Origin of the sequence: Geodermatophilus sabuli, assembly GCF_010686765.1 — a bacterium.
Classification (GTDB): Bacteria; Actinomycetota; Actinomycetes; order Mycobacteriales; family Geodermatophilaceae; genus Geodermatophilus; species Geodermatophilus sabuli_A.
Window position 1 is genome coordinate 284,664 of record NZ_JAAGWF010000010.1, and the last position, 57,426, is coordinate 342,089.

General features: G+C 74.9%; 51 protein-coding genes (2 of these 51 running past the window's edge). 11 read left to right on the forward strand and 40 right to left on the reverse strand.

Annotated elements, in window-relative coordinates; translation table 11 throughout:
* The 3 genes from GCU56_RS11835 to GCU56_RS11845 form a co-directional block, all read right to left on the reverse strand.
* Positions 1 to 336, reverse strand: the start of a protein-coding gene (locus GCU56_RS11835) for an ABC transporter permease (RefSeq protein WP_163481909.1). Its footprint begins 561 nt before the window's first position; the window shows 336 of its 897 coding nt (coding positions 1-336); its start codon is at positions 334 to 336; its stop codon lies beyond the left edge, outside the window.
* On the reverse strand, positions 323 to 1,291 hold the full coding sequence (locus GCU56_RS11840) for an ABC transporter permease (protein WP_345771793.1): 969 nt from the start codon (positions 1,289 to 1,291) through the stop codon (positions 323 to 325). Before GCU56_RS11840 ends, GCU56_RS11835 begins: the two co-directional genes overlap by 14 nt.
* A 68-nt stretch (positions 1,292 to 1,359) precedes the next feature.
* Positions 1,360 to 2,976, reverse strand: coding sequence for an ABC transporter substrate-binding protein (locus tag GCU56_RS11845; RefSeq protein ID WP_163481910.1), 1,617 nt, complete (start codon positions 2,974 to 2,976; stop codon positions 1,360 to 1,362).
* A gap of 343 nt (positions 2,977 to 3,319) precedes the next feature.
* Between GCU56_RS11845 and GCU56_RS11850 the strand changes: the two genes are divergently transcribed.
* Positions 3,320 to 4,162, forward strand: a complete 843-nt coding sequence (locus tag GCU56_RS11850) for an IclR family transcriptional regulator (RefSeq protein ID WP_345771794.1) — start codon at positions 3,320 to 3,322, stop codon at positions 4,160 to 4,162.
* Positions 4,163 to 4,215: 53 nt separating this feature from the next.
* On the opposite strand, the gene GCU56_RS11855 is transcribed toward GCU56_RS11850, so the two are convergent.
* The 3 genes from GCU56_RS11855 to GCU56_RS11865 all read right to left on the reverse strand — a co-directional run bounded on the left by GCU56_RS11855 (position 4,216) and on the right by GCU56_RS11865 (position 8,209).
* Positions 4,216 to 5,220, reverse strand: a complete 1,005-nt coding sequence (locus GCU56_RS11855; protein ID WP_163481911.1) for an amidohydrolase family protein — start codon at positions 5,218 to 5,220, stop codon at positions 4,216 to 4,218.
* A gap of 17 nt (positions 5,221 to 5,237) precedes the next feature.
* Positions 5,238 to 6,332, reverse strand: coding sequence for a zinc-dependent alcohol dehydrogenase (locus GCU56_RS11860; protein WP_204331969.1), 1,095 nt, complete (start codon positions 6,330 to 6,332; stop codon positions 5,238 to 5,240).
* Between the two features lie 260 nt (positions 6,333 to 6,592).
* Positions 6,593 to 8,209 carry an ABC transporter substrate-binding protein gene (locus tag GCU56_RS11865; protein ID WP_163481913.1) on the reverse strand — a complete coding sequence of 539 codons (1,617 nt, stop codon included), beginning with the start codon at positions 8,207 to 8,209 and terminating at the stop codon, positions 6,593 to 6,595.
* 214 nt (positions 8,210 to 8,423) lie between these two features.
* Here GCU56_RS11865 and GCU56_RS11870 point away from each other — a divergent pair, with 214 nt between their 5' ends.
* Entirely contained in the window at positions 8,424 to 9,032 is a 609-nt protein-coding gene (locus GCU56_RS11870; RefSeq protein WP_163481914.1) for a nitroreductase family protein, read from the forward strand.
* An 18-nt stretch (positions 9,033 to 9,050) separates the two neighbouring features.
* Positions 9,051 to 9,812, forward strand: coding sequence for an SDR family oxidoreductase (locus tag GCU56_RS11875; RefSeq protein WP_163481915.1), 762 nt, complete (start codon positions 9,051 to 9,053; stop codon positions 9,810 to 9,812).
* A 26-nt stretch (positions 9,813 to 9,838) separates the two neighbouring features.
* On the opposite strand, the gene hisH is transcribed toward GCU56_RS11875, so the two are convergent.
* From hisH to hisD, 5 genes are all read right to left on the reverse strand, one after another.
* Complete coding sequence (gene hisH / locus GCU56_RS11880; RefSeq protein WP_163481916.1) at positions 9,839 to 10,474, reverse strand: imidazole glycerol phosphate synthase subunit HisH; 636 nt, start codon at positions 10,472 to 10,474, stop codon at positions 9,839 to 9,841.
* Positions 10,475 to 10,543: 69 nt separating this feature from the next.
* Positions 10,544 to 10,717 (reverse strand): hypothetical protein, encoded by a 174-nt coding sequence (locus tag GCU56_RS23455; RefSeq protein WP_204331895.1) that lies wholly within the window; start codon positions 10,715 to 10,717, stop codon positions 10,544 to 10,546.
* 19 nt (positions 10,718 to 10,736) lie between these two features.
* Positions 10,737 to 11,333, reverse strand: a complete 597-nt coding sequence (gene hisB / locus GCU56_RS11885) for an imidazoleglycerol-phosphate dehydratase HisB (protein WP_163481917.1) — start codon at positions 11,331 to 11,333, stop codon at positions 10,737 to 10,739.
* A gap of 5 nt (positions 11,334 to 11,338) precedes the next feature.
* Complete coding sequence (locus GCU56_RS11890) at positions 11,339 to 12,451, reverse strand: histidinol-phosphate transaminase (RefSeq protein ID WP_163481918.1); 1,113 nt, start codon at positions 12,449 to 12,451, stop codon at positions 11,339 to 11,341.
* Positions 12,448 to 13,752, reverse strand: coding sequence for a histidinol dehydrogenase (hisD, locus tag GCU56_RS11895; RefSeq protein WP_163481919.1), 1,305 nt, complete (start codon positions 13,750 to 13,752; stop codon positions 12,448 to 12,450). The genes GCU56_RS11890 and hisD overlap by 4 nt, the downstream gene beginning before the upstream one ends.
* Positions 13,753 to 13,862: 110 nt before the next feature.
* On the opposite strand from hisD, the gene GCU56_RS11900 reads away from it, so the two are divergent.
* Entirely contained in the window at positions 13,863 to 14,666 is an 804-nt protein-coding gene (locus GCU56_RS11900; RefSeq protein WP_163481920.1) for an LON peptidase substrate-binding domain-containing protein, read from the forward strand.
* On the opposite strand, the gene GCU56_RS11905 is transcribed toward GCU56_RS11900, so the two are convergent.
* From GCU56_RS11905 to lspA, 6 genes are all read right to left on the reverse strand, one after another.
* Entirely contained in the window at positions 14,663 to 15,358 is a 696-nt protein-coding gene (locus GCU56_RS11905) for a hypothetical protein (RefSeq protein WP_163481921.1), read from the reverse strand. The two genes, GCU56_RS11900 and GCU56_RS11905, sit on opposite strands and share 4 nt — an antisense overlap.
* 67 nt (positions 15,359 to 15,425) lie before the next feature.
* Complete coding sequence (gene dnaE, locus GCU56_RS11910) at positions 15,426 to 18,989, reverse strand: DNA polymerase III subunit alpha (protein WP_345771795.1); 3,564 nt, start codon at positions 18,987 to 18,989, stop codon at positions 15,426 to 15,428.
* A gap of 189 nt (positions 18,990 to 19,178) precedes the next feature.
* Positions 19,179 to 19,634, reverse strand: coding sequence for a GNAT family N-acetyltransferase (locus GCU56_RS11915; protein WP_163481922.1), 456 nt, complete (start codon positions 19,632 to 19,634; stop codon positions 19,179 to 19,181).
* Complete coding sequence (locus GCU56_RS11920) at positions 19,631 to 20,413, reverse strand: CPBP family glutamic-type intramembrane protease (RefSeq protein ID WP_163481923.1); 783 nt, start codon at positions 20,411 to 20,413, stop codon at positions 19,631 to 19,633. The genes GCU56_RS11915 and GCU56_RS11920 overlap by 4 nt, the downstream gene beginning before the upstream one ends.
* Before the next feature lie 9 nt (positions 20,414 to 20,422).
* Positions 20,423 to 21,370 carry an RluA family pseudouridine synthase gene (locus GCU56_RS11925; protein ID WP_163481924.1) on the reverse strand — a complete coding sequence of 316 codons (948 nt, stop codon included), beginning with the start codon at positions 21,368 to 21,370 and terminating at the stop codon, positions 20,423 to 20,425.
* 45 nt (positions 21,371 to 21,415) lie between these two features.
* Positions 21,416 to 22,141, reverse strand: a complete 726-nt coding sequence (lspA, locus tag GCU56_RS11930; protein WP_440588742.1) for a signal peptidase II — start codon at positions 22,139 to 22,141, stop codon at positions 21,416 to 21,418.
* Between the two features lie 104 nt (positions 22,142 to 22,245).
* Between lspA and mqo the strand changes: the two genes are divergently transcribed.
* The gene (mqo, locus tag GCU56_RS11935) at positions 22,246 to 23,736 is read left to right on the forward strand and encodes a malate dehydrogenase (quinone) (protein ID WP_163481925.1); all 1,491 of its coding nucleotides are present in this window, start codon (positions 22,246 to 22,248) and stop codon (positions 23,734 to 23,736) included.
* Positions 23,737 to 23,885: 149 nt separating this feature from the next.
* Here the strand turns inward: mqo and GCU56_RS11940 are convergent, their stop codons facing one another.
* On the reverse strand, positions 23,886 to 25,397 hold the full coding sequence (locus tag GCU56_RS11940; RefSeq protein ID WP_163481926.1) for a potassium/proton antiporter: 1,512 nt from the start codon (positions 25,395 to 25,397) through the stop codon (positions 23,886 to 23,888).
* 177 nt (positions 25,398 to 25,574) lie between these two features.
* Here GCU56_RS11940 and ileS point away from each other — a divergent pair, with 177 nt between their 5' ends.
* Positions 25,575 to 28,736 (forward strand): isoleucine--tRNA ligase, encoded by a 3,162-nt coding sequence (gene ileS / locus GCU56_RS11945; protein ID WP_163481927.1) that lies wholly within the window; start codon positions 25,575 to 25,577, stop codon positions 28,734 to 28,736.
* A gap of 29 nt (positions 28,737 to 28,765) precedes the next feature.
* Here ileS and GCU56_RS11950 read toward each other — a convergent pair whose 3' ends face one another.
* The 19 genes from GCU56_RS11950 to mraZ all read right to left on the reverse strand — a co-directional run bounded on the left by GCU56_RS11950 (position 28,766) and on the right by mraZ (position 49,017).
* Complete coding sequence (locus GCU56_RS11950) at positions 28,766 to 29,527, reverse strand: hypothetical protein (RefSeq protein ID WP_163481928.1); 762 nt, start codon at positions 29,525 to 29,527, stop codon at positions 28,766 to 28,768.
* A gap of 102 nt (positions 29,528 to 29,629) precedes the next feature.
* Positions 29,630 to 30,358, reverse strand: a complete 729-nt coding sequence (wag31, locus tag GCU56_RS11955; protein WP_163481929.1) for a DivIVA-like cell division protein Wag31 — start codon at positions 30,356 to 30,358, stop codon at positions 29,630 to 29,632.
* A gap of 103 nt (positions 30,359 to 30,461) precedes the next feature.
* The gene (locus GCU56_RS11960; protein WP_163481930.1) at positions 30,462 to 30,758 is read right to left on the reverse strand and encodes a YggT family protein; all 297 of its coding nucleotides are present in this window, start codon (positions 30,756 to 30,758) and stop codon (positions 30,462 to 30,464) included.
* Between the two features lie 51 nt (positions 30,759 to 30,809).
* A complete protein-coding gene (locus GCU56_RS11965) occupies positions 30,810 to 31,577 on the reverse strand; it encodes a cell division protein SepF (protein ID WP_163481931.1) in 768 nt (255 codons plus the stop codon).
* A complete protein-coding gene (locus GCU56_RS11970; protein ID WP_163481932.1) occupies positions 31,577 to 32,350 on the reverse strand; it encodes a YggS family pyridoxal phosphate-dependent enzyme in 774 nt (257 codons plus the stop codon). The genes GCU56_RS11965 and GCU56_RS11970 overlap by 1 nt, the downstream gene beginning before the upstream one ends.
* Before the next feature lie 80 nt (positions 32,351 to 32,430).
* Entirely contained in the window at positions 32,431 to 33,162 is a 732-nt protein-coding gene (gene pgeF / locus GCU56_RS11975) for a peptidoglycan editing factor PgeF (RefSeq protein WP_204331897.1), read from the reverse strand.
* A gap of 97 nt (positions 33,163 to 33,259) precedes the next feature.
* The gene (gene ftsZ, locus GCU56_RS11980; protein WP_163481933.1) at positions 33,260 to 34,537 is read right to left on the reverse strand and encodes a cell division protein FtsZ; all 1,278 of its coding nucleotides are present in this window, start codon (positions 34,535 to 34,537) and stop codon (positions 33,260 to 33,262) included.
* Positions 34,538 to 34,902: 365 nt separating this feature from the next.
* The gene (locus GCU56_RS11985) at positions 34,903 to 35,487 is read right to left on the reverse strand and encodes a peroxidase-related enzyme (protein ID WP_163481934.1); all 585 of its coding nucleotides are present in this window, start codon (positions 35,485 to 35,487) and stop codon (positions 34,903 to 34,905) included.
* A gap of 26 nt (positions 35,488 to 35,513) precedes the next feature.
* A complete protein-coding gene (locus tag GCU56_RS11990) occupies positions 35,514 to 36,329 on the reverse strand; it encodes a cell division protein FtsQ/DivIB (RefSeq protein WP_345771796.1) in 816 nt (271 codons plus the stop codon).
* Positions 36,326 to 37,777 (reverse strand): UDP-N-acetylmuramate--L-alanine ligase, encoded by a 1,452-nt coding sequence (gene murC / locus GCU56_RS11995; RefSeq protein ID WP_163481935.1) that lies wholly within the window; start codon positions 37,775 to 37,777, stop codon positions 36,326 to 36,328. The genes GCU56_RS11990 and murC overlap by 4 nt, the downstream gene beginning before the upstream one ends.
* On the reverse strand, positions 37,774 to 38,883 hold the full coding sequence (gene murG / locus GCU56_RS12000) for an undecaprenyldiphospho-muramoylpentapeptide beta-N-acetylglucosaminyltransferase (protein WP_163481936.1): 1,110 nt from the start codon (positions 38,881 to 38,883) through the stop codon (positions 37,774 to 37,776). The genes murC and murG overlap by 4 nt, the downstream gene beginning before the upstream one ends.
* A complete protein-coding gene (gene ftsW, locus GCU56_RS12005; protein WP_239522095.1) occupies positions 38,880 to 40,412 on the reverse strand; it encodes a putative lipid II flippase FtsW in 1,533 nt (510 codons plus the stop codon). The genes murG and ftsW overlap by 4 nt, the downstream gene beginning before the upstream one ends.
* Positions 40,413 to 40,546: 134 nt before the next feature.
* Positions 40,547 to 41,626: a phospho-N-acetylmuramoyl-pentapeptide-transferase gene (mraY, locus tag GCU56_RS12010; protein ID WP_163481937.1), complete on the reverse strand. Its 1,080-nt coding sequence runs from the start codon at positions 41,624 to 41,626 to the stop codon at positions 40,547 to 40,549.
* On the reverse strand, positions 41,623 to 43,017 hold the full coding sequence (locus GCU56_RS12015) for a UDP-N-acetylmuramoyl-tripeptide--D-alanyl-D-alanine ligase (RefSeq protein ID WP_163481938.1): 1,395 nt from the start codon (positions 43,015 to 43,017) through the stop codon (positions 41,623 to 41,625). Before GCU56_RS12015 ends, mraY begins: the two co-directional genes overlap by 4 nt.
* The gene (locus GCU56_RS12020) at positions 43,014 to 44,582 is read right to left on the reverse strand and encodes a UDP-N-acetylmuramoyl-L-alanyl-D-glutamate--2,6-diaminopimelate ligase (protein ID WP_163481939.1); all 1,569 of its coding nucleotides are present in this window, start codon (positions 44,580 to 44,582) and stop codon (positions 43,014 to 43,016) included. The genes GCU56_RS12015 and GCU56_RS12020 overlap by 4 nt, the downstream gene beginning before the upstream one ends.
* A gap of 84 nt (positions 44,583 to 44,666) precedes the next feature.
* Complete coding sequence (locus GCU56_RS12025) at positions 44,667 to 46,484, reverse strand: penicillin-binding transpeptidase domain-containing protein (RefSeq protein ID WP_163481940.1); 1,818 nt, start codon at positions 46,482 to 46,484, stop codon at positions 44,667 to 44,669.
* A 1-nt stretch (position 46,485) separates the two neighbouring features.
* Positions 46,486 to 47,163, reverse strand: coding sequence for a hypothetical protein (locus GCU56_RS12030; protein WP_163481941.1), 678 nt, complete (start codon positions 47,161 to 47,163; stop codon positions 46,486 to 46,488).
* Positions 47,160 to 48,137 (reverse strand): 16S rRNA (cytosine(1402)-N(4))-methyltransferase RsmH, encoded by a 978-nt coding sequence (gene rsmH, locus GCU56_RS12035; protein ID WP_163481942.1) that lies wholly within the window; start codon positions 48,135 to 48,137, stop codon positions 47,160 to 47,162. Before rsmH ends, GCU56_RS12030 begins: the two co-directional genes overlap by 4 nt.
* Before the next feature lie 445 nt (positions 48,138 to 48,582).
* The gene (gene mraZ, locus GCU56_RS12040; protein WP_163481943.1) at positions 48,583 to 49,017 is read right to left on the reverse strand and encodes a division/cell wall cluster transcriptional repressor MraZ; all 435 of its coding nucleotides are present in this window, start codon (positions 49,015 to 49,017) and stop codon (positions 48,583 to 48,585) included.
* 416 nt (positions 49,018 to 49,433) lie between these two features.
* Here mraZ and GCU56_RS12045 point away from each other — a divergent pair, with 416 nt between their 5' ends.
* From GCU56_RS12045 to GCU56_RS12055, 3 genes are read left to right on the forward strand one after another with little or no spacing between them, the layout of a single operon-like run.
* Entirely contained in the window at positions 49,434 to 50,411 is a 978-nt protein-coding gene (locus GCU56_RS12045) for an AAA family ATPase (protein WP_163481944.1), read from the forward strand.
* Between the two features lies 1 nt (position 50,412).
* Complete coding sequence (locus GCU56_RS12050; protein ID WP_163481945.1) at positions 50,413 to 51,783, forward strand: DUF58 domain-containing protein; 1,371 nt, start codon at positions 50,413 to 50,415, stop codon at positions 51,781 to 51,783.
* Positions 51,780 to 54,173, forward strand: a complete 2,394-nt coding sequence (locus tag GCU56_RS12055; RefSeq protein WP_163481946.1) for a transglutaminaseTgpA domain-containing protein — start codon at positions 51,780 to 51,782, stop codon at positions 54,171 to 54,173. Before GCU56_RS12050 ends, GCU56_RS12055 begins: the two co-directional genes overlap by 4 nt.
* A 12-nt stretch (positions 54,174 to 54,185) precedes the next feature.
* On the opposite strand, the gene GCU56_RS12060 is transcribed toward GCU56_RS12055, so the two are convergent.
* The 3 genes from GCU56_RS12060 to dinB all read right to left on the reverse strand — a co-directional run bounded on the left by GCU56_RS12060 (position 54,186) and on the right by dinB (position 56,426).
* A complete protein-coding gene (locus GCU56_RS12060) occupies positions 54,186 to 54,539 on the reverse strand; it encodes a DUF2750 domain-containing protein (RefSeq protein ID WP_163481947.1) in 354 nt (117 codons plus the stop codon).
* A gap of 82 nt (positions 54,540 to 54,621) precedes the next feature.
* Entirely contained in the window at positions 54,622 to 55,038 is a 417-nt protein-coding gene (locus tag GCU56_RS12065; protein ID WP_204331898.1) for a DUF3040 domain-containing protein, read from the reverse strand.
* A gap of 170 nt (positions 55,039 to 55,208) precedes the next feature.
* Entirely contained in the window at positions 55,209 to 56,426 is a 1,218-nt protein-coding gene (dinB, locus tag GCU56_RS12070; RefSeq protein WP_163481948.1) for a DNA polymerase IV, read from the reverse strand.
* A 216-nt stretch (positions 56,427 to 56,642) separates the two neighbouring features.
* Between dinB and GCU56_RS12075 the strand changes: the two genes are divergently transcribed.
* Positions 56,643 to 56,918 (forward strand): BatC protein, encoded by a 276-nt coding sequence (locus GCU56_RS12075; protein ID WP_163481949.1) that lies wholly within the window; start codon positions 56,643 to 56,645, stop codon positions 56,916 to 56,918.
* 308 nt (positions 56,919 to 57,226) lie between these two features.
* Positions 57,227 to 57,426: the beginning of a cupin domain-containing protein gene (locus GCU56_RS12080; RefSeq protein ID WP_345771797.1), read on the forward strand. 844 nt of this gene lie beyond the right edge of the window; only the first 200 of its 1,044 coding nucleotides appear in the window; it begins with the start codon at positions 57,227 to 57,229; the stop codon falls past the right edge of the window.

Below are 57,426 nucleotides of genomic sequence, written 5' to 3' on the forward strand. Positions count from 1 at the left end.
GATGAGGTTGACCGCCACCGCGATCCACAGCGAGGACCGCCCGCCGTTGAGCAGCCGCGACAGGATGTCGTTGCCGTTGGGGTCGGTGCCCAGGATGTGGCCCGGGGAGAGGGCCGGCTGGTTGCTCTCCAGGATGTTGCCGCCCACCGGGCTGGGCAGGGAGAGCAGCGTCGGGCCCAGGAAGCAGGCGACGAGCACGAAGAGGATCAGGCCGGCGGGGATCCAGGTGCCGAGGTTGTTGCGCCAGCGGCCACGGCCGCGGCCGCCGGCCTTGGCCTCGGCCTGGTCGATCTCCGGGCCCAGGGAGAACGACGGGGCCGGCTCAACTACTGCCATATCGGATCCTCGGGTCAAGGACGGCGTACAGGAGGTCGACGATCAGGTTCGCCAGCACCGCGACCAGCGCGAAGATGACGACCGCCGCCTGCACGACGACGAAGTCTCGGGTGTTGATGGCCTGGAGCAGCATCTGACCGATGCCCGGCAGCGCGAAGATCTGCTCGATGATCACGGTGCCACCGATCAGCGCGCCCAGGTTCAGGCCGACGATGGTGATCAGGCCGAAGGACGAGTTCCGGAACGCGTGCTTGATCAGCACCGACCAGGACCCCACCCCCTTGGCGCGCGCCGTGGTGACGTACTCCTCCTGCTGCATCTGGTCCACCAGGTCGCCGCGGAGGAACCGGGTGTAGAAGCAGAACAGCGGGAGCCCGATCGCGGCGGACGGCAGGATCATCGACCGCAGGTTGGGCCACAGCCCGTCCTCGAGCGGGACGAAGCCGATGGCCGGGAGCCAGCCGAGGGTCACGGCGAACACCAGGACGAGCAGCAGGGCCAGCACGTAGTTGGCCACCGACAGCCCCAGGGTGCTGACGACCATGCTGATCCGGTCCATGACGCCGTCCGGCTTGTGCGCCGCCAGCAGCGCCACCGGGATGGCCAGGACGAGCGAGACGACGAACGCCAGGAGCACGATCTCGCCGGTCACCGGCAGCCGCTGGGACAGGATCTCGCTGACCGGCTGGCGGCTCACGATCGACTGGCCCAGGTCACCGGTGACGGCGCCCTGCAGCCACTCCAGGTAGCGGACCACACCGGGCTTGTCGAGGCCCAGCTGCTGCTCGAGCAGCGCGATGTCCTCGGGGGTGGCCTCCGGGCCCAGCAGCTGCTGGGCGGCGTTGCCCGGGATGAGGCTGAGCACCCAGAACGTCAGGACCGTGACGCCCAGCATGATCGGGATGGCCATCAGCAGCCGCTTGACGACCAGCCGGAGGACCGGTGAACCGGTCACGCGCCCGACGCGGGAGGCCCGCGGGCCCCGGCTGTCAGCCGGGACCCGCGGGGTCGTGGCGGTAGCGGTCACTGCTCCCGCCAGACCTCGTCCCAGATGACCCCGGCGTTGACCAGGATCGGCGGGATCTTGGTGGTGAGACCCGGACCGTGGACACCGACGGCGGCGATGTTCGCCGGCGCGAAGGCCAGACCGAACGGCGCGTAGAAGTTCTCCGCGATCAGCTCGGCGGCCTGTCGGTACAGGTCGGCCCGCTGCTGCTCGTCGAGCGTCGCCGAGGCGTCGCTCAGGAGCTGGTCCAGCGTCGGGTCGGCGACGCCGCTGTACGGGACGCCGGAGTTGAAGCGGAAGCCGACGCCGACACCGGCCGCCGGGTCCCAGGCGCCCGCGGTCTGCAGCATGGCCTGCCACTGACCACCGGTGAACTCCTGGATGACACCGGAGAGCTGGTAGTCCGCGATCTCGACGTCGATGCCGGCCTCCTGCCACTGCGTCTGCAGGGCGGTGTTGATCTGCGTCGCGACGTAGTTGCTGATCGTGCCGAGCCGGACGGTGAGGCCGCCGAGCTCCTGCACCAGCTCCTTGGCGCGGTCGAGGTCGAACTCCGGGTACCCCTCGACGGTCTCCTCGTAGAACAGACCGCCGGGGCCGGTGAAGCCCTGGCTCACGTCGTAGTTGCCACCGAAGATGCCCTCGTTGATCGCGTCGAAGTCGGTCGCCCGGTAGATCGCCTCACGGGCGCGGACGTCGTCGAACGGTGCGATCTTCGTGTTCAGCTGGACCACGTACGGGGACGTCGCCGGCTGGATGGTCACCTGCAGCTGGTCGTTGGCCTGGGCCTGCTCCAGCAGCGGGGTGGTGTTGAGGCCCTCGTAGGCCTGCGCCTGACCGGCCTGCAGCGCCTGGTAGGCCGGCTGGTCGCCACCGATCGACTGGAAGGTGAGCCGGTCCAGGTAGGGCTGGCCCTCCTTGAAGTAGCTCTCGTTGCGCTCGAGTTCGAGCGCCGAGCTGAGCTGGTTCTCGACGACCGTGAACGGACCGGCGCCGACCGGGGTGATCTTGAAGGCGTCCTCACCCTGGGCCTCGAGGGCCGCCGGGGAGGCGATCCAGTTGACGTTCGCGGCCGGGAAGGAGGCCAGGACCGCCGGGTAGGGCCGGGTGAAGGAGAGCTGGATGGTCAGCGGGTCGATCACCTGGATGCCACCCTCGGCCAGCGGCCAGGTGGGCTTGCAGGTGCAGGGGTTGGCGAGGTCGCGCTCCCAGTTGAACCGGACGGCCTCGGCGTCCAGCGGCGTGCCGTCGCTGAACTCGATGCCCTCACGCAGCTTGACGGTGAAGGTGAGCCCGTCCTCGGAGAACTCGTAGCTCTCCGCCTGGTTGCCCGTGACCTCGGCGTTGCTGCCGTCCTCGTCGGCGGTCAGCAGGAAGAGCCCGCCGAAGATCGCCTGCATCATCGCGATGTTGGAGCCACCGGTGGTGTTGGTGGCCGGGTCGAGGCCGGCCGGCCAGCTGCCGGCGAAGGCGGCGTCCTCGAGGACGGTCAGCTCGCCGCCCTGCTGCGGCTCGCCCGCCGGGGCGCCGGATCCGGAGGCGGAGCCCCCGGTGCCGCTGTCGCTTCCACCGCCGCAGGCTGTCAACGCCAGCGCTGCTGCGGTGAGGAGGGACAGGATCGTCCGTTGCTTCATGTGTAGGTGCTCCCCTTGGGGCCTCGGTGACTCTGGGGTGTGGACGGTGGAGCTGCACGCCGAGGACTCACTCGAACGGGCGGGATCGGTCGGCACGCCCCGTGATGGCGGTCACTGGCGGCCGGTCCAGGTTCGATGAGCGGGCCTCTCCTCGACCCCGCCGCTTCCCTCCCGCGGAAGACAAGTTCGTCCCTGCGGGGACCGGACCGGCCGGTCGGCGACCCGGGCCGGCCCCGGCTCGCAGCGGCCGGTTTGACAGCCTCCCACCGCGGACGGACAGTGACCCGGGACACGCCGCGCGCCGCCGTCGGTCGCTGGCCGCGCGGCCGAGCGGGAGGGTGGAGTGACGACGACGCGACCACTGGTCCCGGGGGCCGGCTCCCCCGCGGCGGGAGCGCCGTCGAGCCGGGTGCCGGTCACCGCCACGGCGGCCGGCCGGGTGCTGGCCGTCCTGGACGCGTTCGGCCCCAGCCATGCCGCGCTGACCCTCAGCGAGATCAGCCGCCGCTCCGGCCTGTCGCTCACGACCACGCACCGCCTGGTCGGCGAGCTGCGCGCCTGGGGAGCCCTGGAACGCAGCCCGGACGGGCGCTACGGGATCGGTCTGCGACTGCTGGAGCTGGGCGCCCTCGCCCCGCACGGGCTGCAGCTGCGCGAGGTCGCCGTCCCCTACGTCGACGACCTGCACCAGGCCACCCGGGCCAACGTCGTGGTGGGCGTGCGCGACGGCTCGGACGTCGTGTACGTGGAGGCCCTGCGGGCCCGCACCGCCGTGAAGCTGATGAGCCGGATCGGTGGCCGGTGGCCGCTGCACGTCACGGGCACGGGCCTGGTCCTGCTCGCGTACGCGTCGCCGGAGGTGCAGGAGGAGGTGCTCAGCGGGCCGCTGGAGCGGTTCACGCCGCAGACGGTCACCGATCCCGCGGTGCTGCGGCGCACGCTGGCGGAGGTCCGCCGCACCGGCGTGGGCATCGCGGAGAACCAGCTGACCGCGGAGGCCCCGGCACTCGCCGTCGCCGTCCCGGTGCGGGGGGCCGGTGACGAGGTCGTCGCCGCGCTCGGGGTCACCGTGGAGCGCGGCACGGTCCAGGCCCAGGCGCTGATCCCGGCGCTCAACGCGACCGCGCGGGGCATCTCCCGCGCACTGGGCGCGCCGTCGGCCCAGCCACCTCGCCGCCGGACCTGAGGGGTGGCTCCGGCGCCGGGACGGGCCCCGGAGCCACCCCTGTCACGGCAGGGTCAGCGGGTGGGCTCCATGCCCAGCCACTGCCAGGCGTTGTCCCACAGGATCTGCTGGAGGGTCTCCTCGGGCAGGCCCATCGACTTCAGCGTCCGGGCGGCGGGGTCCTCCCGCAGCATGGCCGGGAAGTCCGACCCGACGAGCAGACGGTCGGCGCCGAGCGTGTCGATCAGGTAGGTCAGCGCCCGCCGGTCGAAGACCATCGAGTCGTACCAGAAGCGCCGCGCGAACTCGAACGGCGAGGGGCCGTCATCGGGCATGACCGCGCGCTCGGGGTCCACCGGCTCCTCGTTCCACGAGCCGCCCCAGAAGTACTGGTGGCGCGGGATCATCAGCGGGAAGCCGCCGGCCGCGTGGCTGAACGAGATCCGCAGGTCGGGGCAGGCCGCCGCGGTGCCGCCGGTGACCATGGAGCCGGCCGCGAAGGCGCCCTCGACGCCGACGACGTAGGTCCCCATCGCCGACATCGGCAGCCGCTCGGTGGGCGAGGGCATGGCGTGCACGAAGACCGACAGGCCCAGGCGCTCGACCTCCTGGAAGAACGGCAGGAACTTCTCGTGCCCGATCGAGGAGCCCACGACGTTGGAGGCGATCTCCACGCCCCGGAGCCCCTGGTCCTTGATGGCCTGCAGCTCCTTGGTGGCCACCTCGGGGTCCTGCATCGGCACCATGCCGAGGGCGATCAGCCGGGTCGGGTCGAACTGGGCCAGGGTGGCGCTGAACTCGTTGACGTGCCGGGCCAGCGACAGGCCGTCGTCGACCGGCAGGTCGTACTTCAGCAGCGGCGGCATCGGGCTGAGCACCTCGACGTCGACGCCGGAGGCGTCCTGGGCCTCGATGCGGCGCTCGGCGTCGAAGAAGACGTCCTTGGCCTTGAACGTCATGGGCCCGAACAGCAGGGTGCGGGCGGACTCGCCGTCCACCGCCTCCATGCGCGGGAAGCACTCGGGCGCGTCGGCCGGGTAGTCGTACGGCAGCAGGTGGGCGTGGGTGTCGACGAGCATGCGGAAGGCCTCCGGGATCAGTGGTGGGGGTGGACGGACACGTGGACGGCGGCCTCGCCCGGCACGTCGCCGGCGAGGACCTCGATGGCGTGTGCGGTGTCGTCCAGGCCGAACGTGTGCGTGTGCATCCGCTCGAGCGGGAAGCGGCGGGACTCGATGAGCGCGATCGCCTCGGCCATGGCCTTGGCGTCGACGCCGAACGCCCCCTGCACCGTGAGGGCGCGGTTGATGATCACGTCGGTGCGGATCGGGATCTCGCGGTCGCCCTTGATGCCGGCGAGCACCACCCGGCCGCCGTGCTTCGTGGCCAGCAGCGCGTCGCTGACCGGCCCGGCGGCCATCGGGGTGAGCTCGAGGGTCACGTCGACCCCGCGGCCGTCGGTGATCTCGCGGACGCGCTCGACGACGTCCACGGCGTCGTCGCCGTCGACGACGAGGGTGTGGTCGGCACCGAACTCGCGGGCCAGCGCCAGCTTGTGCGCGTCGGCCTCCAGGCCGGTGATCAGCACGGTGCCGGCCCCGGCCGACTTGGCGGCGATGACCGCGGCGATGCCGCGCTGTCCGGCGCCGAGCACCAGGACGGTGTCGCCGAGCCGGACCTGGCCGTAGTGCAGTGCCCACCGGACGCCGGCGCCCATGCCGTTGTACATCGCCGCGACCTCGGCCGGCAGCGTCTTGTCGATCTTGTGCACCACCGCGCCCGGCGCGAGGTACATGTACTCGGCGAACCCGCCCCACAGGGCCGGCGCGACCTCGACGGGGGTCACCCCGTGACCCCCGACCCGGTTGCGGCAGGCCTGGTAGTTGCCGGTCAGGCAGTCGAAGCAGTTCCGGCAGGGGATGACCACCTCCATGGCCACCCGGTCACCGGGCTGCACGCCCCAGCGCTTGGCCGCGTTCTCCCCCACCTCCTCGATGATGCCCATCGGCTCGTGCCCGGGGATGAACGCGGGCATGCCCTGCCGCAGGTGGCCCTTGTAGAACTCGACGTCGCTGCCGCACAGGCCGTTGGCCTCGACCCGGATCAGCCCGTCGTCGGCACCGGTCGCCGGCCGGGGGAACTCCTGGATCTCGATCTTCCGCGGCCCCACCTGGACCGCGGCACGCACCATCTCGCTCACTACGGACCTCTTCTCGTCTCGAGCCGGGGACGGCGCGTGCCGCCCGCCCGGCCGTGGGCGGCGTGACGCCGATCGCGCACCGCCCCTGTGCCCCCGGTCACGCTAGGTCGCCCGGTGCAGGGCCACCACGCGCCTTCCGTCCGGCGGACGGGCCCGCGGGGTCGGCCGCGGGTGGGAGCCGGCGCGGCCCGGGCACGCCACGGCCCCGCGGTCCCGGACGAGCCGGGACCGCGGGGCCGCGGGTGGAGAGGTCAGCCCTGCTCGCGCCAGACCTCGTCCCAGATGACGCCGGTGTTGACCAGGATCGGCGGGATCATGGTGGTCAGACCGGGACCGTGCACCCCCTGGGCGGCGAGGTTGGCCGGTGCGAAGGCCAGACCGAACGGCGCGTAGAAGTTCTCCGCGATGTGCTGCGACGCCTGCTCGTAGAGGTCGGCGCGCTGGTCCTCGTCCAGGGTGCCGGCCGCGTCGGTCAGCAGCTGGTCGAGCTCCGGGTCGGAGATGCCGCTGAACGGCGACGTGGACGCGAAGCGGAACGCCACGCCGACACCGGCGGCCGGGTCCCAGGCGCCGGCGGTCTGCAGCATCGCCTGCCAGGTGCCACCGGTGAACTCCTGGATGAGGGTGGACAGCTGGTAGTCCTCGATCGTCACGTCGATGCCCGCCTCCTGCCACTGGGTCTGCAGCGCCGTGTTGACCTGGGTGGCCACGTAGGCGCCGAGCGTGCCCAGCTTCACCTGCAGGCCGCCGAGCTCCTCGACGAGCTGCCGCGCCCGCTCCGGGTCGTACTCCGGGTAGCCCTCGACGTCCTCCATGTAGAAGAGCCCGCCCGGCCCGGTGAAGGACTGGCTGACCGGGTACTCGCCGCCGAACAGGCCCTCGGCGATGGCGTCGAAGTCGGTCGCCGCGTAGATGGCCTCACGGGCCCGCGGGTCGTCGAACGGCGCCGCCCGGGTGTTGAGCTGGATGACGTAGGGCGACGTCGCCGGCTGCACGGTCACCTGCAGCTGGTCGTTGGACTGGGCCTGCTCCAGCAGCGGGGTGGTGCTCAGGCCCTCGTAGGCCTGCGCCTGACCGGCCTGCAGCGCCTGGTAGGCCGGCTGGTCGCCACCGATCGACTGGAAGGTGAGCCGGTCCAGGTAGGGCAGGCCCTCCTCGAAGTAGTTCTCGTTGCGCTCGAGCACCAGCGTGGAGCTGAGCTGGTTCTCGACGACCGTGAACGGACCGGCGCCGACCGGGGTGATCTTGAACGACTCCTCGCCCTGCTGCTGCAGCGCGGTCGGCGAGGCGATCCAGTTGACGTTGCTGGCCGGGAACGACGCCAGCACCGAGGCGTTCGGTGCGGTGAAGTTGAGCCGGATCGTCAGCGGGTCGAGCACCTCGATGGCCGGGTCGGCCAGCTGCCAGGTCGGCTTGCAGGTGCAGGGCGAGGCCAGGGCCCGCTCCCAGTTGAACCGCACCGCCTCGGCGTCCATCGGGGTGCCGTCGGAGAACTGGATGCCGTCGCGCAGCGTGACGGTGAAGCTCAGGCCGTCCTCGGCGATCTCGAAGCTCTCGGCCTGGTTGGGCTCGATGCGGGCGTTGGAGCCGTCGTCGTCGGCCCGGAGGAGGAACAGCCCGCCGAAGATGGCTTGCTGCATGGAGATGTTCGCCCCGCCGGTGGTGTTGGTCGCCGGGTCGAGGCCGGTGGGCCAGCTGCCGGCGAAGGCGGCGTCCTCGAGCACCGTCACCTCACCGCCGCGCTGCGGTTCCCCCGCGTCGGTCTGAGCGGCTCCGGTACCGCTGTCTCCTCCGTCGTCGCCGCCGCCGCAGGCCGTGAGGGCCAGGGCGGTGGCGAGGAGGAGGGACGGGATCGTCCTCTTCGTCATGTGGGTGCTCCCCTTGCTGGGATCGCGGGATCGGCCTGCGCGTGATGCAGGTCACTGCGCGCGTCAACGTCCACCGGCGGGCGCGACCATCGTGAGATGTCTTCCGCCTCACGGGAGACAAGTTCGCTGCCGGCGCGCTGACCTGGGGCTTCGTCCATAACGGTTCGATCGCGACGGGCTCTCCGGCGGCTCCCCACCGTGGCAGGCTCGCGCGGTGGAGTTCGCCGACGTCGTCCGCCGCCGCCGCATGGTCCGGGACTACGACCCCGACCGGCCGGTGCCTCCGGAGGTGCGGGAGCGCCTGCTGGAGCACGCCGTCCGCGCGCCGTCGGCCGGCTTCACCCAGGGGTGGGCGTTCCTCGTGCTCGAGTCCCCCGAGGAGCGCGAGCGGTTCTGGACGGCGACCGCCCCGGCCCGGCCGGCAGGGGCGCCCGACGCCTGGCTGACCCGGATGCGCCGGGCGCCCCTGCTGGTGGTGCCGATGTCGGACGAGTCGGCGTACCTGGCCCGCTATGCCGAGCCCGACAAGGGCTGGACCGACCGCGACCGGGCCCGCTGGCCGGTCCCCTACTGGGACGTCGACACCGGCATGGCGGCGCTGCTGGTGCTGCTGACCGCGGTCGACGAGGGGCTGGGCGCCTGCTTCTTCGGCGTCCCCGGGGACCGGGTCGACGCGTTCCGGGCGGCGTTCGGCGTGCCGGAGGCCTACCGGCCGGTGGGCTGCGTCTCCGTCGGTTATCCGGGCCCCGGGGACCGGCGCTCACCGTCGCTGCGACGGGGCCGGCGGCCGCTGGACGAGACCGTGCACCGCGGCCGCTGGTGAGTGGTTGACTCCTCCCCCGTGCCCTCCGAGAACTCCCGCGCCGTCCTGGTCACCGGCGGCTCCCGCGGCATCGGCCGCGCGATCGCGCAGGCCTTCGCCGCCCGTGGCGACCGCGTCGCCGTCCACTGGGGCAGCTCCCGGGAGCGCGCCGAGCAGGTGCTGGCCGAGCTCCCCGGCGTCGGGCACCTGCTGGTGCAGGCCGACCTGGGCGACCCGGACGCGGTGGCGCGGATGGTCGACGAGGCGGCGGCGGGCCTGGACGGGCTGCAGGTGCTGGTCAACAACGCGGGGGTCTTCACCGCGCACCCGCCGCTGCGCACCTCCTACGCCGAGTGGCAGGCCGCCTGGTCCCGGACGCTGGCGGTCAACCTGATCGGTGCCGCCAACGCCACCTTCCGGGCGGTGCCGCACCTGGTCGCGGCCGGCGGCGGTGCGGTCGTCAACGTCTCCAGCCGGGGCGCGTTCCGGGGCGAGCCGGACAACCCGGCGTACGGGGCGTCCAAGGCCGGGCTCAACGCCTTCGGGCAGTCGATGGCGCTCGCACTGGCGCCGCACGGCATCTCGGTCGGCACGGTCGCGCCCGGCTTCGTCCAGACGGAGATGGCCCGCGAGGTGCTCGACGGCCCGGGTGGGGACGCCGTCCGGGCGCAGTCGCCCTACGGCCGGGTCGCCCGCCCGGAGGAGGTGGCCTCGGCGGTGCTGTGGCTGGCGTCGGCGGAGGCGCGGTTCTCCACCGGCACCATCATCGACGTCAACGGGGCGTCCTACCTACGGCAGTGACATGGCGGTCCTACCGGACCGCGACGTCACAGGCTGCGCAGCCAGTTGCTGAGCAGCTGGGCTCCGGCGTCCCCGCTCTTCTCGGGGTGGAACTGGGTCGCCGACAGCGCGCCGTTCTCGACCCCGGCCACGAACCGGTCGCCGTGCTCGGCCCAGGTGACCACCGGCGGCTTCAGCGGGGAGGGCGTGCCGTCGCTGCCGAGCGGGAAGTCCCGCACGCCGTAGGAGTGCACGAAGTAGAAGCGCTGGTCCTCGAGCCCGTCGAACAGCACGCTGCTCTCGGGCACCTGCACGGTGTTCCAGCCCATGTGCGGCAGGACCGGGGCGTCCAGCGGCTCGACGACGCCGGGCCACTCGCCGCAGCCCTCGGCGTCGTGGCCGTGCTCCACTCCCCGCTCGAAGAGGATCTGCATGCCCACGCAGACGCCGAGCACCGGCCGCCCGCCGGCCAGCCGCCGGCCGATCACCCGCGGACCGTCGACGGCGCGCAGCCCGTCCATGCACGCGGCGAACGCGCCGACCCCGGGGACGACGAGCCCGTCGGCCTCCAGGGCCTCCTGCGGGTCGGCGGTCACCGTGACGTCGGCACCGACGCGGGCCAGCGCCCGCTCGGCCGAGCGCAGGTTGCCCGAGCCGTAGTCGAGGACCGCCACCTTCTTCACGCCTGCCACGCTACCGACCAGCGCGGGGCGGCCTGCGTCTGTTCCCGCCGGCCGGCCCCGTCCACGGCTCTACAGCCGGAGGATGGCCGAGGCGGTGGCCAGCAGGGCCGCGACCAGCAGGACGACGGCGAAGAACACCTGCGGACCGGTGCGGCCCTCGGTGTCGGAGTCGGCCTTCCAGATGCTCCAGGCACCCCCGAGCAGGAAACCGCCCAGCACCAGCAGCAGGACCTCGAACGTCATGCGGGGAGTGCCACGGCGGCTACAGCGCGCCCTTCGTGGAGGGGACGTCGGTGATGCGGGGGTCGAGGGCGACGGCGGCGCGCAGGGCGCGGGCCAGCGCCTTGAACTGGCCCTCGACGATGTGGTGGGCGTCGCGGCCGGCGTAGAGGACCCGGACGTGCAGGCTGATCCGCGCGTTGAACGCGAAGGACTCCAGCACGTGCTTGGTCAGGCTGGTCGGGTAGTCCGGCCCGATCATCGGCGTCATGTCCGCCGGCTCGGCGTGCACGAAGTACGGCCGGCCGGAGAGGTCGACCGCCGCCTGGGCGAGCACCTCGTCCATGGGGATGGTGGCGTCGCCGTAGCGGGTGATGCCGCGCTTGTCCCCCAGCGCCTGCGCGAAGGCCTGGCCCAGGGCGATCGCGACGTCCTCGACGGTGTGGTGGGCGTCGATGTGCAGGTCGCCGTCGGCCCGCACGGTCAGGTCGATGCCGCTGTGCCGGGACAGCGCCGTGAGCATGTGGTCGTAGAAGCCGACCCCGGTGCTGATCGAGCTCGTGCCGGTGCCGTCGAGGTCGAGCTCGACGACGAGCTTGGTCTCACTGGTCTCCCGCTCGACCCGTGCGGTGCGCGTCATGTGGCTCATCCTCCCTCAGTGGTGCGGTGCTCCGGCGCGACCTCACCCAACGCGGTGAGGAAGGCCTCGGTCTCCTCCGTGGTGCCCGCGGTGACCCGCAGCCAGCCGGGCAGCCCGACGTCGCGGACCAGCACGTCGTGCTCCAGCAGGGCCCGCCAGGCGGCCGGGGCGTCGGCGAAGCGACCGAAGAGGACGAAGTTCGCGTCGCTGGGCACGCTGGTCAGCCCCAGGCCCGGCAGTGCGGCGACGATGCGGTCGCGCTCGGCCCGGACCGCGTCGACGGTGGCCAGCAGCGCGTCGGTGTGCGCCAGCGCCGTCCGCGCGGCCGCCTGGGTCAGCGAGCTCAGGTGGTAGGGCAGCCGGACCAGCTGCAGGGCGTCGACGACGGCGGGGTCGGCGGCCAGGTAGCCCAGCCGGAGTCCGGCCATGCCGAAGGCCTTGCTCATCGTGCGGCTGACGACCAGCCGCGGGCGGCCGGGCAGCAGGGTGAGGGCCGAGGCGGTGCCCGCCCGGGCGAACTCGGCGTAGGCCTCGTCGACGACGACCACCCCGCTGGTCGCGTCGTAGAGCTCGCAGACGGTGTCGAGCGGCACCGCGGTGCCGGTCGGGTTGTTGGGGCTGGTCACGAAGACGACGTCGGGCGCGACCTCGCGGACCTGGGCCGCGGCGGCGGCCGGGTCGATGCCGAAGTCGGGACGGCGGTGCCCGTCGACCCACGCGGTGCCTGTGCCCGCGGCGATGATCGGGTGCATCGAGTAGGACGGCGTGAAGCCCAGCGCCGTGCGGCCGGACCCGCCGAAGGTCTGCAGGACCTGCTGGAGGACCTCGTTGCTGCCGTTGGCCGCCCACACCTGTTCCCGGGCGATCGTCGCGCCGCCGGTCCGGCCCAGGTAGGCCGCCAGGTCGCTGCGCAGCTCGAGGGCGTCCCGGTCGGGGTAGCGGTTGAGCTCCCGCGCCGCCGTGGCCAGCGCCGCGCCGAGGTCGGCGAGCAGCGCCGGCGGCAGCGGGTGCGGGTTCTCGTTGGTGTTGAGCCGGTAACGGGCCGGCAGCTGCGGTGCGCCGTAGGGCGAGCGGCCGCGCAGCTCCGGCCGCAGCGGGAGGTCGTCGAGCGACGTCATGCGCGCTGCCGGGCCCGGACGGCGGCGGCGTGCGCCGGCAGGTCCTCGGATCCGGCGAGGGCGTCGATGTGCGCGGCGGCCCCGGCGAGGGCCTGCTCGTCGTACTCGACGACGTGGATGCCGCGCAGGAACGACTGCACCGACAGGCCGCTGGAGTGCCGGGCGCAGCCGCCGGTCGGCAGCACGTGGTTGGAGCCGGCCAGGTAGTCGCCGAGGGACACCGGCGACCAGGCGCCGACGAAGACCGCGCCGGCGTTGCGCACCCGCAGGGCGACCGCCCGCGGGTCGCGGGTCTGGATCTCCAGGTGCTCGGCGGCGTACGCGTCGACCACCCGGAGCCCGGCGTCGAGGTCGTCGACCAGGACGACGCCGGACTGGCTGCCGTCCAGCGCGGTGGTGATCCGGTCGGAGTGCTTGGTCGCCGCCACCTGGCCGGGGACGAGCGCCAGGACGGCGTCGGCCAGCTGCTCGCTCGTCGTCACCAGCACCGCACCGGCCAGCGGGTCGTGCTCGGCCTGGCTGATCAGGTCGGCGGCCACGTGCACGGGGTCGGCGGTGTCGTCGGCGAGGATCGCCACTTCGGTGGGGCCGGCCTCGGAGTCGATCCCGATCAGACCGCGCAGCAGCCGCTTGGCCGCCGTCACGTAGACGTTGCCCGGGCCGGTGACCATGTCCACCGGCTCGCAGCTGCCCGCGCCGTAGCCGAACACGGCGATCGCCTGGGCGCCGCCCACGGCGTACACCTCGGTGATGCCCAGCAGGGCACAGGCGGCGAGGACGCCGGGGTCGGGCAGCCCGCCGTTGTCGCGCTGCGGCGGGGAGGCGACCGCGATCGACTCCACGCCGGCGAGCTGGGCCGGGACGACGTTCATCACGACGCTGGACAGCAGCGGAGCCAGGCCGCCCGGGACGTAGAGGCCCACCCGGCGCACCGGCAGCCAGCGCTCGGTGACCGTGCCGCCGGGGACGACCTGGGTGGTGACGTCGGTGCGGCGCTGGTCGGCGTGCACCCGGCGGACGCGGGCGATCGCCTCCTCGAGCGCCGCCCGGACGGCGGGGTCGATCCCGGCCAGCGCGGCCTCGATCGCCTGCGGCGGGACGGCGGGGTCCTCGAGGTCCACGCCGTCGAGGCGCGCGGTGATCTCACGGACGGCCTGGGCGCCGCGCAGCCGCACGTCCTCGCACAGCGGACGCACCGTGGCCAGCACCGAGTCGATGTCGGTCGCGGCACGGGGCAGCAGGCCGGCGAGCTCACGCACTCCCGGCAGGGCCGATCCACGCAGGTCGATGCGGGCGAGCACGGGCGGACCTCCGGAGCGGGATCGGGAACACCCCAGGGTAGCCGCCGCCCTCAGGGCCCCCGGCGTCCTCCCGGTCGCCGGGCCGGAGCCCCGCCGTAGGCTCCGCAGACGTGGGCGACCTGATCCCGCTCTTCCCGCTGGGGACCCCGCTGTTCCCCGGGGTGGTCCTCCCCCTGCAGGTCTTCGAGCCGCGGTACCGGCGGCTGGTCCGGGACCTGCTGGCCGTGCCAGAGGGCCGGCCGCGCTCCTTCGGCGTGGTCGCCATCCGGCAGGGCTGGGAGGTCGAGCAGGTCGCCCCGGCAGAGGCGCTCTACGACGTCGGCTGCACGGCCCGTGTGCAGGGCATCCGCCCCCAGCCCGACGGCGGGTTCCGGCTGGTGACGGTCGGGGGCGACCGCTTCCGGCTGCTCGACCTGGTGGTCGCCGAGGACCCGCCCTACCTGCGCGCCGAGGTCGAGTGGCTGGCCGACGAGGAGGCCGCCGAGGAGGCCGCCGGCGACCAGGACGAGCTCGGCCCGCCCGAGGGGGCCGAGCACCCCGCCGTTCTGGACGACCTGGTGTCCGACGTCGCCCGCGGGTCGATGGAGGTGCTGGTCCGGGGCGTCGGTGAGCTGTTCACCCGGTACGTGGTCGCCGTCGCCGGGTTGACCGGCGAGGGGCCCGATCTCGAGGGGGTCGGTGCCGGTGGGCTGCTCACCTCGGTGTCGGGCAACCCCCGGGCGCTGTCCTACCTGGTGGCCTCGGCGGCGCTGCTGACCACCGAGGACCGGCAGGCGCTGCTGGCCGAGTCCGCCACCCGGCGCCGGCTGCGCGCCGAGTCGCGGCTGCTGCGCCGCGAGCTGACCCTGCTGGAGACGGTCGGGGCGGTACCGGCCCCGCTGCAGCGGTTCGCCGGCCCCCGCAGCGTCAACTAGCCACGCGTGGCGCCCTGGCGGGGCGCGGCACCGAGGGGCACCGGGCCGTAGGCCGGCGGCGGGGTGCCGTTGGCAGGGGGCGGGCCGTCGACCGGGGGTACCGGCGCCGCCGGCGCCGGGTCGGGACGGTCGAGGTCCTCCGCGGCGGCGAACAGCGTGGCCACGACGTAGACGAGGACGGCGGCGAACGGGCCGACGGCGAGGGCGGCCATGGACCCCAGCGACAGCCCCGTGGTCACCCGCGCGCCGACGTCGGTCAGCTGCCCCTGGGTGGGACCAGGGCCGAGGAGCTCGCCGAGCTGCCAGGCGACCAGGGCGGCGAGCAGCGTGCCCGCGGCCAGGCCGAGCAGCGTGCCCACGCCGCGCCGGCGCCGCAGCCGCCAGGCGACCAGCCCGGCCAGCAGGCCCAGGCCGGTCAGCACGAGGGTGAAGACGCCGTCGTCGGCGACGAGCAGCTCGGCCGGGGGCCGGCCGACCACCACGGGGCCGTCCGCGGTCACCTCGAACCGGGCTCTCGGTGCCAGCGCCCACCACAGCAGCCCGGCGGGGACGCCGGTGACCAGGAGCAGCCCGGCCAGCAGCAGGGAGCCCCGCAGATCGGCCCGCAGCTCCGCGGCGCCGGGCCACCGGCGACCGCCGGCCCGGGCGGTCGGCGGAGGCCCGGCGGGGCCGGGGACGGGTGCGCTGTCCACGACCCGAGTCAACCCCGGGCCGCGGTCGGGCTGTTCCCGGACCGCGGCCCGGCCGTCGGCGCCGGCGTCACAGGAGCGCGACGCTGGTGGGGCCCAGCAGCGCCTTGATGTCGCCCATGAGCGCGGTGCTCGGCCGGACCCGCAGCCCCTGGTCGAGGCGGAGCACGGTCTCCCGGCTGCCGTTGACCAGCTTGAGCTGGACCTCGGTGGTGCCGGGGTGGCTGCCGAGCACCTCGCGCAGCCGTTCGACGACCGGCGGGGTGCAGCGCGCCGCCGGCATCGAGACGAGGACCGGACCGCGGGGGCCCTCGGTCAGCTCGGGGACGCTCACCTCGGAGCCGAACAGCGAGGGCTGGTCGTCCCGCCGGCTGATGCGGCCCTTGATGACCACGATCTGGTCCCGGACGATCTTGTCCGACACCTGGGCCCAGGTCTTGGGGAAGAACAGCACCTCGATGCCGGACTCGAGGTCCTCCAGCGTGGCGATCGCCCACGGCGCGCCCTGCTTGTTGGTCCGCGGGGAGACCGCCGTGAGGATGCCGGCGATGGTCACGTTCGCGCCGTCCTCCACCCCGCCGGCGTTGATCTCGGCGATGGGGGTGTCGGCGTGCGAGGTGAGCACGTGCTCCACGCCGTGCAGCGGGTGGTCGGAGACGTACAGCCCGAGCATGTCGCGCTCGAACACCAGCCGCTCGCTCTTGGACCAGTCCGCCGTCGGGATGGTGATGTCCAGAGCACTGCCGAAGGGGTCGTCCTCGGCCGGGCCGTCGCCGAAGCTGCCGAACAGGTCGAACTGCCCCTCGGCCTCCTTGCGCTTGAGCCCCATCGCGGAGTCGACGGCCTGGGCGTGGATGGCCACGATGCCCTGCCGCGAGTGGCCCATCGAGTCGAACGCGCCGGCCTTGGCCAGCGACTCGATCACCTTCTTGTTGCAGGCGACCGTGTCGATCTTGCGCATGAAGTCGGCGAAGTCCTTGAACGGGCCCTTCTCCTCGCGGGCCCGGACGATCGAGTCGACGACGTTGACCCCGACGTTGCGGACCGAGGCCATGCCGAAACGGATGTCGGTGCCGACGGCGGTGAAGTCCCAGGAGGACTCGTTGACGTCGGGCGGCAGCACCTTGATGCCCATCCGGCGGCACTCGGCCAGGTAGATGGGCCGGCGGTCCTTGTCGTCGCCGACGCTGGTGAGCAGCCCGGCCATGTACTCGGCCGGGTAGTTGGCCTTGAGGTAGGCGGTCCAGTACGAGATGAGCCCGTAGGCCGCCGAGTGCGCCTTGTTGAAGGCGTAGTCGGCGAACGGGACGAGGATGTCCCAGAGCGTCTTGACCGCCGCGGCGGAGAAGCCGTTGGCCTTCATGCCGGCCTCGAACCCGACGTACTCGGCGTCCAGGACCGACTTCTTCTTCTTGCCCATCGCGCGGCGCAGCAGGTCGGCCTTGCCGAGGGAGTACCCGGCGACCTTCTGCGCGATCGCCATGACCTGCTCCTGGTAGACGATGAGGCCGTAGGTCTGGCCGAGGATCTCGTCGAGGGGCTCGGCCAGCTCGGGGTGGATCGGCGTGATCTCCTGCTGCCCGTTCTTGCGCAGCGCGTAGTTGGTGTGCGAGTTCGCGCCCATCGGTCCCGGCCGGTAGAGGGCGCCGACGGCCGAGATGTCCTCGAAGTTGTCGGGGCGCATGAGGCGCAGCAGCGACCGCATCGGCCCGCCGTCGAACTGGAAGACACCGAGGGTGTCGCCCCGGCCCAGGAGCTCGTAGGTGGCCTTGTCGGTGAGGTCCTTGCTGAGCTCGTCGAGGTCGATCGGCTCCTTGCCGTTCAGCACGATGTTGCGCAGCGCGTCGTCCAGGACGGTGAGGTTGCGCAGCCCGAGGAAGTCCATCTTGAGCAGGCCGAGCGTCTCGCAGGTCGGGTAGTCGAACTGCGTGATGACGGCGCCGTCGGACTCGCGCCGCATGATCGGGATGCTGTCGATGAGCGGGTAGCGGCCGATGATGACCCCGGCCGCGTGCACGCCCCACTGGCGCTTGAGCCCCTCGAGCTTGCGGGCCTGGTCGACGACCTCGGCCGCACCCGGGTCGGACTCGTAGCGGGCGCGGAACTCCGAGGCCTCCTTGTAGCGGTCGTGCTTGGGGTCGAAGATCCCCGACAGCGGGATGTCCTTGCCCATGACCCCCGGCGGCATGAGCTTGGTCAGCTCGTCGCCCACCGAGTAGGGCCGGTCGAGCACGCGGGCGGCGTCCTTGATCGCGGCCTTGGCCTTGATCGTCCCGTAGGTGACGATCTGGCTGACCCGCTCCTCGCCGTACTTCTCCGACACGTAGCGGATGACCTCGCCGCGCCGGCGGTCGTCGAAGTCGATGTCGACGTCGGGCATGGAGACGCGCTCGGGGTTCAGGAACCGCTCGAAGATCAGCCCGTGGGCCAGCGGGTCGAGGTCGGTGATGCCCATCGCGTAGGCGGCCAGCGAGCCGGCGGCCGAGCCACGGCCGGGACCGACCCGGATGCCCTGGTCCTTGGCCCAGTTGATGAAGTCGGCGACCACGAGGAAGTACCCCGGGAAGCCCATCTGGGTGATGATCCCGACCTCGTAGTCGGCCTGCTTGCGCACGTGGTCGGGGATGCCGTTCGGCCAGCGCTTGTGCAGGCCGCGCTCGACCTCCTTGACGAACCAGGAGGTCTCGTCCTCCCCCGGCGGCAGGGGGAAGCGCGGCATGAGGTCGGCGCCCTCGGTGAACGACACCTCGCACTGCTCGGCGACGAGCAGGGTGTTGTCGCAGGCCTCGGGCATCTCGGCGAACAGCGACCGCATCTCCGCGGCGCTCTTGAGGTAGTAGCCGTCGCCGTTGAACTTGAAGCGGTTGGTCTCGTTGAGCCGCGACCCGGTCTGGATGCACAGGAGCGCGTCGTGGGCCTGCGCGTCCTCCTTGTGCGTGTAGTGCAGGTCGTTGGTGCCCAGCAGCGGGATGCCGAGGTCCTGGGCGATCTCCAGCAGCGCCGGGCGGGTCTTCTTCTCGATGGACAGCCCGTGGTCCATCACCTCGGCGTAGAAGTTGTCCTTGCCGAAGATGTCCTGGAAGTCCGCCGCCGCCTGGCGGGCCCGGTCGACCTTGCCGGCGCGCAGCCACATGTTGACCTCGCCCGACGGGCACCCGGTCGTGGCGATCAGGCCGGTGCCGTACTTCTCCAGCAGGTCGCGGTCGAACCGCGGCTTGCGGTACTGGCCCTCCAGGCTGGCCAGCGAGGAGATGCGGAAGAGGTTGTGCATCCCCTCGGTGGTGCGGGCGAGCAGCGTCATGTGCGTGTACGCGGCCTTGCCCCGGTTGCTCCCGCCCTCGCCGTCCTCGTCGATGAGGTTGTCGCCGAAGTCGAAGGGCGCGCGGTCGAACCGGGAGCCGGGCGTGTAGTAGCCCTCCATCCCGATGATCGGCTTCACACCGGCCCCGGTGGCCTGCTTGTAGAAGTCGTAGGCGCCGAACACGTTGCCGTGGTCGGTCATCGCCAGCGCCGGCATCCCCTGCTCGGCGGCGGCCTTGGTGACCTCCGGCAGCTTGGCCGCACCGTCGAGCATCGAGTACTCGGTGTGGACGTGCAGGTGCACGAACGAGTCGGACGGGGTGCTGCTGCTCACGGGTGTGCGTGCTCCTCACAGGTCGTGCGTGCCCGGCCGTCGAGGTCCGCGGCGGGCGACCGGCGGGGAAGACCGGCGGTGCGGGTGCGCGGCCGGTGTCCCGGCGGGCCGGCACACTGATCCTCGCACTGAGGAGGGTCTACTCCGAGGGTCTGACACGACGTGTCTCGCAACGGCCGGACCGCTCCGTCACACCGGCCCCTGCTCCGCCGGCGGCAGCGTTCGGCGCATCGTCACGTGCACGATGCCGGCCTCCACGTACTCCTCCCCCACGGCGGCGTAGCCGGCCCGCTCGTAGAACCCCCGGGCGCCCACCTGCGCGTGCAGCTCCACCTCGGCCAGCCCCAGCGCGGCCGCCTGGCGGTGCAGCTCGGTGAGCACCGCCGCACCGTGCCCGCGCCCACGGACACCGGCGTCCACCGCCATCCGGCCCACCACCGCCCGGCCGTCGCGCACCAGCAGCCGCCCCGTCGCGACCACCCGGCCGTCGTCGTCGCGGCTGAGGGCGTGCACGGCGGCGGCGTCCGCGGCGTCCCGCTCGATCTCCGGGGGGACGCCCTGCTCCTCGACGAACACGCGGGTCCGCAGCGCGGCCACCTCGTGCCAGTCGGCAGGCCCGGCCACCACGGCGCGCGGCCGGCTCACCGGGCCCCCGCCGGCAGCGCGCTGGCCGGGACCAGCAGGAAGCGCAGGTCGATGAGCACGTGCAGCAGGACCGGCAGCAGCAGCGACCCGGTGTCCAGGTACAGGCCGGCCAGGACGCCGCCGAGCACGCCGGTGGTGACCACTCCGGCCACGCCCTGGTAGGCGTGCGCCAGCCCGAAGGCGGCGGCCGCGACGAGCACCAGGAGCGGCTCCGGCAGACCGCCGGCCAGCGCCGCGGCGACGGCGAGGAAGAACCCGCGGTAGAGCCACTCCTCGCACACCCCGGCGGTGACGCCGACCAGGGTGAACAGCCGCCGCTCGCCCGGCGTCCGCGGCAGCAGCGCCAGCGTGGCGTGCACCGGCGGCTCGGAGTGCCGTCCCTCCCCCGGCCGGCGGCGCACCGTCGCCGCCGCCTCGGCCAGCGCCCCGGAGCGCAGCGCCCGGGTGGAGAGGACGACGAAGGCGAGCACCAGGACGGCGGCCGCACCCGCGACCGGCCCCGGCCAGGCCTGCGGCCACCGCAGGCCCACGCCCGCGGCGCCGACGTCCGGGGAGGACAGCCAGACGGCGAGGGTCAGCACGGCCAGGCCCCACTCCAGGACCAGCAGCCGCCGGTAGAAGGACCGCCGCGCGCCGCCGTCGGTGCGCAGCCGGCCCTCGAAGCGGCGGTGCAGGACGTGCCCGACCACCGGCTCCCCGAGCACCAGGTACCCGGCGACCACCACCGCCGCCAGCGCCGCGGGGCCGAAGTCGGCGAGCGAGCCGGGCAGCTCCTGCACCGCCGGGCCTCAGGCCTCGGCGCGCAGGATGTCGAGCGCGCCGGCCAGGTCGGGCGGGTACGGGCTGGTGAACTCCATCCAGCGCCCGTCGGCGGGGTGCGGGATGCCCAGCCGCACGGCGTGCAGCCACTGCCGGGAGACGCCCAGCCGGGCGGCCAGCGTCGGGTCGGCGCCGTACGTGGCGTCGCCGACGCAGGGGTGGCGCAGCGCGGAGAAGTGCACCCGGATCTGGTGGGTGCGACCGGTCTCCAGCGCGATGTCGACCAGGCTGGCGGCCGCGAACGCCTCGATGACCTGGTAGTGGGTGACCGACGGGCGGCCGCCCTGGACGACGGCGAAGCGCCAGTCGTGCTTGGGGTGCCGGTCGATCGGCGCGTCGATGGTGCCGCGGGACGGGTCGGGGTGGCCCTGCACCAGGGCGTTGTAGCCCTTCTCGACCGTGCGCTCCTTGAACGCCGCCTTGAGCGCGGTGTAGGCCCGCTCGCTCTTGGCCACGACCATGAGGCCGGTCGTGGCGGCGTCCAGCCGGTGCACGACGCCCTGCCGCTCGGCGGCGCCGGAGGTGGAGATGCGGTAGCCGGCCGCCGCGAGCCCCCCGATGACGGTCGGGCCCGCCCAGCCGGGGCTGGGGTGGGCGGCCACGCCGACCGGCTTGTCGACGACCACGAGGTCGTCGTCGTCGTGGACGACGGTCAGCCCGGCGACCGGCTGCGGTGCCACCGGCTCCCCGGGCGGGGCCGGCAGCTCGACCTCCAGCCAGCTGCCGCCGGTCACGCGGTCGCCCTTGCCGCGGGCCCGCCCGTCGATGAGCACAGCGCCACCGTCGGCGAGGTCGGCGGCGGCGGTGCGGGAGAGCCCGAAGAGCCGGGACAGCGCCTGGTCGACGCGCTGCCCCTCCAGCCCGTCGGGCACCGGGAGCGCCCGGTGCTGGCCCGCGGAGCTGCTCACGGCGCCCATTGTGACCGGTGGCGACGGCCGCCCGGCGCACCGCCGCCCGCGCCGTCAGTCGGAGGCCGCTCCGCGGTCGCGCACGGCCCGGGTGCCCGACGCGCGCGTGCCGTCGAACTCGATGCCCCGCAGCGCCAGCACCACGCCGAGGACGCCGCCGCAGACGATCGCGGAGTCGGCCACGTTGAAGATCGGGTAGACCTCGCCGTCCGGCGCGAACACCGAGACGAAGTCGACCACGCCTCCGCGGAGGAAGCCGGGGTCGCGGAACACCCGGTCGATCAGGTTGCCGACGGCCCCGCCGAGCACCAGCCCGAGGGTCACCGCCCAGGCCGTGGAGAACAGCCGGCGCGCGGTGCGCACGATGACCACCGCGACGACCGCGGCGATCAGCGTGAAGACGACGGTGAAGCCCTCGGCGAAGGAGAAGGCCGCGCCGGTGTTGCGGGCGTGGGTGAGGTACACCGCCCCGCCGAGCAGCCGGATGTTCTCGCCCCGCTCGATGGTGGCGACGACGAGCAGCTTGGTGCCGAGGTCGAGCAGCAGCACCACGGCCGCCAGCAGGAGCAGCAGGCGGGTGCGGGGGCGCCCGGGCGACTCCGGGGCCGCGTCGACCGCGCCGTCCTGGGGGTCGGTCGTCTCGGACAGGAGGGCTCCTCGGTCGGCGCGGGCTGGAGCTGGCGGGGCGGGTCGCCGCCGTCCGTCGACGATAGCCGCGGGGCCGTCCGGGGCGCTGACACCTCGGTCGACCGGCCGCAACTCGGGCGCGACGTGATCCATCTCATGACGGAGTGCGACCGATCTCACCTCGCCGGGTCACATGTTCCGGCGCGATTGGGCCGAGGTTGGAGGGGAGAGCACGCACCCGAGCACGGAAGGCCCTCGTGTCCACCGACCTCGCACCATCGACAGACCCTGACGTCGTCCTCGTGGGCGCCGGCATCATGAGCGCGACCCTCGCGTCGCTGCTCGGTGTCGTCGCCCCCGACTGGAGCGTCACCCTCTTCGAGTCCGGACCCGAGGTGGCCGGTGAGAGCTCCGACGCCTGGAACAACGCCGGGACCGGCCACGCGGCCCTCTGCGAGCTCAACTACACCCCGGCCGGGCCGGACGGCTCGGTGGACGTCAGCAAGGCCGAGACGATCAACGAGCAGTTCCAGGTGTCGCGGCAGTTCTGGTCGCACCTCGTCCGCTCGGGCCTGACGGGCGCGCCGAAGGAGTTCATCACCCCGATCCCGCACGTCAGCTTCGTCACCGGTGAGGCCGGCCGCGCCTACATGCGCAGCCGGCACGCGGCGATGTCGGCGTCCCCGCTGTTCGACGGTCTGGAGTACACCGACGACAGCGCCGAGCTCGCCTCGTGGATCCCGCTGATGATGGCCGGCCGGCCGGCCGACCAGGTCGTCGCCGCGACCCGCTCGGTCGCCGGCACCGACGTCGACTTCGGCTCCCTGACCCGACTCCTGGTCGACTCGGCCTCGGCGCGCGGCGTGCACGTGCACTGCGACCAGCGGGTCACCGGGATCGAGCGGCGGACCGACGGCCGGTGGGCGGTGACCGTCCGCGACGCCGTCACCGGTGAGCTGCGCACCGTCCGCACCCGGTTCGTGTTCGTCGGCGCCGGCGGTGGCGCCCTGCCCCTGCTGCAGCGGTCGGGCATCCCGGAGATCCGCGGGTTCGGCGGCTTCCCGGTCAGCGGCAAGTTCCTGCGCAGCAGCTCCCCCGAGCTGGTCTCTGCGCACCAGGCCAAGGTCTACGGCCAGGCGGCCGTCGGCGCCCCGCCGATGTCGGTCCCCCACCTGGACCTGCGGATGATCGACGGAGACCACTCGCTGCTGTTCGGCCCCTACGCCGGCTTCTCGCCGAAGTTCCTCAAGGCCGGGAAGCTGTGGGACCTGCCGGCCTCGGTCCGCGGGCACAACCTCGGCTCGATGCTCGGGGTCGCCAAGGACAACGTGCCGCTGACCAAGTACCTCGTCACCGAGCTGCTGAAGGGTGCCGACGCGCGGCACGCCACCCTCACCGACTTCGTCCCCCAGGCCGAGGCCGCCGACTGGGACCTCATCACCGCCGGGCAGCGGGTCCAGGTCATCAAGCGGGACGCCGCCGGCCGGCCGGTGCTGCAGTTCGGCACCGAGCTCGTCGTCGGCGGCGAGGGCACCATCGCCGGCCTGCTGGGCGCCTCGCCCGGCGCGTCGACGGCGGTGTCGGCGATGCTGGGCGTGCTGGAGCGCTGCTTCCCCGAGCGGATCGACGCCTGGCGCCCCGCGCTCGCCGACGCCATCCCCTCCTACGGTCGCAGCCTGGCCGAGGACCCGGCGCTGCTGGCCGAGGTCCGCGCCGAGACCCGGCAGACCCTCGAGCTCAACGGCTGAGAGAGGACCCTCCTGCCCCCACCCCTCGCGAGCTCGGGGCGGGGCCCTGCAGGAGGGCCGGCGGTCGGGAGCCTCCGGCCCCGCCACCGGTCACCCGGGCGGCGGGGCCGCGACGAGCCTGCGAGCGGTGGGGGCAGCGGGGTCCCTCCTCAGTCGGCGCCGGTGGGGGCGCCGCTCTCACCGCGCCAGGTGGCCAGCCGGCCGGCCCGGCTGACCGCACGCAACCGCCGCTCCGCCTCGGCCCGGGACCGCCGCGCCGACACGAGCAGCGCCTGGTCACCCCGTACCAGCCGGGTGGACGCGTCGGGCACGAACGAGCGGCCGTCGCGCACGATGAGCACCACCGAGGCGTCCTCGGGCAGCCGCAGCTCGGGCAGGTAGACGCCGTGCAGGCGGGAGCCCTCGGGCACCGTCAGCTGCAGCAGGTCGGCGTCCAGCTGCTCCAGCGGCGCGGACTCGACCTCGACGTCCCGCGGCGTCAGGGGTGCCGCGATCCGCAGCCTGCGGGCCATCCAGGGCAGCGACCCGCCCTGGATCAGGGTGAAGACGACGACCAGCACGAACACGGTGTCGAAGATCCGTACCGCGCCCTGGACCCCGGCGGCCACGGGGAAGGTCGCGAGGACGATCGGCACCGCCCCCCGCAGCCCGGCCCAGGAGATGAACGCCTGCTGGGACAGGGGGATGCGGAACCAGGCGAGGCTGGCCACGACCGACAGCGGCCGGGCGACCAGCAGCAGCGCCCCGCCGACCAGGAGCGCCGGCGGCAGGGCCTCCCCCAGCCGGGACGGCGAGGCCAGCAGGCCGAGCAGGACGAACAGCCCGATCTGGGCGAGCGACGCCATGCCCTCCGCGAAGCCGATGCTGGCCGACCGGTGCGGCAGCGCGGCGTTGCCGAGGACCACGCCGCAGAGGTAGACCGCGACGAAACCGGAGGTGTGCGCCAGCGTCGCCGTCGCGAAGGCGAGCACGCACAGCGCCAGCGTGGCGAGCGGGTAGAAGCCGGCCAGGGGCAGCGCCACCCGGCGGAGCAGCTCGGCGCCGCCGAAGCCGACGGCGACCCCGATCGCGGTCCCGCCGACCAGCTCGACCACGATCTCCACCCCGACCCACCACCACGGCCCGGCGTGCCCGCCGGTGAGGTAGGCCGCCAGCGCGGTGACCAGCAGGATGGCGGGCGCGTCGTTGAGCCCGCTCTCGGCCTCGATCGACGCCGCCAGCCGGCGGGGCAGCGGCAGCCGGCGCAGGGCGGCGAACACCGCCGCGGCGTCCGTCGAGCTGATCACGGCGCCCAGCAGCAGCGCGAAGGGCCACGAGAAGCCGAGCAGCCCGACGGTGATGGCGGCGGTGACGACCACGCTCACCGTCACACCGACCGTCGCCAGGGACACCCCGGGCCCGATCGCCCGCCGGACGTCGTTCCAGCGGGTGGTCAGGCCACCCTCGGCCAGGATGACCACGAGCGCGGCGACGCCGAGGGTCTGGGTGAGCTGCACGTCCTCGAACTCGACGCCCACGCCGCTCTCCCCCAGGGCGACGCCGAGGGCCAGGTAGATGAGCAGGCTGGGCAGGCCGAGCCGGTCGGCGAGCCGGAGGGCGACGGCCGCGATCAGCACCACCAGCGCACCGAGCGCGAGGCCCAGGGCGACCGTCGTGTTCACCGATCGCCCCTGTCCACCTCCGCAGTCTCCCGTACCCGCGTGCCGGGACGGTTTCCTATGCTGCCGCCGGCGCCCGCGGCGTCTCGGGGATGATGGTGACGTGAGCGAGCTTGCGAGCGAACCGGTGGGCAGAGCAGTGGCACGCACGAGGACGACGAGCGCCGGCGAGGAGGACTCGTGAGTGCTCCCGGCCCCTTCCGCGCGCTGCCCCCGCAGGTCGACCTGCCCGCCCTCGAGCGGGAGGTCCTCGGTCGCTGGGAGGCCGACAAGGTCTTCGCGCGCACCCTGGACGACGCCGCCGGCCGGCCGCAGTGGAACTTCTACGAGGGCCCGCCCACGGCCAACGGCCGGCCCGGCACCCACCACATCGAGGCGCGCGCGTTCAAGGACGTCTTCCCCCGGTTCAAGACCATGCAGGGCTGGCACGTGCCCCGCCGCGCCGGCTGGGACTGCCACGGTCTGCCGGTGGAGATCGCCGTCGAGCAGGAGCTCGGGTTCGCGGGCAAGCCGGACATCGAGCGTTTCGGCATCGCCGAGTTCAACGCCCGGTGCCGGGAGTCCGTCGAGCGGCACGTCGACGCCTTCACCGAGCTGACCCAGCGGATGGGCTACTGGGTCGACATGTCCACCGCCTACTGGACGATGGACCCGGCCTACATCGAGAGCGTCTGGTGGTCGCTCAAGGTCGTCTTCGAGAAGGGCCTGCTGGTCGAGGACCACCGGGTGTCGCCGTACTGCCCGCGGTGCGGCACCGGCCTGTCCGACCACGAGGTCGCCCAGGGGTACGAGTCGATCACCGACCCGTCGGTGTACGTGCGGCTGCCGGTCACCGACGGCGAGTGGGCCGGCCGGGCCGACCTGCTGGTCTGGACGACGACGCCGTGGACGCTGCCCTCCAACACCGCCGTCGCGATGCACCCCGACGTCACCTACGTCGTGGCGCGCACGGACGCCGGCACGTTCGTCGTCGCCGAGCCGCTGCTGGCCGCCGTCCTGGGCGAGGACGCCGAGGTGCTGGCCCGCACCACCGGCCGGGACTGGGAACGGGTGCACTACCGCCGCCCGTTCGAGCTGGTCGACTTCCCCGAGGGCGAGGACGCGCACTACGTCGTCCTGGCCGACTACGTCACCACCGACGACGGCACCGGGCTGGTTCACCAGTCCCCCGCCTTCGGCGCCGACGACCTCGCCGTGTGCCGCTCCTACGGGCTGCCGGTGGTCAACCCGATCGACCCGACCGGGCACTTCCTCCCCGAGGTGCCGCTGGTCGGCGGGCACTTCTTCAAGGCCGCCGACGACGCGCTGGTCGTCGACCTGGCCCAGCGGGGTGTGCTGTTCCGCGAGCTGCGCTACGAGCACAGCTATCCGCACTGCTGGCGCTGCCACACGCCGCTCATGTACTACGCCCAGCCGTCCTGGTACATCCGGACGTCGGCGGTCAAGGACCAGCTGCTCGCCGAGAACGAGAAGACCACCTGGCGCCCGGAGACCATCCAGTGGGGCCGCTACGGCGACTGGCTGCGCAACAACGTCGACTGGGCGCTGTCCCGCGACCGGTACTGGGGCACGCCCCTGCCGATCTGGCGCAACGACGCCGACCCGTCCCGGATGGTCGCCGTCGGGTCGCTGGCGGAGCTCTCGGAGCTCACCGGCCGGGACCTGTCGGACCTGGACCCGCACCGGCCGTTCATCGACGACGTGACCTTCACCCGCCCCGGCGAGGAGGGCACCTACCGGCGGGTCCGGCAGGTCATCGACGCCTGGTACGACTCCGGCTCGATGCCCTTCGCCCAGTGGGGCGCGCCGCACCGCAACCAGGCGGAGTTCGAGGCCGCCTACCCGGCGCAGTTCATCTGCGAGGCGATCGACCAGACCCGCGGCTGGTTCTACACGCTGATGGCCATCGGCACGCTGGTGTTCGAGCGGAGCTCCTACGAGAACGTGCTGGTCCTCGGCCACATCCTCGCCGAGGACGGTCGCAAGATGAGCAAGCACCTGGGCAACATCCTCGAGCCGATCCCGCTGATGGACCGGCACGGCGCCGACGCCGTCCGCTGGTTCATGCTGGCCGGCGGCTCGCCGTGGTCGGCCCGACGGGTGGGGCACGAGACCCTCTCCGAGGTCGTCCGCAAGGTGCTGCTGACCTACTGGAACACCGCCAGCTTCTTCACCCTCTACGCCGAGACCAACGGCTGGGACCCGGCCGGGCGACCCGCACCCGCGCGGGCCGAGCGGCCGCTGCTGGACCGGTGGGCGCTGGCCGAGCTGGCCGCGGTCACCACCGGGGTGACCGACGCGCTCGAGGACTTCGACACCCAGGCCGCCGGTCGGCTCCTCGCCGGCTTCGTCGACGACCTGTCCAACTGGTACGTCCGCCGCTCCCGCCGCCGGTTCTGGGACGGCGACCCCGCGGCGCTGGCCACCCTGCACGAGGTGCTCGACGGGCTGACCCGGCTCATGGCCCCCTTGACCCCCTTCGTGACCGAGGAGGTGTGGGCGCGGGCGGTCGCCCCCGGCCTCGGCGGCGAGGCGGCGGACTCGGTGCACCTGGCCACCTGGCCGGTCGCCGACGCCGACGCCCGGGACGACGTCCTGCTCGAGCAGGTCGCCCTCGTGCGCCGCCTGGTCGAGGTGGGCCGGTCGGCGCGCACGTCGGCGAAGGTCCGCACCCGCCAGCCACTGGGCCGGGCGGTCGTCGCCGCGCCGGGCTGGTCGGCCCTCCCCCGCGACCTGGTCGCCGAGGTGGCCGACGAGCTCAACGTGGTGGACGTGGTGGAGCTGTCGGGCGCGGTCGGCGAGGACCTGGTCGACGTCAGCGTGAAGGTGGACTTCCGCGCCGTCGGGCGCCGGCTGGGCAAGCAGGTGCAGGCGGTGGCCACGGCCGTGGCGGCCGCCGACCCGGCCGCCCTGGTGACCGCCTACCGGGCCGGGACCGCGACCGTCGAGGTCGACGGCGTCCCGGTGCCGCTGGCCGAGGGCGATCTGGTCGTCACCGAGACCCCCCGCGAGGGCTGGACCGTGGCCGGCGGCGGCGGGCTCACCGTCGCCCTCGACCTCGCCCTGACCCCTGAGCTCGAGCGGGCCGGCCTGGTGCGCGAGGCCGTCCGCCTGGTGCAGGACGCCCGCAAGGGCAGCGGGCTCGCGGTCAGCGACCGCATCGAGCTGTGGTGGACCGTCGACGGCTCCCCCACCGATCCCATGGCGCAGGCGCTCACCGAGCACGCCGACCAGCTGGCCGCGGAGGTCCTGGCGGTCCAGGTGCACGCCGGCGTGGCCGGGGAGGGCGTCGGCGTCGAGGGTCCGGCCGGGTCGCGCTTCTGGGTGGCCCGCGCGGGCTGAGGCGCCGTGCGGGCCACCGTGCGGTGCGGTCAGTCCAGCCGGGCCGACCGGCGCCGGCTCCGCTCGTCGTCGGCGAGCCGACGGACCGGGCGGCACGTCGCGCACGGGGTGAAGCCGTCGGCACGGGCCTCGGCCAGCGGCAGCGCGACGCCGGCCCGGCCGTACAGCTGGGGGCACTCGGCCAGGTGGTAGCGCGGGTGCTCGTCGACCACCACGACGTCATCGGTCAGGTCGACGACGAGCAGCAGGTCGGAGAACTCGACGTCCTCCTCGCCAGGCTCGTCCGCCGCGACGGCACCCGGGGACGCCCGTCCGGCCTCCCGGTCCGCCGCTGCACCGGTCGGCACCCGCTCGGCGGCGGGTGGCAGCTCGACGACGGTGAGCTCCTCGACCGCACCGGTGGGCACGTCGGTCCGGGAGCCCTCGTCGCGGCCCTCCTCGACCCACTCGTCCTCGACCCACTCGTCGTCGGCGTACGCCGCGTCGACGTCGTCGGCGGCGAGGTCGGCCTCGCCGGGATCGTCGTCGGCCCGGTGGCCGACGGCACGGTGGTCAGCCGCCGTCGTCGGCTCGACCGGCGGCCACCGGTCCTCCGCCGGCATGCGGTGGACGCCGTCCGGTGCGCGTTCGTCGGGCCCGGCGCGCATCGACCGGCGGGCGACCAGGAGCAGCACGGCGGCCAGTGCGCACGCGGCGACGCAGCCCCAGTACAGGGCGGTGAGGCCGGTGGCCAGGCCGCCCACGAACAGCCCGAGGCCGAGGAGCACCAGCAGGCCCGCTGCCAAGATCACCGGCCGACTCTATCCGGCGGCCTCGGCCCCCGGACGCGCGACAGGGCCCCCGGACGTCGTCCGGGGGCCCTGTCGTGGCCCCTCCCGAGGAGGAGCCCTCGATCACGCGGGGGCGTGCTGGTTCTGCCGGCTGTTGGACGCGGGCTCGGCCGAGCCCCGGCTGTCCAGGTCCCGCAGGTGCGACTCCAGGTAGGACCGCAGCCGGGTGCGGTACTCACGCTCGAAGGTGCGCAGCTCCTCGATCTTGCGCTCCAGGCTGGTGCGCTTCTCCTCGAGCGAGCCCATGACCTCGGTGTGCCGGCGCTCGGCGTCCTGGTCGAGAGCGGCGGCCTTGGCGCGGGCCTCGCGCTCCATGGTCTCGGCGCGGGTGCGCGCGTCGCCGACCATGGTGTCGGCACGCATCTTGGCCTCGCTGACCATCTGCTCGCTCTTGGCCCGCGCGTCGGTGACCATCCGCTCGCTGTTGGTGCGGGCGCTGGTGACCATCTGGTCGGCCTGCGCCTTCGCCTCGTTCACGTACTTGTCGGCCGTCTCGGTGGCCAGCGCCAGCATCCGCGAGGCCCGTGCGCTGTCGTCCTCGCGCGGGGCGACCGGCGGGGGCGGTGCTGCCACGGGTGCGGGGGCGGGCGCGGGGGGCTCGGGCGCCTCGGCGCGCATGGTGCGGCCGGTCGCCGAGCCGGAGCGCAGCTCGTTGTTCTCCTCGATCAGCCGGGCCAGCTCGGCCTCCACCACGTCGAGGAACGCGTCCACCTCGTCCTCGTCGTAGCCCCGCTTGCCGATCGGCGGCTTCTTGAAGACGACGTTGTGCACGTCGGCAGGCGTGAGTGGCAACAGGCTCACCTCGGGTCGGACAGCGGGAACAGGGACGTTCTCGGACGAGCGACGGCGGACCGTACCCGGCCTCCGGCGTCGCCATCCCCGGCGGGTTCAGCGGTCACGCGGCGGCGGCGAGTGAGGTCGTGATGCCACGCAGGATGTACACGGCGATCAGGAGCACCATAAACCCGAGGTCCAACCGGATGGTCCCCAGGTTCAGCGGGGGGATGACCTTCCGGATCGCCTTCAGCGGCGGGTCGGTGGTCGCGTAGACCACCTCGAGACCGGCCGCGACCAGCCCCGACGGTCGCCAGCTCCGCGCCAGCACCATCACCCAGTCGACGACGAACCGCGCGAAGAGCAGGACGAGGAAGACGAGCAGCACCGACGAGACGATCTGCCAGAAGAGAGCCACGGTCCTCGTTCGTTCAGGGCACCTCGTGCCGGTCTGGGCCTGCTGTCGGCCTCAGGACTGGTTGAAGAAGCCGCCCTCGCGGATCCGCGCCTTGTCCTCGGCCGTCACGTCGACGTCCCTCGGGCTGAGCAGGAACACCTTGTTCGTGACGCGCTCGATACTACCGCGCAGCCCGAAGGACAGGCCCGCAGCGAAGTCGACGAGACGCTTCGCGTCGGCGTCGTCCATCTCGGAGAGGTTCATGATGACCGGCATCCCGTCGCGGAAGCTCTCCCCGATCTGGCGGGCCTCGTTGTAGGTGCGCGGGTGCAGGGTGGTGATCCGGTAGGGCTTCGGCGCAGGCGCAGGCGCCGGCTCGGGCTCCGGCGCGGCGACGGCCACCGGCTCGCGGACGGCGAGGCCCGCCGCGCCCGAGGCGCTGGACCCACCGCTGCTGCCGCCGGCCGAGGCACCCACACCGGCCAGGCCACCCACGCGCGGGGGACCGGCCGCGGCCGGCGCCAGGCCGATGGTGCGGCCGGGCCCGGTGCGGCGCGGCAGCGCCACGGGCTCGGGATCGGGCGCCGGGGGCAGGTCCGCCTCCAGGTCCTCGGCGTAGTCGTCGGCGCGGTAACCGGCGTCGGCGTACCGGTCGACGGGCTCGCCGTAGTGGTCGTCGTAGGCGTCGTCCGGGGCGTAGCGGCCGTAGCGACGGTCGTCGAGCCGGTCGTGCCGGTCGGCGTACTCGGTCTGCCGGGCGTCGTACCGGCCGTAGGCGCGGGCGTCGTCGTCCTCGACGAGCCCGAGGTAGATGCCCATCTTCCGCATGGCTCCGGCCATCAGCCCTCCCCCTCTGGTGGTGTCGTCAGCGCGCTGGTGGGCTCGTGGGGCCCGTGTTGCTGGTGTGACTCGTCTTCCGGGGAGGCTAGAGGGCGCGCTCCGAAGAGCGCGGTTCCGACACGCACGAGCGTGCTGCCGGCTGCGACCGCGTCCTCCAGGTCGGCGCTCATGCCCGCGGAGAGCTCCCGCGCGTCGGGGTGGTCGGCGCGGACGCGCTCGGCGAGGGCGGCCAGCCGGTCGAACGCGGGCCGCGGCTCGATGCCACGGGGCGCCACCGCCATCAGGCCGCGCAGTCGCACCCCCTCCTCGGCGGCGACCGCGTCGGCCAGCGCGGGGACGTCGGCGGGGTCGGCACCACCCCGGGCGGCCAGCTCCCCCTCCGGGCCGCCGAGGTCCACCTGGAGCAGCACGTCGACGAGGCGGCCGGTCTCGGCACCGACGCGGCCGAGCGCACGGGCGAGCGCGGGACGGTCGACCGAGTGCACCACGGCGCCCAGGCGGGCGACCGCGGCGGCCTTGTTCCGCTGCAACTGGCCGACGAAGTGCCACCGCAGCGGGAGGTCGGCCAGCTCGGCGGCCTTCCCGGCCAGCTCCTGGGCGCGGTTCTCCCCGAAGTCGGCCAGCCCGAGCGCGGCCAGGTCTCGGACGGCGGCGGCCGGCCAGGTCTTGCTGACCGCGAGCAGGGTGACCGTGGCGGGATCGCGGCCGGCGGCGCGCGCGGCGGCGTCGATCCGGGCGCGGACCGCGGCGAGCCGGTCGGCCGGGGAGGTCACGCCGTCATTCTCCCGGTGGTCCCGGCGTCCCTGCAGGGGCCCGTCGCGTGCCCCCCGGGCCGCCGAGCCGCAGGTAGCCCCTACTCCAGCCAGACGACGCCGGCCTGGCGACCGGTCACGCCGTCGCGGCGGTGGGAGAAGAGGAACCGGTCCTCGACGGTGCAGCGTGGATCGTGCACGACCTGGGCCACCCCCGCGCCGCGCAGCAGCTCGGTGAGACCCGCCCGGAGGTCGAGCCCCGGGGTCCCGGTCCGCGTGCGGACGGCCGCCGCCGGGGCCACCCGGGCCACCTCGGCCTGCATGGCCGCGGGCACCTCGTAGTCCGCGCCACAGACGGCCGGGCCGAGCAGCGCCTCGACGTCGCCGGGCCGGGAGCCCAGCCGCCGCATCGCCGCCAGGGTCGCGGGGACGATGCCGCGGCGGACGCCCTCGCGCCCGGCGTGCACCGCGGCGACCACGCCGGCGACCGGGTCGGCCAGCAGCACCGGCACGCAGTCGGCGACCAGGACGCAGAGCACGAGCCCTCGGGTGGCGGTGACCAGCGCGTCGACGTCGGCGACCGGGTTCTCGTCGGCGTCCTCGACGATCGCCACGCCGGTGCCGTGGACCTGGGTCATCCACACCAGCGAGTGCGCCGGCACGCCGAGCTCGCGGGCCAGCCGCTCCCGGTTGGCCGTCACGTCGGCGGGGTCGTCGCCGACGTGCCCGCCCAGGTTGAACGAGTCGTACGGCGACGAAGAGCGGCCGCCCCGCCGGTCGGTGACGACCCGACGGGGTCGCACCGCCCGGGGGACGGCCGTTGGAGTGCTCATCGCGGAGGAGCCTACGACCCCGTTCCCGGCACACTGCCGGCCCCCGTGCAGCGCCCCGCCGCGAGCGACCGAGCGGTGGGGGGCACGGGGCGTCCTCTCACTGGCGGAGGAACTCGGGGATGTCGAGCTCCTCCTCGAAGTCGTCGCTGGACAGCGGGCGCCGTCCGGCGCCGACCGGCCCGGGGACCGGCGGCAGCGGCGGCACGGTGATGCCCCCGCCGGCCGGGCGTGCGGGCAGCTGGGACGTCGACGGCGGCGCCTGCTGGGCCTGCGGAGCCGCCGGCGCCGAGCCGACGAGGCGCTCCCCCGTGGCCGGGCGGGCCGCGCTCAGCGGGTGCGGCTGCACCGGCATCCGGGAGGCCACCGGCGGCGCGACCGGCGCCGCGGTCGGGATGGCGGCGACGCCGGCGTCCTTGCGGGCGCTGGGACGGCCGCTGTCGAAGCCGGCCGCGATGACCGTCACCCGGACCTCGTCACCCAGGGCGTCGTCGATGACGGCACCGAAGATGATGTTCGCGTCGGCGTGCGCGGCGTCCGACACGAGCGAGGCGGCCTCGTTGATCTCGAACAGGCCGAGGTCCGAGCCACCGGAGATCGACAGCAGCACCCCGTGGGCACCCTCCATCGAGGCCTCCAGCAGCGGGCTGGCGATCGCCTGCTCGGCGGCCAGGAGGGCACGGTTGTCCCCCCGGGCGCTGCCGATGCCCATCAGCGCCGAGCCCGCCCCGGACATGACCGACTTGACGTCGGCGAAGTCGAGGTTGATCAGGCCGGGCGTGGTGATCAGGTCGGTGATGCCCTGGACACCGGAGAGCAGCACCTGGTCGGCGGTCCGGAAGGCGTCCATCACGCTGACGTTCCGGTCTCCGAGCTGCAGCAGCCGGTCGTTGGGGATGACGATGAGCGTGTCGCACTCGTTGCGCAGCTCCTCGATCCCCGACTCGGCCTGGACGGCCCGCCGCTTGCCCTCGAAGGAGAACGGGCGGGTGACCACACCGATGGTCAGCGCGCCGAGCTTGCGTGCGATCGAGGCGACGACGGGGGCACCGCCGGTGCCGGTGCCGCCGCCCTCGCCCGCGGTGACGAAGACCATGTCGGCGCCCTTGAGCACCTCTTCGATCTCTTCCCGGTGGTCTTCGGCGGCCTGCCGGCCGACGTCGGGCTGGGCGCCGGCGCCCAGCCCGCGGGTCAGCTCGCGACCGACGTCGAGCTTGACGTCGGCGTCGCTCATCAACAACGCCTGCGCGTCGGTGTTGATGGCGATGAACTCGACCCCCTTGAGGCCGACCTCGATCATGCGGTTGACCGCGTTCACCCCGCCGCCGCCGATGCCGACGACCTTGATGACCGCGAGGTAGTTGTGCGGAGGTGTCATGTTGGGGCTCCCGACCTCGACCCTCATCCTGAACTAAAGCTTTATGGTTATGTCAACTGGGTCGACGCGGACGAAGTTAGGTGCGCCCGGGAGGCGCGACAAACACCCTCACGGGCCCGGCGTGTCGGGCCGCCGTGATCTCACCGTGATCGACCGCCACACGGGTCACAGCCGTCACACCGACAGTGACGGCTCGCGACCGCAACGTCTCATGTACGGGTCGAGGGCCCGGACACGCCGCCAGCGCGGAACCAGCGAAGTCACATCCCGCGTCGGGCGTGTCGCGCTGCCGCGCGTGTCGCCCGGCGCCCCGTCCGGCGTCGCTCCGGAGCCGCAGCGCCACCCTCTGCGACGAGTGGCCGGGATCAGGCCCGCGGCACCCGGCCGAGCAGGTAGAACTCGTCGTTGGGCGGGATCGCGGCCCAGTGCGCGAGCCGGTTGGACAGCGCGAAGAGCGACACGATCGCGCCGACGTCCCACACGTCGTCCTCGGTGAGCCCGTGCTCCCGCAGGCCGGCGAGGTCACCGCCCCGGACCGCCGCGGGCTCGACCGCGAGCCGCACCGCGACCTCGAGGACGGCGTGCATCCGCGCGGACAGCGGCGCCTTGCGCCAGTCGACCGCGACCTGGTCGGCGATGTACGGATCGCGGGCGCGGATCCGCGCGATGGCCCCGTGGGCCACCACGCAGTAGAGGCAGTCGTTGGCCGCGCTGGTGGCGACCACGACGAGCTCGCGATCGGCCTTGGACAGGCCGGGGGTCTCCTTGTCCATGAGGGCGTCGTGCAGCGCGAAGAACGCCGCGGCCTCGGCCGGGCGCCAGGCCAGGGCGCCGAAGACGTTCGGCAGGAAGCCCGAGCGCTCCTCCACCTCGGCGTAGCGCTCGCGCAGCTCCTCGGCGAGGGAGTCGCGGTCCGGGACGGGGAACCGGCTGATCGGCGGGGTCGTCACCGCCTCAGCGTGCCCGCCGTCGCCGGTCAGCGCAGGACCACCGCTGCCGGGGCGCTCACGTCGATCGTGCCCGCCGGCTCCAGCGCGCCGGCGTCCAGCTGGGCGAGCAGCGCGACGAGGACGTCGGCCTTGTCCGCCGCGTCGGCGGCACTCCCCCACAGCACGGTCGTGCCGTCGGCCAGGGTCAGCGTGACGTCCTCGGCGGTCGTGGCCGAGGCCGCCACCAGCCCGGCACGGATCTGGTCCGGCAGCGCCACCAGGGCGCCCAGCGCGGCACGGGTCGCCCGGTCGTCGGGACCGGGTGCGGGGACGTCCAGGGGGACGACACCGGCGGGCGCCGGGCCGGTGACGGTGTCGAAGAGGACGCCGTCGGCGTCCACCAGCGAGCGCGTGCCCGCCCGCTCCACCACCGCGACCGGCACCCGCTCGACCACGGTGACCACGACGCTGCGCGGCCACCCCCGCGTCACCTCGACCGAGGCCACCTGCGGCAGCCGGGCGACCCGCGCCTCGGCCGCGTCGACGTCCACCCGCAGCAGCGGGGTGCCCTCGGCGATGCCGGCCACCTCGACCACCTCGGCCGCGGTGAGCGTGCCGGCCCCGTCGACGGTGACCTCGTGCACGGCGAGGACCGGACTGCCCCACAGCAGCCACGCCACGAGCGCGACCACGGCCGCCGCCAGCCCGGCGCGCACCAGCAGCCGGCGGCGGCGGTCCCGGGGGCTGTCGCGACGCGGCGGCCGGCGCGAGGGCGCGCCCGCCGCGGCCGGCCGGCGTCCCGCCTCGGGCCCCGCCGGTGCCACCCGGGACCGGTCGCGGGTGGTGGACCCCGAGCGGTTCACCGCGCCGGGCCCCCCGCGCGGCCGTCGGCGTCGCGGGCCCGCAGCGCCTCGAGCACCTCCGGGCCGACCATCGAGACGTTGCCGGCGCCCATCGTGATCACCAGGTCCCCGGGGCGGGCGCGGGCGGCCAGGGCGGGTGCGGCGGCCGACCAGGAGGGCTCGAACCGCACCCGGTCGGCCGGCAGCGGCACCGCGTCGGCGACCATCGCGCCGGTCACGCCGGGCACCGGGTCCTCACGCGCCCCGTAGACGTCCATCACCACCACGTCGTCGGCCAGGCCCAGCGCCTGCCCGAAGCCGGCCGCGAACTCCCGCGTCCGGCTGTACAGGTGCGGCTGGAAGGCGACGACGACGCGGCCGTTGCCGGCCACCGCACGGGCGGCGCGCAACTGCGCCTGCACCTCGGTCGGGTGGTGGGCGTAGTCGTCGTAGACCCGCACCCCGCTGACGACGCCCTTGAGCTCGAACCGGCGGTGCACCCCGCCGAAGCGGCCGAGCCCGTCGACCAGGCGGTCGAGGGGCAGGCCGAGCTCCAGGCCGGCCAGCAGCGCCGCGGCGCTGTTGCGGGCCATGTGCTCGCCGGGCACCCGGATCTGCACGCGTCCGACCACGGCACCGTCCAGGACGGCGGTCCAGGCGGTCGTCTCGGGCCCCACCTCGAGGTCGAGCAGCCGCAGGTCGGCGTCCGGCGCGGTGCCGTAGGTGCGCACGCGAGCCGGTGTGGGCACCGAGCGCAGCCGTGCGGAGCCGGGGTCGTCGGCGCACAGGACGACGAAGCCCGCCGGGTCCACGGTGCCGAGGAAGCGGTCGAAGGCGGCCTCGACCGCGGCGAGGTCGCCGTAGTTGTCCAGGTGGTCGGCCTCGACGTTGGTGACGATCGCGCCGAAGGGGTCGAGCAGCAGGAAGGACCGGTCGCTCTCGTCGGCCTCGGCGACGAAGACGTCGCCCTCCCCCGCGTGCGCGTTGCTGCCGGACTCGTTGAGGTCGCCGCCGATGGCGAACGACGGGTCGGCGCCACAGGCCTGGACGGCGACGGTGAGCATCGAGGTGGTCGACGTCTTCCCGTGCGTGCCGGCCACCGCGACGCTGCGCTTGCCGGCCATGACGGCGGCCAGCGCCACCGCCCGGGGCAGCACCCGCAGCCCCCGCTCGCGGGCCGCGGCCAGCTCGGGGTTGTCCTCCCGGATGGCGGTGGAGACGACGACGGTGTCGGCGTCCCCCAGGTGGCCGGGGTCGTGCCCCAGCTCGACCCGCGCACCCAGCGCCCGCAGTGCCAGCAGGGTCGGGGTGTCCCGGCGGTCGCTGCCGGAGACCTGGACGCCGCGGGCCAGCAGGATCCGCGCGATCCCGCTCATCCCGGCGCCGCCGATGCCGACGAAGTGCACCGCGCCCAGCTCCGGGAGCGTCGGCACCGGCCCGTCCCAGGCCGCGACCGCAGCGGCGCTCATCGCTCAGCCACCTCCAGCACGATGTCGGCCAGCCGCTCGTCGGCGTCCCGCGCGCCGGCCGCCGCGGCGCGAGCGGCGTACCCGGCCAGCGCACCCGGATCGGTCAGCAGGGGGACGACGACGTCCCCGATCCACGCCGGCGACAGGCCCGCGTCGTCCACCAGCAGCCCACCACCGGCCTCGACCACCGGCAGGGCGTTGCGCCGCTGCTCACCGTTGCCGATGGGCAGCGGCACGAAGGCCGCGGGCAGCCCCACGGCCGAGAGCTCGGCGACGGTCACCGCTCCGGCCCGGCACAGCGCCAGGTCGGCAGCGGCGTAGGCGAGGTCCATGCGCTCCAGGTAGTCGACGACGACGTAGGGCGGGCTGCCCGGCGCCGCGGCGGCCACGGCGACGTCGGTGTTCTTGGGCCCGCGGGCGTGCAGCACCTGCACCCCGGCGGCGGCGAGGCGGTCGGCGGCGCCCACGGCGGCCCGGTTCAGCGACGCGGCCCCCTGGGAGCCGCCGAAGACCAGCAGCGTCGGCCGGTCGGCGTCCAGGCCGAAGGCGGCCCGGGCCTCCGCGCGGCGAGCGGCGCGGTCCAGCGTGCTGATCGCCGTCCGCAGGGGCATGCCGACGTGCTCCGCACCGCGCAGCGCCGTCCCCGGCATGGTGACCGCCACGCGGGCGGCCAGCCGTGCCCCGATCCGGTTCGCCAGCCCCGGCAGGGCGTTCTGCTCGTGCACGACCACCGGCACCCGCTCGCGGCGGGCGGCCAGGTAGGCCGGCAGGGCGACGTACCCACCGAACCCGACGACGACGTCCGCGGACAGCTCGCGCAGCACCGCCCGGGTGTCGGCGACCGAGCGCCACACCCGGCCCGGCACCCGCAGCAGGTCGACGGTGGGCCTGCGCGGCAGGGGCACCGGGGGGATCAGCCGCAGGTCGTAGCCGCGCGCGGGCACCAGCCGGGTCTCCAGGCCACGGGCGGTGCCCAGGCAGGTGATCCGCACGGCGTCGTCCCGGCGGAGCAGCGCGTCGGCGAGGGCCAGCATCGGCTCGATGTGCCCCCCGGTCCCGCCCCCGGCGAGGACGACGCTGCGGCTGACCGGGCTCCCGGGGCTCACCGGGGCCGCCGCGGCGGCTCGGGGGCGCTGGACCGGGCCCGTGGCGGCGGCTGCCGGCGGGCGTCGGCGGGCCGGCCGCGGCCGTCGGCCGACCGCCGCTCGCGCCCGGCGGGCACCCGGTCCCGGGCGGGCTCGCCGGGGCGCGGCGGAGCCACCCGGGCCACGGTGCGCCCACCGGCGACCGCCGGCCGGCGGGCCGGCCGCTCTGCCGCGGCGTCGGCCGGCCGCCCGGCCGGCTGGGGGCGGCGGCGCGGGCGGACGGGGTCCACGGCGACAGCGGGCACCGGCAGCAGCAGCCGGGCCAGCCGGCCCCGCTCGCGGCGCCGCTGGTGCTCGATCGCCTCCGGCTCGCAGCGGGCGAAGCGGATGAGCAACCCCACGATCAGCAGGGTCAGCACCAGGGAGGTGCCGCCGGCGGAGATCAGTGGCAGCTGCACGCCGGTGACCGGCAGCACCCCCACCACGTAGCCCATGTTCATCGCCGCCTGGCCGATCAGCCAGACGGTGATGGCCACGCTGGCCAGCTGCACGAACCGGTCGGCCGAGCGGCGGGCGATGCGGAAGCCGGCGTAGGCGAGCACGCCGTACAGGGTGACCAGGACAAGGCAGCCCAGGAAGCCGAGCTCCTCGCCGATGATGGCGAAGATGTAGTCCGACTCCGCGTGCGGCAGCAGGTTCCACTTCATGGCGCTGTTGCCCAGCCCGACCCCCCACAGCCCGCCGGTGGCGAGCGCGTAGAAGCCGCGGATGGCCTGGAAGCCGCCGTCGGAGGGGTCGGCGAACGGGTCGAGGAACGCGGTGATGCGGGCCATCCGGTAGGGCGCCGCCTGGATCATCACCACGATGCCGGCCGCGGCCGCGGCCAGGCCCCACGCGAAGAAGCGCAGCGGCAGACCGGCGCCCCACAGCAGCCCGACCAGCACCAGCGCGAGGCTCATGATCGCGCCGAAGTCCGGCTCGAGGTAGAGCAGGAAGGACAGCACGCCGAAGACCGGCAGCAGCGGCACCAGCATCGCCTTGACCGTCAGGTACCGGTCGCGGGTGGCCAGGACGTGCGCCCCCCACAGCGCGTAGACGAGCTTCGCCAGCTCGGAGGGCTGGAAGTCGGTGAACCCCAGGTCGATCCACTGCCGCGAGCCGTTGAGCCGGACGCCGATGCCCGGGACGAGGACGGCCACGAGCAGCACGACCACGCCGACCAGGGCCAGGGGCGCCCAGCGGCGCACCAGGCCGATCGGCGTCCGGACCGCGACGTAGCACAGCACCAGGCCGACGCAGGCCAGCACGACCTGCTTGACCCCGGGCACCCACGCCGGCTCGTCGGCGAGCGCGGCCTCGATGGAGGAGGCGGAGAAGACCATGACCAGCCCGATGGCCAGCAGCAGCCCGGCCGCGCCGACGACGAGGTGGCAGCTGGTCATCGGCCCGTCGAGCCAGGCCGGGGCGGGGAAGCGACGGCGAGCGGGACCGCGTCCGCCGGGCGCGGTCCGGCGTCCGCCCGGGGCACGCGCGACGCCGGTGGACTCCATCCGGCCATCGTGACCGCTGGCGCCGGCCGGCCGCGGCACCGACGGGGCGTGTCGCTGTGGTGAGGTGCTGGCACGGCGACCCGTCAGGGGCCCGCGCCGAGCGTGCGAGGCGAGGCGGGACGGGTGGTCCTCCTTCACAGGCCCGTGACGGAGAGCCAGTCGGCGTAGAAGAGACCGAGCCCGAAGGCCACCGCCATGCCGGTCACCAGCCAGAACCGGACGATCACCGTGTTCTCCGTCCAGCCGGCCAGCTCGAAGTGGTGGTGCAGCGGCGCCATCCGGAACACCCGCCGGCGGGTGGCCCGGAAGAACGCGACCTGGATGACCACCGAGAGCGTGACCGCGACGAACAGGCCGCCGAGCACCACCAGCAGCAGCTGGGTGCGGGTGACGATCGCCAGCCCGGCGAGCAGGCCGCCGAGCGCCAGCGATCCGGTGTCGCCCATGAAGATCCGCGCCGGGCTGGTGTTCCACCAGAGGAAGCCCAGGCAGGCGCCCATCCCGGCGGCGGCCACCAGGGTGACGTCGAGCGGGTCGCGGACCTGGTAGCAGCCGTCGATGACCGCGGTCGTGCAGTCGTGGGTGAACTGCCAGAACGAGATCACCGTGTACGCGCCGCACACCATGGCCGAGCACCCGGCGGCCAGCCCGTCGAGGCCGTCGGTGAGGTTGACCGCGTTGGAGAACCCGGCGATGAACAGGTAGGCCAGCACCACGAAGCCGACCGAGCCCAGCGCGAGCGGCGCGATGTCCCGGACGTAGGAGACGACGGTCGAGGCCGGGGTGGTCCCGGCGCCGTCGGGGAAGTTGATGGCCAGCACCGCGAAGGCGACGCCGACCACGAGCTGACCGGTCAGCTTGGCGGTCTTGTTCAGCCCCAGGCTCCGGCGGAAGCGGATCTTCAGGTAGTCGTCGAGGAACCCGACGGTGCCCAGCCCGACCATGAGGAACAGCACCAGCAGCCCGCTGGCGGTCATCCCGCGGCCGGGCTGGTTGACGAGGAACAGGTGGGCGATCAGGTAGCCGCCGACGGTCGCCCCCACGATGACGGTGCCGCCCATCGTGGGCGTGCCCTTCTTCGACAGGTGGGTCTCGGGGCCGTCGTCCCGGATCTCCTGGCCGAAGCCCTTGCGCCGGAACAGGTGCACGGCGACCGGGGTGGCGAGGATGGAGATCACCAGGCCGAACGCGGCGGCGATGAGGACGGACTTCACGCGCCTGCCCCGGTGTCGAGCAGGTCGGCAGCGAGCAGTTCGAGCCCGTAGGACCGGCTGGCCTTCACCAGCACGACGTCACCGGGCACCAGCACCTCCGTCAGCAGTTCCCGGGCGGCTGCCCGGTCGGGCACGTGGACCGTGCCTTCTTCCCCGCGCGCCCCGGCGGCGGATGCGCCGGTGGCTATCCCTACCGCATCCGGACCCACGGCCACGACGAGGTCCATCCCCGCGGCGACCGCGTCCCGCCCGAGCCGCTCGTGCTCGGCGGCCGCTCCGGGCCCGAGCTCGGCCATCGCGCCCAGCACCGCGATCCGCCGTCGTCCGGCCAGGCCCGAGACCGCGGCCAGGGCCGCGCGCATCGACTCGGGGTTGGCGTTGTAGGCGTCGTTGACCACCGTGACGCCGTCGGGACGGCGGGTCACCTCCATCCGCCACCGGCTGCGTGGCTCGGCGGCCGACAGGGCCGCGGCGACCGCCGACGGGGTCAGCCCGGCGGCCAGCGCCGCACCGGCGGCCGACAGCGCGTTGGCGACCTGGTGCTCCCCCACCACCTGCAGCGCGACGGGGACCGCCTCGCCCGCGGCGGTGAGCGTGAACCGCGGCCGGCCGCCCTCGTCGAGGGTGACGTCGGCGGCGCGGACGTCGGCGTGCGGCGCCCGGCCGGTGGTCAGGACCCGGGCCCGGGTACGGGACGCCATGCCGATCACCCGGGGGTCGTCGGCGTTGAGGACGGCGGTGCCCTCGGCGGGCAGGGACTCGACCAGCTCACCCTTGGCGGCGGCGATCCCCTCGGCCGAGCCGAACTCCCCCAGGTGCGCCGAGCCGACGTTGAGCACGACGCCGATCCGCGGGCGGGCCACCGCGCACAGCCGGGCGATGTGCCCCGGCCCGCGGGAGCCCATCTCGAGGACGAGGAAGCGGGTGCCGGCGTCGGCGGCCAGCACGGTCAGCGGCAGGCCGATGTCGTTGTTGTACGACCCCGGCGGGCTGACCGTGGGGCCGGCGGCGGCCAGCACCTGGCCGAGCAGGTCCTTGGTGGAGGTCTTGCCCGAGGAGCCGGTGATGCCCAGCGTCAGCAGGCCGCCCGTGGCCAGGCGCGTGTGCACCGCGGCGGCGAGCCGGCCCAGAGCCGCGACCGGGTCGTCGACGACCACGCAGGGCAGCGCGTCGTCGGGACGGGTGGTCAGGGCGGCGGCCGCACCGGCGGCCGCCGCGGCACCGAGGAACTCGTGCCCGTCGACCCGCTCCCCCGGCACGGCGACGAACAGGTCACCCCGGCCGACGGTGCGCGAGTCGACGGTCACCCCCCCGGGAACGGCGCCGTCCGCCCCGGCGGGCAGCTGCCCACCCACCGCTGCGGCCACCTCGGCCAGGGTCAGCCTGATCATGTGCTCGGCTCCACTCCGGCCGGCGCGAGCTGCGCCAGGGCCTCGCGCAGCACGGCGCGGTCGTCGAACGGGTGCAGGGTGCCGGCCACCTCCTGGCCGGACTCGTGGCCCTTGCCGGCCACCAGCACGGCGTCGCCGGGCCGGGCGCGCCCGACGGCCGCGGCGATGGCCGCCCGGCGGTCGCCGACCTCGAGCACGTCGCCGCGCCGCTCGGCGGGCACGCCGGCCAGCATCGCCGCGCGGATGGCCGCGGGGTCCTCCGACCGCGGGTTGTCGTCGGTGACCACGAGCAGGTCGCTGCCGAGCGCGGCGGCCCGGCCCATGGCCGGGCGCTTGCCCGGGTCCCGGTCACCGCCGCAGCCGAGGACGGTCAGCACCCGGCCCCGGGTGGCGGCGCGCAGCGCGTCCAGCGCGGTCGCCACCGCGTCCGGGGTGTGCGCGTAGTCCACGACGGCGACGAAGGGCTGGCCGGCGTCGACCGGCTCCATCCGGCCCGGGACCACGGTCGTGGCCAGCCCGGCCAGCGCCGTGTCCACCGGCACGCCGACGGCGTCGAGCAGGGCGACCGCGAGGACGGCGTTGGCCACGTTGAACCGGCCGGGCAGGCGCACCCGCCCCGGCCAGGTGCGGCCACCGGGCCCGGTCAGGGTGAACGTCGAGCCGCCGTCCGGGGAGACCGCGACGTCGCCGCCCGACCAGTCGGCGTCGGCACCGCCGGTCGAGACGGTGACCGCGCGGCCGCCGAGCCGGTCGGCCAGCCGCCGGCCGTACGGGTCGTCGACGTCCACGACCTCCACGGCCGCGCGGCCGTCGAAGAGCCGGGCCTTCGCCGCGAAGTAGTCCTCGAGGTCGGTGTGGAAGTCCAGGTGGTCGCGGCCGAGGTTGGTGAAGCCGGCCGCCGCGAAGCCGATGCCGCCGACCCGGCCGAGCACGAGCGCGTGGCTGGAGACCTCCATGACCACGGTCTGCACGCCGGCGTCGGCCATCCGCGCGAGCAGCGCCTGGACGGCGGGTGCCTCGGGCGTGGTCCGGACGCTGGGGAAGGCGGTGACCGTCGGCGTCCCGTCGTCGCTGCGGCCCCGCGTGCGGGTCTCGACCGTGCCGATGAGGCCGGTGCCCCGCCCGGCCGCGGCGAGGCCGGCCTCGACCAGGTAGCTGGTCGTCGTCTTGCCGTTGGTACCGGTGATGCCGATGACCTGCAGCCGGCGGGCGGGCTCGCCGTACACCCGCGCGGCGACGGCGCCGAGCAGGGCGCGGGGGTCCTCGACGACGCAGACCGGCAGGCCGGTCGCGGCGGCCTGCTCCCGGCCGGACGGGTCGGTGAGGACCGCCACGGCACCTCGCGCGGCGGCGTCGGCGGTGAAGCGGGCGCCGTGGGTGCGGGCGCCGGGGAGGGCGGCGTAGAGGTCCCCCCGCGCGACCTCGCCGGAGGCGAGGGTGACCCCGGTGACCGCGGTCGCCGGATCGCCCTGGACCGGTGCGCCCACGAGGTCGGCCAGGTCGGCGAGGGTCAGCGGCGCGGCCCCCGCCGAGCGGGGTGCCGCCCCCTCAACGGGCGGGTACACGGGACTCCAATCTACCGGCGGGCCGGTCGGCGCCGCCCGAGCACACCCCGGCGCGCCCTCGGCCCCCGCGGCGGGGGTGGTCCCTCACCCGGTGAGGACGAACTCCGGGCGCGGCGTGCCCGACGGGACGATGCCGTCGGCGGTGAGGGCCCGGCGCATGATGTCGGCGAAGACCGGCGCGGCGACCTGGCCGCCCTCCGCCGAGCTCGTCGGCCGCTCCAGGTCGACGGCCACGACGTACTGCGGGTCGTCGGCCGGCGCGAAGCCCACGAAGGTCGTCACGTACCCGCCGCCGGCGTAGCAGCTGCAGTCGGGGTTGGCCCGCTGGGCGGTGCCGGTCTTGCCGGCGACCCGGAACCCGTCGATCTGGGCCAGCGGCGCCGTGCCCCCGGGGCCGACGACCGCCTCGAGCATGTACGCCATCTCCTCGGCGGTCGCCTCGCTGACCACCCGGGTGGACGCGGGGTCCGGCCTCGCGTCCCCGCCGACGGAGTCGACCAGGCGGGGCTCGATGCGGACCCCGTCGTTGGCGATCGCCTGGTAGACCGACGCCATCTGCAGGGTGGTCACCGAGACGCCCTGGCCGATCGGCACGTTGGCCGCGCGGCTGGCTGTCCAGTCGGCGGAGTCCTCCAGGATGCCGGCGCTCTCGCCGGGCAGCTCAATGCCGGTCTCACTGCCGACGCCGAAGGCCCGCAGGTACTCCTCGAGCTTCTGGTCACCCACCTCGCGGGCCAGCATGATCGTGCCCACGTTGCTGGACTTGGCGAGGATCCCGGTCACCGTCCAGTCCACCGGCGCGTGGTCGTGGGCGTCGGTCACCACCACGTCGCCGGCCTCGATGTGGCCGTTGACCGAGAGCACCGTGTCGGGGGCGGCCACGCCCTCCTCCAGCGCCGCGGCGAGGGTCACCGCCTTCATCACCGAGCCGGGCTCGAAGACGTCGGACACGACGGGGTTGCCCAGCAGCTCGGGATCGGTGGAGCCGTGGTCGCCGGGGTCGTAGCCGGGGCAGGAGCCCATCGCCGCGACCTCCCCGGTGTGCACGTCGAGGACGACGGCCGAGGCGCGGGTGGTCGCGCCGTCCTGGCACGCCTCCGCCAGCCGCTGCTCCATGACGAACTGCAGGTCGCCGTCGAGGGTGAGGGCCACGGTGTCGCCGTCCACGGCCGGCGTCGACTCGTCGATGCCCGACGGGATCGGGTTGCCGCCGCTGCCCACCTCGACCCGCCGCTGTCCCGGGGTGCCGGCCAGCTCCTCGTCGAAGGTCTGCTCGATGCCGGCCAGCCCCGCGCCCTCCCGGCCGACGAAGCCCACGACCTGACCACCGACCACGCCCGACGGGTAGAGCCGGACCGGGTCGTCCTCGAAGGAGATGCCGCCGAGACCGAGCTCGTCGATCGCGTCGACGGTCTCCGGCGGCACCTGACCGGCCAGGACCACGTAGCGGCCGTCCTGGGAGAGCCGCTCGGTGAGCTCGGACACCGGGACGTCGAGCAGCGTGGTCAGCGCCAGCGCGGTGCGGGCCGGGTCGGCGACCACGGTGGGGTCGGCGACGACACGGGAGGCCGCGACGGTGTAGGCCAGCGGGTTGCCGTCCCGGTCGACCACCTGCCCGCGCAGCGCGGCGATCGGGTAGCTGCGCAGCCGGTCCTGGGCCGCGGCGGTCGCGTACGCGCCGCCGTCCACGCCCTGGAGCAGCACCAGCTTGCCCATGATGACCAGCAACGGGACGACGACGAGGACGAACCCGACGGTCAGGCGGCGGCCGGTGGGCCGGCCGCCGGTACGGATGCGTCGGCTGCCGGGCGGACGGCGTGGGGCGAACGCCCCGGAGCCGCGGCCCGGCGATCGCTCCGGGGTCCGGCGGCCGGGAGCCGGCGGGCGGACGGCGGTGGCCACGTCAGCCCCCGCTGCCGGGCTCGGGGACGGGGGCGGGCGCCTCCGCCGGGGCGGGCTCACCGCGGAGGGTGACCGTGCCGTCCTCGCCGATGACCAGGTAGGCCGCCGGGCCGGCCGGGACCAGGCCCGCCTCGGTCGCCTCCGCCGCGAGCCGCGCCGGCGTGCCGCCGGTGATGACCTGCTGCTCCAGGCGCTGGACCTCCTGGGCCCGGTCGGCGTTGGCCGTCTCCAGCTGGGTCGCCTTCAGCGAGTTCACCGCGATGGCGGTGTTGAGGAACAGCAACCCCAGCGTGGTGGCGACCAGGAGGCCGACGACCAGCAGCACCAGCGGGGCGCGGCGGGTGCCGACCGCGCCCCGGCGGACGCGGGCTGGCGCCGGGGCGGGCGTGGACCGGGAGGGGGTCCCGCTCGCCCGGGCGGGGCGGCTGCGCAGCGAGCCGGTGCGGACCGGCCCGCTGTGCGCGCGCGCCGGGCGCTCGGGTGCGGCGACCGGCAGGGACGCGGCCGGCACGGGCGGGGGCGGCGGGGTGGGCACCGGGCGGCGGGGGGCAGCCGCGCGCAGCGGCGGCACGGCCCGTGGGGCGCTGCGGCGCACCGGCGCCGGGCGGCCCGCGCCGGCATCGGCCGGGGCGCCCGCCGACCGGGTGTTCGCGCCCGCGGACCGGGCGGTGGCGCTCACGCGGCCCGCCGGATGCGCTCGGCGGCCCGGACGCGGGCCGAGGCGGCCCGCGGGTTGGCGGCGACCTCGTCGTCCGACGGCGCCTCGCCGCCGCGGGTGAGCAGCCGGAGCGTCGGGGCGTGCTCGGGCAGCGGCACCGGGAACCCGGGCGGCGTGCGGTCGGTGGCGCCGTCGGCGAGCACGTGCTTGACGATCCGGTCCTCGAGGGAGTGGAAGGTGATGACGGCGATCCGCCCGCCCACCGCCAGGGCGTCGAGCGCGGCCGGCAGAGCCCGCTCCAGCACCCCGAGCTCGTCGTTCACCTCGATCCGCAGGGCCTGGAACGTCCGCTTGGCCGGATGACCGCCGGTGCGCCGGGTGGCCGCGGGGATCGAGTCGCGGACCAGCTCGGCCAGCCGGCCGGTGCGGGTGAACGGCTCGCGGTCGCGCTCACGGGCGATGGCCGAGGCGATGCGCGCGGCGAAGCGTTCCTCGCCGTACACCCGCAGCACGCGGGCGAGCTCCTTCGGCGGGTAGGTGTTCACGACGTCGGCGGCCGTCCGCGGGGCGGCGGGGTCCATGCGCATGTCCAGGGGCGCGTCGGCGGCGTAGCTGAAGCCCCGGTCGGGGCGGTCGAGCTGCAGCGAGGAGACACCGAGGTCGAACAGCACCGCCTGCACCTCCTCGACGCCGAGCCGGTCGAGCACCGCCGGCAGCTCGTCGAAGACGGCGGGGACGAGCGTGGCGCGGGCGGTGCTGCCGGCGGCCTCGATCCGCCGGGCGGCCTCGGCGCGCGCGTCGGGGTCGCGGTCCAGGCCGATCAGCCGCAGCCCGGGATGGGCCGACAGCAGCGCCAGGGCGTGGCCGGCCAGGCCGAGGGTCGCGTCCACGAGCACGGCCCCGTCGCCGGCGCAGGCCGGGGCGAGCAGTTCGGTGACCCGGTCGAGCAGGACGGGCACGTGCACCGCGGACGGCGCCGGCTCGGTGCTGCTCATCGTCGACTGCTCCTCGAACGGATCGGGGTGGTGCCCCTGCATGGTGACGCGGGGGCGTGGTCGGCGGGGGGAGCAGCGTCGGCGGGTCGCGCGTGAGGAGGTCGTCGTCCCTGGGGTCGGGGGTGTCCGGGCGGGGGTGGGGCGCAGTGGGGTGGGTGGGGCGCGGTGGGGCCGGGCCGGCCCGCAGGGTCCCGGCCCGCCCCCCGCGGGGCCCGCCTGGCGTCGGGGAAGAGCGTCAGGTGGCGCCCCGCGGGGACGGGGAGGGCCCGCGCCGCGCGGCTGGTCGGCCGGTGCGGCGTCGCGCCCGTTCGGGCGGTGCAGCTCCTCCGTGCCACGGGGGTCCGAGCCGCGGGGAAGGCGGCTCGGGCCGGTCGGTCGAGCCGCGGGGAAGTCGGCTCGGTCGGGGTGGGCCCGGAGGGGGTCGAGGGGTGGGGGACGTCGGGGCTCAGGAGAGGGTGGGCATCCCCTCGCTCTCCATGTCGGCGTAGCTGGCCTCCTGCTCGGCCACGTAGGCGTCCCACGTGGCGGAGTCCCAGATCTCGAACCGGGTGTCGACGCCGACCACGACCACGTCGCGGTCCAGGCCGGCGTACTCGCGCAGGCTCGCCGGGATCGTGATGCGGCCGGTCTTGTCCGGCTCGATCTCGACCATCGACCCGAAGCTCATGCGGGCCCGCATGCGGGCCGCGGCGGTGTCGGAGGGGGCCATCGCGGCGGCCGCGGCGCTCTGCTCGGAGACGCGGGCCATCGTGAGGCCGTAGATGCAGCGCTCCTGGCCCTTCTTGATCACCATGCCGTCGGCCACCTGCTCGCGGAAGCGGACGGGGAGAGCGAGCCGGCCCTTCTCGTCGAGCCGCAGCGGATAGCTGCCGACGAACACCGGATCACCTCCCCCACTGGTCCTCCCATGGCTCTGCGGGGACCCCGGACCGGGCCCTGCCTCCCCACCGCGCCACACAGTAACCCACTCGGCCCCACTCGACACCACTCGACACCATGTCGTGACCGGTCTTCCCCACTGCTCCCCGCGCAGGTCAGGGCCCCGTCGGCCCACCGGCGCACCGGGTGGGGCGCGGTGGGGGCTGCGCCCCACTCCCGCCCGCTCCGACGGTCCGCAGCGGCCGCCCCGGACCGCGTCGGGGAGAGGAGGTGGGGCTCTGCAACGAGTGCCGCTCTGCGGGACCGCCCGGGAGGCGTTCCGCGCACGTAACGTGGAGAGGTGATCGAGCGTGCGGGGTCGCCCCCGGCCACAGCACCGTCGGACCCGCGGTCGACGAGCGCCGGCGAGGAGGTCTCGTGACGGAGGTGACCCGCGCCACCGACGGGACCTCCTCCGTCGACGTCGCGGCCGAGGGTGCCCGGATCGCGGCGAACATGGCCCGCGTCGTCCACGGCAAGCCCGACGTCGTCCACCTGGCGCTGGTCGTCCTGCTGGCCGAGGGCCACCTGCTCGTCGAGGACGTGCCGGGCGTGGGCAAGACGACGCTGGCCAAGGCACTGGCCGCGTCGATCGACGCGACCGTGCGCCGCATCCAGTTCACGCCGGACCTGCTGCCCAGTGACGTGACCGGGGTGGCGATCTACGACCAGGAGAGCCGCGAGTTCGAGTTCAAGCCGGGCGCGGTGTTCGCCAACGTCGTCGTCGCGGACGAGATCAACCGGGCCTCGCCGAAGACCCAGTCGGCGCTCCTGGAGTGCATGGAGGAGCGGCAGGTCACCGTGGACGGCATCAGCTACGAGCTGGCCCGGCCCTTCCTCGTCATGGCGACCCAGAACCCGATCGAGATGGAGGGCACCTATCCCCTCCCCGAGGCCCAGCGCGACCGCTTCACCGCGCGGGTCTCCATGGGCTACCCCGACCGCGAGGCGGAGCTGGCCATGCTCGACGACCTGGTCACCTCCGACCCGCTGGCGGCGCTGACCCCGGTCGCGGACGCCGCGGGCATCCGGGCGCTGGTCACCGCGGTCGGCGGCCTGCACGTCTCCGAGGCCGTCCGCCGCTACGTGGTGGCGCTGGTCGAGGGCACCCGCCGCTCCCCCGACCTGCGGTTGGGCGCCTCCCCCCGGGCGGGCCTGCAGCTGCTCCGCACGGCCCGGGCGGCCGCGGCCCTGGCCGGCCGCGACCACGTCCTGCCCGACGACGTCCAGACCGTCGCCGTGCCGGTGCTGTCCCACCGCCTGCTGCTCACCCCCGACGCGTCGGCGGCCCGCCGCGGCGCCGAGCAGGTGGTGACCGACCTGCTGGCGACCGTCCCGGTGCCCCGCGGGCGCTGACGTGCGCGGACCGGTCTCGTCGGCCCTGGCCACCCTGACCCTGCGCGGGCGCTGCCTGGTCGCGGCGGGCCTGACGCTGCTGCTGCTCGGCATGCTGCTGGGCGAGCGCCCCCTCGTGCAGATCGCGGTCTTCGTGCTGGCCCTGCCGCTGCTGTCGGCGGCCGCCGTGGCCCGGCGCCGGTTCCGGGTGGCCTCCCGCCGCACGGTCACCCCGGCCCGGGTGGCGCGGGGTGGGGACGCCGACGTCCGGCTGGAGGTCACCAACGCCGGCCGGGGCACCGGGGGGCTGTGGCTGCTCGCCGAGACGGTGCCGGCCGAGCTGGGGCACCCCCCGGAGTTCGTCGTCGAGCGGCTGTCCCCCGGCGCGACGGCGGCCATGCACTACCGGGTGCACGGCACCCGGCGCGGCCGCTACCGGCTCGGCCCGCTGCGGCTGCGGCTGGTGGACCCCTTCGGCCTGGTGCTGCGCAGCGTCGCCGGCGCCGACAGCGCGCCGCTGGTCGTGGTGCCGCGGGTGGTGCCGCTGGGAGCCGGCGGACCGGCCGGTGGGCACGGCGGGGGCGGCTCCGGGGCCCGGCGCTCGATCGCCGTGCACGGCGAGGACGACGTCAGCACCCGCGCCTACCGCCACGGCGACGACCTGCGGAAGGTGCACTGGCGGGCCACCGCGCGCACCGGCGAGCTGATGGTGCGGCTGGAGGAACGGCCGTGGCGGGCCCAGGCCACCCTGCTGCTGGACACCCGGGCGCGCGCGCACCTGCTGGCCCGTGGTCACGCCGCCGACGTCCGGGCCGCCACCGCCGGCGACGACGCTCCCCCGCCCGACAGCCTCGAGTGGCTGGTGGAGGCCGCCGCCAGCATCGGCACCGAGCTGCTCGGCCGCGGCGCCACCCTGCGGGTGCTGACCGACTCCGCCGAGCTCGCCCCGGCCGAGCACCACCGGGGGCTGGGTCAGGGGGAGCTGCTGGACCAGCTCGCGGCGGTCACGCCGTCGCGGCTCTCCGGGCTCGGCCCGGGCATCGACCTGGTCGCCCGGGCCGCCGGAGACGGCCCGGTCATCGCCCTGCTCGGGGCGGTCGGGCCGGACGAGGCCGCCGAGCTGGTGCGCGCCCGCTCCGGGCCGACCAGCGACCTGGCCGTGCTGGCCGACATCGGCAGCTGGGCCGAGGCCGGCGTCCGGCGCGGCCGGCGGCCGGTCTCGGGGGCGGCGCGCGACGAGCTGACCCGCCAGCAGGGTGTGGCCGCCGACCTGCTCCGCGCCGGCGGGTGGCGGGTCGCCGTCGCCACCGCGGAGGAGTCGCTGGGAGCGGTGTGGGCCCAGCTGGGCCGGCCCGGCGTGGCGAGCCCCGACCGGCGGGCGGTGCCGCTGTGAACGACTCCGCCGCCCGGACCCTGGTCCAGGACGCCGGCACCACCCTGGCGGCAGCGGTCGCCACCACCCTCGGCTGCTTCGCGCTCGTGCCGGTGTTCACCGACCGGTCGTGGCTGTCGCCGGTGCTGGCCGCGGTCGCCGTGGTCGCCGCGACCGGCCTGCTCGTGCGCGGTGCCGCGACGGCGCTGTGGTCGGCGCGCGCGGGGAACCGGCCGGTACCCGCGGTGTGGATGGCCCTCGGCGGCCTGCTGGTCCCGCTCGGTCAGGTCGCCGTCCTCGCCTGTCTGCTCACCGCCCTCGTGGCGCCGGGCCAGGCCGTCGGCGGCTGGCTGCCCACCGGCGCCAGCCTCACCGACCTCACGTCGGTGCTGGCCGACGGGATGGTGGAGCTGCGGGAGCAGTCCACGCCCGCCCTGCCGCTGACCGGCCTGATGGCGTTGACCACCGTGCTCGTCGGCCTGGTCGCCGTCGTGGTGGACCTCGTGGCCGTGGGTGGCCGGCAGCCGGCGCTGGCCGGTCTCGGGCTGCTCGTCCTGTTCTGCATCCCGGTCAGCACGGTCACCGGCGGCATCGGGGCTCTGCCGGTGGCCGCGCCCGCGGCCGGCCTGGCGGTGCTGCTGTGGGCCGACCAGCACCGCCGGCTGGGCTGGCGCCCCCGGGAGGGACGGCGACCACTGCTGGGCACGGGCACGCTGACCGCGCTGCGCACCGGCGCGGTCGCCGTCGTCCTGGGTCTGGTGGTCGGCGCGCTGGTGCCGACGCTGACGGAGGGCACGTTCGCCGGCGGGATCGGCTCCGGCGGCGGGTCGACCGGGACGGCGCTGGACCCGGCCGCCGCCCTGCAGGGCCAGCTGACGCTGGACGAGCCCATCGACCTGCTGCAGGTCGACGCCTCGGTCGAGGACCCCGGCTACCTGCGGGTCGTGGCGCTGGAGGTCTACGACGGAGAGGAGGGCTGGTCGGTCGGCAACCTCGACGGCGAGGCGTCGGTGGCCGAGGACGGCGAGCTTGCCCCGCTGCCCGGGCGGCGGGCGGGGCGGCCGGTCGACGCGCTGATCACCGCCCTGGGCCACGAGGACCGCTACCTGCCGGTGCTGTACTCCCCGCAGTCGGTGTCCGTCGCCGACTCCGCCCGGTGGCGCTTCGACCCCGGTACGGCCACGGTCTTCGGCCGGGACGCGACCACGGAGGGCCGCACCTGGTCGGTGGTGGCGGAGGAGCCGCGGCCCTCCGACGAGCAGTTGGCCGAGGCACAGCAGCTGCCGCCCAACGCCCCGCTGATCCAGCGGTACACCGCGCTGCCCCCGCTGGACCCCAGCGTCACCGACCTGGTCACCTCGCTGACCGCCGGCCGGGCGGGCCCCTACGACCGGGTCCGGGCCATCTACGGCCACTTCACCGACCCGGCGAACGACTTCCAGTACTCGCTGTCGACCAGGCCGGGGACCACCGGCGACGACCTCGCCGACTTCCTGCGGCTGCGGCAGGGCTACTGCGAGCAGTACGCCGGGGCGATGGCGGTGCTGGTCCGGGCGGCGGGCGTGCCCGCGCGGGTGGTGCTCGGCTACACGCCCGGCACGGTGCAGCCCGACGGCACGCGGCTGGTCACCAGCGACGACGCGCACGCCTGGGTCGAGGCGTACTTCGACGACATCGGCTGGGTGCCGTTCGACCCGACGCCGATCGACGCCGACCGCGCCGTGGACCTGCCGTGGTCCCCGCGGGTGCAGGACCAGGAGGCCGACGCCCGCACCGACGCCCCCGTCGCCCCGCTGCCGGCGCCGGTCGTCCCGGCCCCGCAGCTCGACCCCGGCACCCAGGGCGGCCCGGTGCTGCCCGCTGCCCAGCAGACGGCGGGTTGGGTGCGGCCGCTGCTGCTGGGCGCCGCGGTGGTCCTCGGCGTCGCCGCGCTCGGCGCCGTCCCTGCCGGCCTGCGGGCCCTGCAGCGCCGGCGCAGGCTGGCCGACGGCGGGGCCGCGGCGCTGTGGGACGAGCTGTCGGCGACCGCGCTGGACCTGGGGCTGCGGGGTGATCCGGCGCAGACCCCGCGGCAGGTGGCCGACCAGCTGGCCGAGGCGGTCGGCGCGGGGCGCGGCGGCGCGCACCGGTCCGGGAGTCAGCAGCCCACCGGGGCGCCGGCCGACGCCGTCCGGCGGCTGGCCCGCGCGGAGGAGACGGCCAGCTACGCCCGCCCGGGCAGCGCCCCGCCGGCGGGTCCGGAACTGCGGGCGGCGCTGGCCACCGCGCGCCGGGGCCTGCTCGCGGGGGCGCCCCGGGGCACCCGGCTGCGCGCGCTGCTCTGGCCGCCGTCGCTGCTCGCGACCGTACGGACCGCCGTGACCCGGTCGTGGCGGCCGCCACGGGGTCGGCGGCCGCGCGCCGCGGGCTGAACCCCGGCCGGCTCAGGGCCGGCCGGTCACCTGCACGGAGAGGATCCGCTCGGTCAGCTCGGCCAGCGGCACCGTCTGCTGGAACCGGCCGCCGACGGACTGCAGACCGGCCGCGGTCACACCCGCGGCCAGCCAGTCGGGGACGGCGGCCAGCAGGTCCTCGAGGTCGAGGAACACGGGCGCCTCACCGGGGTCACCGCCGTCCCCGGCCTCGGTCTGGGCCTGCTCGGCACCGGTCCACAGCGGGACGAGGTCGTGCCCGTCGTCCCCGGTCCAGGGGACGAGCCCGTCGTCGTCGCCCCATCCCCACAACCCGCCGTGGGCGGCCATGACCTGCCACACGCGACCGGCGTCGTCGTCCTGCACGGGGTCCTCCTCGGGTCCGGGCCCGGACGCACGGCAGCCGCCGTCCGGGGAGGACGGCGGCTGCCGGGAGAGTCGCGGGCTGCTACTGGTCGTAACGGCGGCGAAACCGCTCCTCCAGCCGGTTCTTCAGCGGCTGGCGGCGGGGCTTGCCACCGCGGCTCGGCCGGCCGGGTGCCGCGCCGGCGGGACCGGCGGTGCCGCCGGTCTCGACCGCGCCGGTGGCCGATCGGTAGTTCAGGACGGCGAGGGCGAGCCCACCGAAGGCGACCAGGAACCCGAGGACGCCGAGGGGCACCGACGGCGCGACGGCGCCGCCGACGAGGACGGCCATGCCGACGAGGACCAGGAGCGCGCCGAGCTGCAGCTTGCGGCGGGCCTTGATGCGGCGATCGCCGGTGCGGACCGAGGAGGCGAACTTGGGATCGTCATCGACGAGGGCGCGCTCGATCTGCTCCAGCAGTCGCTGTTCGTGCTCGGAGAGCGGCACGTCGACCTCCATGTGGGCCTCAGCCAGAACCCGTCGGCGGAGTCCGCCGACGGTGACACCGAGGATACGAGCCCTTTGCGGGGCGCGAAAGGCGAGTCGGTCCCGACCCACCGTGATCACTCTCGCGGGTGGGGTCGGAGCCTCGGGACTTCGACGAACGAGGACCGTCCGGGGTTCCGCGCTCACCGGATCCGCTGCCCGTCCCGGGCCAGCAGCGTCGCCGGGCGCACCGCGCCGGCACCGAAGCGGCGGGCGGCCCGGTCGGCGGCCAGCTCGGCCTCCCGGCGGCCGTGCTCCCGGGCGCCCAGCTCCAGCTGCCGGGGCGCGGAGCCGGCCTCCACCAGCCGCTCGGCGCGCACCCCCACCAGCCGGATGCGGGCCCGGTCCAGCCCCAGGGCGTCGAAGAGCGCGCGGGCGGTGTCGTAGAGGTCCTGCCCCACATCGGTGGGGACGTCGAGGGTGCGGCTGCGGGTGATGGTGGCGAAGTCGGCGAACCGGACCTTGATGCTCACCGTCCGGGCCAGCCAGCCACCCGAGCGCAGCCGGCCCGCCGTCCGCTCGGCCAGCCGCAGCAGCTCCCGGTGGATGACCACGGGGTCGTCGACGTCGGTACCGAAGGTCTCCTCGTGCCCGGCGGACTTCTCCGGCTCGTCGGGCACCACCCGCCGCGGGTCGCGCCCCCACGCCAGCTCGTGCAGGGAGGTGCCGGCCGCGTGGCCGACCGCCCGCTGCAGCGTGCGGACCGGCACGTGGGCGAGGTCGCCGACGGTGCGCAGGCCCAGCCGGAGCAGCACCTCCTCGGTCTTGGCGCCCACCCCCCACAGCGCCCCGACGGGGAGCGGGTGGAGGAAGCCCATGACCTCCGGCGGGCGGACGACGAGCAGCCCGTCGGGCTTGGCGTGGGTGGAGGCCAGCTTGGCCACGAACTTGGTGCCGGCCACGCCCACCGAGCAGGTGATGCCCTGCTCGTCGTAGACCCGGGCGCGGATGTACTCCCCGATCTCCGCGGCGTCACCCAGCCGGCGCCCGGAACCGGAGACGTCGAGGAAGGCCTCGTCCGTGCTCAGCGGCTCCACCAGCGGGGTGATCGAGCGGAACAGCGCCATGACCGAGCGGGACACCTCGGTGTAGAGGGCCATGTCCCCTGGCAGCACCGTCGCCGTCGGGCACAGCCGCAGGGCCCGCGCGGTCGGCATCGCGGCGTGCACGCCGTAGCGGCGGGCCTCGTAGGTGGCCGAGGTGACCACCCCGCGGTTGCCCGCTCCCCCGACGATGACCGGGGTGCCCGCCAGCTCGGGGCGGCGGCGCACCTCGACGCTGGCGAAGAACGCGTCCATGTCGACGTGCAGCACGGTGCACCCGGCCGCACGGGTGGACGACGACCCCGGCGTGGACCCCATGACCCCTTCCCGTCCTCGAACACGTGTTCGACGGAACGGGAGGACGGTAACCCCGCCGGCGCCGTCCGGGCACCTCGGCGCCGCGTCGTTGCCGAGCTGTTGCACGACGCCCGTTGCCGCTGGTCGGAGCCGGGGTGTGGGAGCAGGATGGGCGAGGTACAGCAGCTGATGGTGGGCCACCACCCGGCGGCCCACGACCGATGTGATCGGAGACCCATGGCGCTCGACGACGATGACATGACCACCCCCGGCGCGGGCGACGGCGGCGCGGACGGCGGAGCCGACAGCGGTGCGGACGGCGGCGCCCACGGTCCCGCGGACGGCGGCGCCGGAGGTGGCTCGGACGGCGGTGCCGACGGCGGTGCCGACGGCGGCGCGGACGGCGGAGCGGACGGCGGAGCCGATGGTGGAGCCGATGGTGGCGCCGGTGACGGCGGTGCCGATGGCGGCGCGGACAGTGGCGCCGACGGCGGCGCGGACGGTCAGGCCTGACCGAGGACCCCACCACGCAGGGCCGGCCGGACTCCCGGCCGGCCCTGCGTCGGTGCACCGCTCTGGACCCCGAGGTCTTCGCCGAGCGGTACTGGTCCCGCCGGCCGCTGCTGACCAGGGCCAAGGAGAGCGGGCGCTCCTTCGCCGACCTGCTCGACCTGGCAGCGGTCGACGAACTGCTGTCCCGGCGCGGGCTGCGGACCCCGTTCCTCCGCATCGCCAAGGACGGCGCCGTCGTCGAGCCGAAGCGGTTCACGACGTCCGGGGGCGCCGGCGCCGAGATCGGTGACCAGGTCTCCTCCGACGCGGTGCTGCGGCTGTTCGCGGACGGGAGCACCGTCGTCCTGCAGGGTCTGCACCGGCTGTGGCCGCCGCTGATCGAGTTCGCCGACCAGCTCGCCGCCGACCTCGGCCACCCGACGCAGGTCAACGCCTACGTCACCCCGCCGTCCTCGCGCGGGTTCTCACCCCACTACGACGTGCACGACGTCTTCGTGCTGCAGGTGGC

Bases quoted from the DNA above. Each gene is read 5' to 3' on its own strand.
- GCU56_RS11845 (WP_163481910.1), bottom strand. From the start codon at position 2,976: ATGAAGCAACGGACGATCCTGTCCCTCCTCACCGCAGCAGCGCTGGCG.
- GCU56_RS11855 (WP_163481911.1), bottom strand. From the start codon at position 5,220: ATGCTCGTCGACACCCACGCCCACCTGCTGCCGTACGACTACCCGGCC.
- GCU56_RS11860 (WP_204331969.1), bottom strand. From the start codon at position 6,332: ATGGTGCGTGCCGCGGTCCAGGTGGGGCCGCGGAAGATCGAGATCCAG.
- GCU56_RS11865 (WP_163481913.1), bottom strand. From the start codon at position 8,209: ATGACGAAGAGGACGATCCCGTCCCTCCTCCTCGCCACCGCCCTGGCC.
- GCU56_RS23455 (WP_204331895.1), bottom strand. From the start codon at position 10,717: ATGACGTTCGAGGTCCTGCTGCTGGTGCTGGGCGGTTTCCTGCTCGGG.
- hisB (WP_163481917.1), bottom strand. From the start codon at position 11,333: ATGACGCGCACCGCACGGGTCGAGCGGGAGACCAGTGAGACCAAGCTC.
- GCU56_RS11890 (WP_163481918.1), bottom strand. From the start codon at position 12,451: ATGACGTCGCTCGACGACCTCCCGCTGCGGCCGGAGCTGCGCGGCCGC.
- GCU56_RS11925 (WP_163481924.1), bottom strand. From the start codon at position 21,370: ATGGGCGCCGTGAGCAGCTCCGCGGGCCAGCACCGGGCGCTCCCGGTG.
- lspA (WP_440588742.1), bottom strand. From the start codon at position 22,141: ATGGATCACGTCGCGCCCGAGTTGCGGCCGGTCGACCGAGGTGTCAGC.
- GCU56_RS11965 (WP_163481931.1), bottom strand. From the start codon at position 31,577: ATGGCCGGAGCCATGCGGAAGATGGGCATCTACCTCGGGCTCGTCGAG.
- pgeF (WP_204331897.1), bottom strand. From the start codon at position 33,162: ATGAGCACTCCAACGGCCGTCCCCCGGGCGGTGCGACCCCGTCGGGTC.
- ftsZ (WP_163481933.1), bottom strand. From the start codon at position 34,537: ATGACACCTCCGCACAACTACCTCGCGGTCATCAAGGTCGTCGGCATC.
- murC (WP_163481935.1), bottom strand. From the start codon at position 37,777: ATGAGCGCCGCTGCGGTCGCGGCCTGGGACGGGCCGGTGCCGACGCTC.
- ftsW (WP_239522095.1), bottom strand. From the start codon at position 40,412: ATGGAGTCCACCGGCGTCGCGCGTGCCCCGGGCGGACGCCGGACCGCG.
- GCU56_RS12015 (WP_163481938.1), bottom strand. From the start codon at position 43,017: ATGATCAGGCTGACCCTGGCCGAGGTGGCCGCAGCGGTGGGTGGGCAG.
- rsmH (WP_163481942.1), bottom strand. From the start codon at position 48,137: ATGAGCAGCACCGAGCCGGCGCCGTCCGCGGTGCACGTGCCCGTCCTG.
- GCU56_RS12065 (WP_204331898.1), bottom strand. From the start codon at position 55,038: ATGGAGGTCGACGTGCCGCTCTCCGAGCACGAACAGCGACTGCTGGAG.
- dinB (WP_163481948.1), bottom strand. From the start codon at position 56,426: ATGGGGTCCACGCCGGGGTCGTCGTCCACCCGTGCGGCCGGGTGCACC.
- GCU56_RS12075 (WP_163481949.1), top strand. From the start codon at position 56,643: ATGGCGCTCGACGACGATGACATGACCACCCCCGGCGCGGGCGACGGC.